This window comes from Micromonospora sp. S-DT3-3-22, assembly GCF_015354745.1.
In the GTDB taxonomy this organism is placed as follows: domain Bacteria; phylum Actinomycetota; class Actinomycetes; order Mycobacteriales; family Micromonosporaceae; genus Micromonospora; species Micromonospora wenchangensis.
The window spans coordinates 1-55,783 of record NZ_JACGMO010000037.1 but is presented as its reverse complement, the minus strand read 5'-3'; the positions used below and the strand labels follow the sequence as shown (position 1 = coordinate 55,783).

At 73.4% G+C, this 55,783-nt stretch carries 53 protein-coding genes, 3 tRNA genes and 2 pseudogenes; 28 read left to right on the top strand and 30 right to left on the bottom strand.

Translation table 11 applies throughout. From position 1 onward, the window contains the following. The first annotated feature begins 324 nt into the window (after window positions 1–324). The 4 genes from H1A17_RS13525 (at window position 325) to H1A17_RS13510 (ending at window position 1,861) form a co-directional block, all read left to right on the top strand. The gene (locus tag H1A17_RS13525) at window positions 325–1,128 is read left to right on the top strand and encodes a fumarylacetoacetate hydrolase family protein (protein ID WP_145918303.1); all 804 of its coding nucleotides are present in this window, start codon (window positions 325–327) and stop codon (window positions 1,126–1,128) included. 107 nt (window positions 1,129–1,235) lie between these two features. Next, window positions 1,236–1,307: transfer RNA gene (locus H1A17_RS13520), tRNA-Gln, on the top strand. Between the two features lie 138 nt (window positions 1,308–1,445). Further along, a tRNA-Glu gene (locus tag H1A17_RS13515) sits at window positions 1,446–1,518 on the top strand. Between the two features lie 267 nt (window positions 1,519–1,785). Then, a tRNA-Glu gene (locus H1A17_RS13510) sits at window positions 1,786–1,861 on the top strand. Window positions 1,862–2,077: 216 nt separating this feature from the next. Here H1A17_RS13510 and H1A17_RS13505 read toward each other — a convergent pair. Next, window positions 2,078–2,764, bottom strand: coding sequence for an IclR family transcriptional regulator (locus tag H1A17_RS13505; protein ID WP_088646078.1), 687 nt, complete (start codon window positions 2,762–2,764; stop codon window positions 2,078–2,080). A gap of 49 nt (window positions 2,765–2,813) precedes the next feature. On the opposite strand from H1A17_RS13505, the gene leuC reads away from it, so the two are divergent. The 3 genes from leuC to H1A17_RS13490 all read left to right on the top strand — a co-directional run bounded on the left by leuC (window position 2,814) and on the right by H1A17_RS13490 (window position 5,764). Further along, complete coding sequence (gene leuC, locus H1A17_RS13500) at window positions 2,814–4,256, top strand: 3-isopropylmalate dehydratase large subunit (RefSeq protein WP_194822004.1); 1,443 nt, start codon at window positions 2,814–2,816, stop codon at window positions 4,254–4,256. Between the two features lie 15 nt (window positions 4,257–4,271). After that, window positions 4,272–4,859: a 3-isopropylmalate dehydratase small subunit gene (gene leuD, locus H1A17_RS13495; protein WP_194822003.1), complete on the top strand. Its 588-nt coding sequence runs from the start codon at window positions 4,272–4,274 to the stop codon at window positions 4,857–4,859. A 194-nt stretch (window positions 4,860–5,053) separates the two neighbouring features. Further along, window positions 5,054–5,764, top strand: coding sequence for an HU family DNA-binding protein (locus H1A17_RS13490; RefSeq protein ID WP_168222393.1), 711 nt, complete (start codon window positions 5,054–5,056; stop codon window positions 5,762–5,764). A gap of 56 nt (window positions 5,765–5,820) precedes the next feature. Here the strand turns inward: H1A17_RS13490 and H1A17_RS13485 are convergent, their stop codons facing one another. The 4 genes and pseudogenes from H1A17_RS13485 to cofC form a co-directional block, all read right to left on the bottom strand. After that, on the bottom strand, window positions 5,821–6,705 hold the full coding sequence (locus tag H1A17_RS13485; protein ID WP_145918307.1) for an NUDIX hydrolase: 885 nt from the start codon (window positions 6,703–6,705) through the stop codon (window positions 5,821–5,823). Between the two features lie 70 nt (window positions 6,706–6,775). Continuing rightward, window positions 6,776–9,094: an RNA degradosome polyphosphate kinase gene (locus tag H1A17_RS13480; protein ID WP_145918308.1), complete on the bottom strand. Its 2,319-nt coding sequence runs from the start codon at window positions 9,092–9,094 to the stop codon at window positions 6,776–6,778. A gap of 54 nt (window positions 9,095–9,148) precedes the next feature. After that, on the bottom strand, window positions 9,149–9,346 hold the full coding sequence (locus tag H1A17_RS34410; RefSeq protein WP_228543495.1) for a cold-shock protein: 198 nt from the start codon (window positions 9,344–9,346) through the stop codon (window positions 9,149–9,151). A gap of 42 nt (window positions 9,347–9,388) precedes the next feature. Beyond that, a pseudogene (gene cofC, locus H1A17_RS13475) lies at window positions 9,389–10,045 on the bottom strand (2-phospho-L-lactate guanylyltransferase); the annotation flags it as partial. A 128-nt stretch (window positions 10,046–10,173) separates the two neighbouring features. Between cofC and H1A17_RS13470 the strand changes: the two are divergent. The 5 genes from H1A17_RS13470 to H1A17_RS13450 all read left to right on the top strand — a co-directional run bounded on the left by H1A17_RS13470 (window position 10,174) and on the right by H1A17_RS13450 (window position 15,266). Beyond that, the gene (locus tag H1A17_RS13470) at window positions 10,174–10,899 is read left to right on the top strand and encodes a 1-acyl-sn-glycerol-3-phosphate acyltransferase (RefSeq protein WP_145918310.1); all 726 of its coding nucleotides are present in this window, start codon (window positions 10,174–10,176) and stop codon (window positions 10,897–10,899) included. Between the two features lie 40 nt (window positions 10,900–10,939). Next, a complete protein-coding gene (locus tag H1A17_RS13465; protein WP_145918311.1) occupies window positions 10,940–11,947 on the top strand; it encodes an NAD(P)H-dependent glycerol-3-phosphate dehydrogenase in 1,008 nt (335 codons plus the stop codon). After that, window positions 11,944–13,107 carry a cystathionine gamma-lyase gene (locus H1A17_RS13460; protein ID WP_194822002.1) on the top strand — a complete coding sequence of 388 codons (1,164 nt, stop codon included), beginning with the start codon at window positions 11,944–11,946 and terminating at the stop codon, window positions 13,105–13,107. The genes H1A17_RS13465 and H1A17_RS13460 overlap by 4 nt, the downstream gene beginning before the upstream one ends. A 157-nt stretch (window positions 13,108–13,264) precedes the next feature. Continuing rightward, window positions 13,265–14,056: a putative protein N(5)-glutamine methyltransferase gene (locus H1A17_RS13455; protein ID WP_145918313.1), complete on the top strand. Its 792-nt coding sequence runs from the start codon at window positions 13,265–13,267 to the stop codon at window positions 14,054–14,056. Window positions 14,057–14,225: 169 nt separating this feature from the next. Further along, a complete protein-coding gene (locus tag H1A17_RS13450; protein WP_194822001.1) occupies window positions 14,226–15,266 on the top strand; it encodes an ROK family protein in 1,041 nt (346 codons plus the stop codon). Window positions 15,267–15,319: 53 nt separating this feature from the next. Here H1A17_RS13450 and H1A17_RS13445 read toward each other — a convergent pair whose 3' ends face one another. Together H1A17_RS13445 and H1A17_RS13440 are read right to left on the bottom strand one after the other, a co-directional pair. Beyond that, window positions 15,320–15,520, bottom strand: a complete 201-nt coding sequence (locus H1A17_RS13445; protein ID WP_145918315.1) for a DUF397 domain-containing protein — start codon at window positions 15,518–15,520, stop codon at window positions 15,320–15,322. 7 nt (window positions 15,521–15,527) lie between these two features. Then, complete coding sequence (locus H1A17_RS13440) at window positions 15,528–16,373, bottom strand: helix-turn-helix transcriptional regulator (protein ID WP_088646065.1); 846 nt, start codon at window positions 16,371–16,373, stop codon at window positions 15,528–15,530. A gap of 253 nt (window positions 16,374–16,626) precedes the next feature. Between H1A17_RS13440 and H1A17_RS13435 the strand changes: the two genes are divergently transcribed. From H1A17_RS13435 to H1A17_RS13425, 3 genes are all read left to right on the top strand, one after another. Then, window positions 16,627–16,857, top strand: a complete 231-nt coding sequence (locus tag H1A17_RS13435; protein WP_145922616.1) for a hypothetical protein — start codon at window positions 16,627–16,629, stop codon at window positions 16,855–16,857. A gap of 150 nt (window positions 16,858–17,007) precedes the next feature. Further along, entirely contained in the window at window positions 17,008–18,102 is a 1,095-nt protein-coding gene (locus tag H1A17_RS13430; protein WP_194822000.1) for a D-alanine--D-alanine ligase family protein, read from the top strand. A 305-nt stretch (window positions 18,103–18,407) separates the two neighbouring features. Beyond that, window positions 18,408–19,409 (top strand): serine protease, encoded by a 1,002-nt coding sequence (locus H1A17_RS13425; protein WP_194821999.1) that lies wholly within the window; start codon window positions 18,408–18,410, stop codon window positions 19,407–19,409. A 150-nt stretch (window positions 19,410–19,559) separates the two neighbouring features. Here H1A17_RS13425 and H1A17_RS13420 read toward each other — a convergent pair whose 3' ends face one another. Further along, on the bottom strand, window positions 19,560–20,429 hold the full coding sequence (locus tag H1A17_RS13420) for an alpha/beta fold hydrolase (RefSeq protein WP_145918318.1): 870 nt from the start codon (window positions 20,427–20,429) through the stop codon (window positions 19,560–19,562). A 40-nt stretch (window positions 20,430–20,469) separates the two neighbouring features. Continuing rightward, window positions 20,470–21,063 (bottom strand): TetR/AcrR family transcriptional regulator, encoded by a 594-nt coding sequence (locus H1A17_RS13415; RefSeq protein WP_194821998.1) that lies wholly within the window; start codon window positions 21,061–21,063, stop codon window positions 20,470–20,472. Between the two features lie 58 nt (window positions 21,064–21,121). On the opposite strand from H1A17_RS13415, the gene H1A17_RS13410 reads away from it, so the two are divergent. Continuing rightward, window positions 21,122–22,024 (top strand): oxidoreductase, encoded by a 903-nt coding sequence (locus H1A17_RS13410; RefSeq protein WP_194821997.1) that lies wholly within the window; start codon window positions 21,122–21,124, stop codon window positions 22,022–22,024. A 51-nt stretch (window positions 22,025–22,075) separates the two neighbouring features. On the opposite strand, the gene H1A17_RS13405 is transcribed toward H1A17_RS13410, so the two are convergent. The 3 genes from H1A17_RS13405 to H1A17_RS13395 all read right to left on the bottom strand — a co-directional run bounded on the left by H1A17_RS13405 (window position 22,076) and on the right by H1A17_RS13395 (window position 25,580). Next, complete coding sequence (locus H1A17_RS13405; RefSeq protein WP_194821996.1) at window positions 22,076–23,485, bottom strand: alpha/beta hydrolase; 1,410 nt, start codon at window positions 23,483–23,485, stop codon at window positions 22,076–22,078. A gap of 102 nt (window positions 23,486–23,587) precedes the next feature. Continuing rightward, window positions 23,588–24,466, bottom strand: a complete 879-nt coding sequence (locus H1A17_RS13400; RefSeq protein ID WP_194821995.1) for an LLM class flavin-dependent oxidoreductase — start codon at window positions 24,464–24,466, stop codon at window positions 23,588–23,590. A gap of 94 nt (window positions 24,467–24,560) precedes the next feature. Further along, window positions 24,561–25,580: an aldo/keto reductase gene (locus tag H1A17_RS13395; protein ID WP_194822005.1), complete on the bottom strand. Its 1,020-nt coding sequence runs from the start codon at window positions 25,578–25,580 to the stop codon at window positions 24,561–24,563. A gap of 212 nt (window positions 25,581–25,792) precedes the next feature. Between H1A17_RS13395 and H1A17_RS13390 the strand changes: the two genes are divergently transcribed. Beyond that, window positions 25,793–26,389, top strand: coding sequence for a TetR/AcrR family transcriptional regulator (locus H1A17_RS13390; RefSeq protein WP_145918322.1), 597 nt, complete (start codon window positions 25,793–25,795; stop codon window positions 26,387–26,389). A 74-nt stretch (window positions 26,390–26,463) separates the two neighbouring features. On the opposite strand, the gene H1A17_RS13385 is transcribed toward H1A17_RS13390, so the two are convergent. Next, entirely contained in the window at window positions 26,464–27,486 is a 1,023-nt protein-coding gene (locus H1A17_RS13385; protein WP_145918323.1) for a hypothetical protein, read from the bottom strand. 106 nt (window positions 27,487–27,592) lie between these two features. Here H1A17_RS13385 and H1A17_RS13380 point away from each other — a divergent pair, with 106 nt between their 5' ends. Then, on the top strand, window positions 27,593–28,219 hold the full coding sequence (locus tag H1A17_RS13380) for a TetR/AcrR family transcriptional regulator (protein ID WP_145918324.1): 627 nt from the start codon (window positions 27,593–27,595) through the stop codon (window positions 28,217–28,219). A 157-nt stretch (window positions 28,220–28,376) separates the two neighbouring features. On the opposite strand, the gene H1A17_RS13375 is transcribed toward H1A17_RS13380, so the two are convergent. The 11 genes from H1A17_RS13375 to H1A17_RS13325 all read right to left on the bottom strand — a co-directional run bounded on the left by H1A17_RS13375 (window position 28,377) and on the right by H1A17_RS13325 (window position 41,444). Further along, window positions 28,377–29,069 (bottom strand): hypothetical protein, encoded by a 693-nt coding sequence (locus H1A17_RS13375; protein WP_228543478.1) that lies wholly within the window; start codon window positions 29,067–29,069, stop codon window positions 28,377–28,379. Then, window positions 29,069–30,034: an NAD(P)-dependent oxidoreductase gene (locus tag H1A17_RS13370; RefSeq protein ID WP_145918325.1), complete on the bottom strand. Its 966-nt coding sequence runs from the start codon at window positions 30,032–30,034 to the stop codon at window positions 29,069–29,071. The genes H1A17_RS13375 and H1A17_RS13370 overlap by 1 nt, the downstream gene beginning before the upstream one ends. Further along, window positions 30,031–31,380 carry a nucleotide sugar dehydrogenase gene (locus H1A17_RS13365; protein WP_228543477.1) on the bottom strand — a complete coding sequence of 450 codons (1,350 nt, stop codon included), beginning with the start codon at window positions 31,378–31,380 and terminating at the stop codon, window positions 30,031–30,033. The genes H1A17_RS13370 and H1A17_RS13365 overlap by 4 nt, the downstream gene beginning before the upstream one ends. A gap of 52 nt (window positions 31,381–31,432) precedes the next feature. After that, on the bottom strand, window positions 31,433–32,326 hold the full coding sequence (locus tag H1A17_RS13360) for an NAD(P)-dependent oxidoreductase (protein WP_145918326.1): 894 nt from the start codon (window positions 32,324–32,326) through the stop codon (window positions 31,433–31,435). After that, entirely contained in the window at window positions 32,323–33,126 is an 804-nt protein-coding gene (locus H1A17_RS13355) for a nucleotidyltransferase family protein (RefSeq protein WP_240762920.1), read from the bottom strand. Before H1A17_RS13355 ends, H1A17_RS13360 begins: the two co-directional genes overlap by 4 nt. Window positions 33,127–33,163: 37 nt before the next feature. Continuing rightward, entirely contained in the window at window positions 33,164–34,681 is a 1,518-nt protein-coding gene (locus H1A17_RS13350) for a hypothetical protein (protein WP_145918328.1), read from the bottom strand. Beyond that, a complete protein-coding gene (gene pelF / locus H1A17_RS13345) occupies window positions 34,681–36,519 on the bottom strand; it encodes a GT4 family glycosyltransferase PelF (protein WP_194821993.1) in 1,839 nt (612 codons plus the stop codon). Before pelF ends, H1A17_RS13350 begins: the two co-directional genes overlap by 1 nt. Before the next feature lie 42 nt (window positions 36,520–36,561). Beyond that, window positions 36,562–38,697, bottom strand: a complete 2,136-nt coding sequence (locus H1A17_RS13340) for a hypothetical protein (RefSeq protein ID WP_168222394.1) — start codon at window positions 38,695–38,697, stop codon at window positions 36,562–36,564. 974 nt (window positions 38,698–39,671) lie between these two features. Then, window positions 39,672–40,466: an MFS transporter gene (locus tag H1A17_RS13335; RefSeq protein WP_194821992.1), complete on the bottom strand. Its 795-nt coding sequence runs from the start codon at window positions 40,464–40,466 to the stop codon at window positions 39,672–39,674. 114 nt (window positions 40,467–40,580) lie between these two features. Continuing rightward, window positions 40,581–41,210 (bottom strand): DUF3515 family protein, encoded by a 630-nt coding sequence (locus tag H1A17_RS13330; RefSeq protein ID WP_168222395.1) that lies wholly within the window; start codon window positions 41,208–41,210, stop codon window positions 40,581–40,583. Further along, window positions 41,211–41,444: an Lrp/AsnC ligand binding domain-containing protein gene (locus tag H1A17_RS13325; RefSeq protein WP_088646044.1), complete on the bottom strand. Its 234-nt coding sequence runs from the start codon at window positions 41,442–41,444 to the stop codon at window positions 41,211–41,213. Window positions 41,445–41,565: 121 nt separating this feature from the next. Between H1A17_RS13325 and H1A17_RS13320 the strand changes: the two genes are divergently transcribed. Further along, the gene (locus H1A17_RS13320) at window positions 41,566–42,504 is read left to right on the top strand and encodes a thiamine-phosphate kinase (protein WP_145918330.1); all 939 of its coding nucleotides are present in this window, start codon (window positions 41,566–41,568) and stop codon (window positions 42,502–42,504) included. 22 nt (window positions 42,505–42,526) lie between these two features. Continuing rightward, the gene (locus tag H1A17_RS13315) at window positions 42,527–42,988 is read left to right on the top strand and encodes a GNAT family N-acetyltransferase (RefSeq protein WP_145918331.1); all 462 of its coding nucleotides are present in this window, start codon (window positions 42,527–42,529) and stop codon (window positions 42,986–42,988) included. A 63-nt stretch (window positions 42,989–43,051) separates the two neighbouring features. Here the strand turns inward: H1A17_RS13315 and H1A17_RS13310 are convergent, their stop codons facing one another. After that, the gene (locus tag H1A17_RS13310) at window positions 43,052–44,305 is read right to left on the bottom strand and encodes an ATP-grasp domain-containing protein (protein WP_194821991.1); all 1,254 of its coding nucleotides are present in this window, start codon (window positions 44,303–44,305) and stop codon (window positions 43,052–43,054) included. Window positions 44,306–44,416: 111 nt separating this feature from the next. Beyond that, window positions 44,417–44,608, bottom strand: a complete 192-nt coding sequence (rpmB, locus tag H1A17_RS13305) for a 50S ribosomal protein L28 (protein ID WP_013284551.1) — start codon at window positions 44,606–44,608, stop codon at window positions 44,417–44,419. 236 nt (window positions 44,609–44,844) lie between these two features. Between rpmB and H1A17_RS13300 the strand changes: the two genes are divergently transcribed. Then, window positions 44,845–46,464 (top strand): DAK2 domain-containing protein, encoded by a 1,620-nt coding sequence (locus H1A17_RS13300; protein ID WP_145918333.1) that lies wholly within the window; start codon window positions 44,845–44,847, stop codon window positions 46,462–46,464. Then, window positions 46,461–48,665 carry an ATP-dependent DNA helicase RecG gene (gene recG, locus H1A17_RS13295; protein ID WP_194821990.1) on the top strand — a complete coding sequence of 735 codons (2,205 nt, stop codon included), beginning with the start codon at window positions 46,461–46,463 and terminating at the stop codon, window positions 48,663–48,665. The genes H1A17_RS13300 and recG overlap by 4 nt, the downstream gene beginning before the upstream one ends. 77 nt (window positions 48,666–48,742) lie before the next feature. Here recG and H1A17_RS13290 read toward each other — a convergent pair whose 3' ends face one another. The 4 genes from H1A17_RS13290 to H1A17_RS13275 all read right to left on the bottom strand — a co-directional run bounded on the left by H1A17_RS13290 (window position 48,743) and on the right by H1A17_RS13275 (window position 52,533). After that, window positions 48,743–49,507 (bottom strand): MerR family transcriptional regulator, encoded by a 765-nt coding sequence (locus tag H1A17_RS13290; protein ID WP_145918335.1) that lies wholly within the window; start codon window positions 49,505–49,507, stop codon window positions 48,743–48,745. Window positions 49,508–49,537: 30 nt separating this feature from the next. Continuing rightward, a complete protein-coding gene (locus tag H1A17_RS13285; protein ID WP_145918336.1) occupies window positions 49,538–50,299 on the bottom strand; it encodes an ABC transporter permease in 762 nt (253 codons plus the stop codon). Between the two features lie 8 nt (window positions 50,300–50,307). Then, a complete protein-coding gene (locus tag H1A17_RS13280; protein ID WP_145918337.1) occupies window positions 50,308–51,150 on the bottom strand; it encodes an ABC transporter ATP-binding protein in 843 nt (280 codons plus the stop codon). Window positions 51,151–51,249: 99 nt separating this feature from the next. Next, window positions 51,250–52,533, bottom strand: coding sequence for a cell wall anchor protein (locus H1A17_RS13275; RefSeq protein ID WP_194821989.1), 1,284 nt, complete (start codon window positions 52,531–52,533; stop codon window positions 51,250–51,252). A gap of 308 nt (window positions 52,534–52,841) precedes the next feature. Here H1A17_RS13275 and rsmD point away from each other — a divergent pair, with 308 nt between their 5' ends. The 6 genes and pseudogenes from rsmD to H1A17_RS35545 form a co-directional block, all read left to right on the top strand. Beyond that, window positions 52,842–53,405 (top strand): 16S rRNA (guanine(966)-N(2))-methyltransferase RsmD, encoded by a 564-nt coding sequence (gene rsmD / locus H1A17_RS13270; protein ID WP_145918339.1) that lies wholly within the window; start codon window positions 52,842–52,844, stop codon window positions 53,403–53,405. Next, the gene (coaD, locus tag H1A17_RS13265; protein WP_088646035.1) at window positions 53,402–53,887 is read left to right on the top strand and encodes a pantetheine-phosphate adenylyltransferase; all 486 of its coding nucleotides are present in this window, start codon (window positions 53,402–53,404) and stop codon (window positions 53,885–53,887) included. The genes rsmD and coaD overlap by 4 nt, the downstream gene beginning before the upstream one ends. Window positions 53,888–54,022: 135 nt before the next feature. Next, entirely contained in the window at window positions 54,023–54,520 is a 498-nt protein-coding gene (locus H1A17_RS13260) for a hypothetical protein (protein ID WP_145918340.1), read from the top strand. Window positions 54,521–54,630: 110 nt separating this feature from the next. After that, on the top strand, window positions 54,631–55,194 hold the full coding sequence (locus H1A17_RS13255; RefSeq protein ID WP_145918341.1) for a DUF177 domain-containing protein: 564 nt from the start codon (window positions 54,631–54,633) through the stop codon (window positions 55,192–55,194). Between the two features lie 5 nt (window positions 55,195–55,199). Further along, a complete protein-coding gene (rpmF, locus tag H1A17_RS13250) occupies window positions 55,200–55,373 on the top strand; it encodes a 50S ribosomal protein L32 (RefSeq protein ID WP_088646032.1) in 174 nt (57 codons plus the stop codon). A 135-nt stretch (window positions 55,374–55,508) separates the two neighbouring features. Next, a pseudogene (locus tag H1A17_RS35545) lies at window positions 55,509–55,783 on the top strand (hypothetical protein); the annotation flags it as partial.

The following is a 55,783-nucleotide window of genomic DNA, read 5'->3' as shown; positions in this document are numbered from 1 at the left end:
CCCGGACGTCGCCGAGATCGTCTCGGTGGCCGCCGCAGCGGTCGCCCCCGGGGTGGCCGCCGGCGCGCGGGGCGCGGGATCCGTGCCGGGCACCGCCGGCACGGCGGCGAGAATGCCCAGGCAGTTCACGAAAACCGCGAGGGCCCTGTGGTGTCGTCTCGATGCAGGCATACCAACGAACCTCCGGAGCCGACGTTATGAGCGGGGACCCTCCGGGCGGGTACGAAGCGCCGAACCCCGCCCGCAGCGCCGACCGATGGCCTACGCTGCGCCGACGTCCCGGTGGTCGACGGGTGACGGCGGGCGTGGGGATAGATTGGCCGGGTGCGTATCGCTCGTTTCGCTCATGCCAAGGGAATGTCGTTCGGGGTCGTCGAGGGCGAGCCGGAGGCCGGGCCGCAGGGCCTGACCGTCGCCGAGATCGAGGGCCACCCGTTCGGGCAGATCCAGTTCTCCGGTGCCCGCTGGGCGCTCTCCGACGTGCGGCTGCTGTCGCCGATCCTGCCCAGCAAGGTGGTCTGTGTGGGGCGTAACTACGCCGAGCACGCCGCCGAGCACGGCAACGAGGTCCCGAAGGAGCCGCTGCTCTTCCTCAAGCCGTCCACCTCGGTGATCGGCCCCCGGGACGCCATCCGGCTGCCGATCTTCTCCAAGCAGGTGGAGCACGAGGCCGAACTGGCCGTGGTGATCGGCGCGCCGGGCGCCCGGCGCGCCGACCGGGCCACCGCCGCGAAGGCCGTCTTCGGCTACACCTGCGCCAACGACGTCACCGCGCGGGACCTCCAGCGTTCCGACTCGCAGTGGACCCGGGCCAAGGGCTTCGACTCGTTCTGCCCCATCGGCCCCTGGATCACCACCGGTCTCGACGTCTCCGACCTGGAGGTGCGCTGCGAGGTGGGGCGCAACCCGGACGAGATGGAGGTCCGTCAGCTCGGCCGGACCAAGGACATGGTCTTCGACGTGCCGGCGCTGGTGTCGTACATCTCGCACGTGATGACGCTGCTGCCCGGGGACGTGGTGCTGACCGGCACCCCGGCCGGGGTTAGTCCGCTCACGGACGGGGATACGGTCACCGTACGGATCGAGGGGATCGGCGAGCTCACCAACTCGGTGGTGCCGGTCGCCTGACCCGTACGACACCCCTGTTTCCGCAGCTCAAGTGCGGTTTGGGGGATTGGATTTGGCCTGTTGGCGCGGGGAGGGTAAAGTTCCTTCCCGGCGCCACAAGGGGCCAATGGGGTATGGGGTAATTGGCAGCCCAACTGATTCTGGTTCAGTTAGTCTAGGTTCGAGTCCTGGTACCCCAGCGCAACCGCGGGTTCATCCGAATCCGTGGACGCTGGATTCTGACGGAGGTCGCTCCGTCCCGTCGCTGGGGCGAAGTTGATCTCTGGTAGAGTGCAGCTTCCCCGCCCGACAGGGCAGGGAAGCACGAGCTATGTTCTGGCCCCGTCGTCTAGTGGCCCAGGACGCCGCCCTCTCAAGGCGGTAGCGCCGGTTCGAATCCGGTCGGGGCTACAACGCTGACAGCCCGTCCCACTTCGGTTGGGGCGGGCTTCTCCGCGTCCCGGGGAAGCGGCCCCCTCCCGTGCGTGTGGCCGGGTCCGCGTGGCTGGCCCGCCTCTGTGGCGATGTTGCGCCATCCCGGCCACCCGGACACCCCTACTTCGCCACCCGGGCGCCGGCCCCGTCGGGGTGCCGACCCCCGTCTCGGGGGCCGGATGCCGGTGCCGTTAGACTAATGCCGCACCGCCCCAACGGGGTGGTGAAGCAGGAAAAGTGCCTGGCCCCGTCGTCTAGTGGCCCAGGACGCCGCCCTCTCAAGGCGGTAGCGCCGGTTCGAATCCGGTCGGGGCTACCACACGATCGGCCCGTCTCGCCCCGCGAGGCGGGCCGATCGCCGTTCCCCCTCGTTCCCGGCCATCTCCCCCGCCCCGCCCCACCGGTCTCGCCCGGGTGATCAAGAGGTTTGCGTCACTTGATCAAGAGGTTAGCGTCACTTTGATCTCTGAACACGACGCAAACTTCTTGATCACCGGGGCGGGGTGGGGGTGGGGGCAGAGAGGGGGAGGGGAGGTCAGAGGCCGGAGAGGCGTTGGCCGGCGCGGACGACGGCCATGGCGTGCCGTTCGCCGGGGCGGCGGCCGAGGCGCTCGATCGGGCCGGAGATGCTGATCGAGGCGATCACCCGGCCGGTGCGGTCCCGGATCGGCGCGGAGACGCTCGCCACACCGGCCTCCCGTTCGGCGACGCTCTGCGCCCAGCCCCGGCGGCGTACCTCGGCGAGGGTGCGGCCGGTGAACTTGGACCGGGGCAGCAGCGGCATGACCGCCTCGGGCGGCTCCCAGGCGAGCAGGATCTGCGCGGCGGAACCGGCCGTCATGGGCAGCACCGAGCCGACCGGCACGGTGTCCCGCAGGCCGCTGGCCCGCTCGGCGGCGGCCACGCAGACCCGCTCGTCGGCCCGGCGCAGGTAGAGTTGGGCGCTCTCCCCGGTGGCGTCGCGCAGCGCGGCGAGCAGCGGCTCGGCGGCGGTCAGCAGGACGTCCGGGGCGGCGTTGGCCAGTTCACCGAGCCGGGGCCCGGGACGCCATCGCCCCTGGGTGTCCCGGACCAGCATCCGGTGGATCTCCAGGGCCTGGGCCAGCCGGTGTGCGGTGGCTCGGGGCAGCTTGGTGCGTTCAACGAGTTCGGCCAGGCTGGCGCCGTCGACACAGGCGGCCAGGATGACCACCGCCTTGTCGAGGACGCCGACACCGCTCATACTGTGTCCCACAAGCCGAAATTTACCTCCCAGAATTTAGGATGTCCAGATGGTGGGAGTCACTCAACCGAGGACCCTGGCCGAGAAGGTCTGGGACGCGCACGTCGTACGGACCGCCGCGGGCGAGCCGGACCTGCTCTACATCGACCTGCACCTGCTGCACGAGGTGACCAGCCCGCAGGCGTTCGACGGGCTGCGCCTGGCCGGCCGGCAGGTCCGTCGCCCCGATCTCACGCTCGCGACCGAGGACCACAACACCCCGACCGGGTACGACGATCCCGCGTTCCGGCTGCGCCGGGGCGACCTGCTGACGATCGCGGACCCGACCTCGCGTACCCAGATCGAGACGTTGCGCCGCAACTGTGCCGAGTTCGGCCTGCGGCTGCACCCCCTGGGCGACGAGAACCAGGGCATCGTGCACGTGATCGGCCCCCAGCTGGGCGTCACCCAGCCCGGCATGACGATCGTCTGTGGCGATTCGCACACCGCCACCCACGGCGCGTTCGGGGCGCTGGCCTTCGGCATCGGCACCAGTGAGGTCGAACACGTCCTGGCCACCCAGACCCTGCCGCAGGCCCGCCCGAAGACCATGGCGGTCAACGTCACCGGCCGGCTCGGCCCCGGCGTCACCGCCAAGGACCTGGTCCTCGCGCTGATCGCCCAGGTGGGCACGGGCGGCGGACGCGGCCACATCGTGGAGTACCGGGGCGAGGCCATCCGGGCGCTGTCCATGGAGGGCCGGATGACGGTGGCGAACATGTCCATCGAGTGGGGCGCCAAGGCGGGCCTGATCGCGCCGGACGAGACCACCTTCGCGTACCTCAAGGGCCGGCCGCACGCGCCGGCCGGGGCCGACTGGGACGCGGCGCTGGCCTACTGGCGGACGCTGCCCACCGACGACGGCGCGACCTTCGACGCCGAGGTGACCCTGGACGCCTCCCGGATCACCCCGTTCGTCACCTGGGGCACCAACCCGGGCCAGGGCGCCCCGCTCGGCGCGGCCGTGCCGGACCCGGAGGACTTCACCACCGACGCCGAGCGGACCGCCGCGCGCCGGGCCCTGGAGTACATGGACCTGACCCCGGGCACCCCGCTGCGTGACCTCGCCGTCGACGTGGTGTTCGTCGGTTCCTGCACCAACGGCCGGCTGGAGGACCTGCGGGCCGCCGCCGACGTGCTGCGCGGCCACCGGGTCGCCGACGGGGTACGGATGCTGGTGGTGCCCGGCTCCGCCGCCGTGCGGGAGGCCGCCGAGGCGGAGGGCCTGGACAAGGTCTTCGCCGACGCCGGAGCGGAGTGGCGGTTCGCCGGCTGCTCGATGTGCCTGGGCATGAACCCGGACACGCTGAAGCCGGGCGAGCGTTCGGCCTCGACCTCCAACCGCAACTTCGAGGGCCGGCAGGGCCGGGGCGGGCGTACCCACCTGGTGTCGCCGCCGGTCGCCGCCGCCACCGCCGTGACCGGCCGGCTCGCCGCCCCGGCCGATCTGTAGAAGGGCAGCCGAGAGATGGACAAGTTCACCACCCACACCGGCACCGCCGTGCCGCTGCGCCGTTCCAATGTGGACACCGATCAGATCATCCCGGCCGTGTACCTCAAGCGGGTGACCCGTACCGGCTTCGCCGACGGACTGTTCAACGCCTGGCGGGAGGACCCGGGGTTCGTGCTCAACGACCCCGTCCGGGCCGGGGCGTCGATCCTGGTGGCCGGGCCGGAGTTCGGCACCGGGTCGTCCCGGGAGCACGCCGTCTGGGCGCTGCGCGACTGGGGTTTCCAGGCGGTCATCTCGCCCCGGTTCGGGGACATCTTCCGGGGCAACGCGCTCAAGGAGGGCCTGCTTCCGGTCGAGCTGGAGCTGGCCGTGGTCGAGCAGATCTGGGACTGGGTGGAGGCCGACCCGGCCACCCCGGTCACCGTCGACCTGACCACCCGTGAGGTCCGCCTCGGGGAGTCCACCTGGCCGTTCCCGCTCGACGACCACAGCCGCTGGCGGCTGATGGAGGGCCTCGACGACATTGGACTCACCCTGCGGCACCTCGCCGACATCGAGGCGTACGAGGCGGGCCGGCCGTCGTTCGCGCCCGCCGTGCGCTAGCCGTACGCCCGACCACGGCACGCATTTCATCCGACCACCGCGCGGTTTTCGCCCCCACCGGTTCATCCGGTGGGGGCGAATCCGTTACGACACAAGGGCTTTTTTCCACCGAATGTTTGTGTCCAGGCAGCACAGGGCATACGGTGCGCGCAGAATGGCTCGCGTCGAGTCAGTTGCACAATCGGGAGGAAGTCGTGAACAAGGCCGAGCTCATCGAGGCGCTCGCCGCTCGCCTGGGGGACCGCAAGTCGGCGACGGCGGCGCTCGACGCGGTCCTCGCCGAGGTCCAGGCGGCGGTCACCAAGGGCGACAAAGTGGCGATCACCGGTTTCGGATCGTTCGAAAAGCGTGTCCGGGCGGCGCGAACAGCGCGCAACCCGCGTACCGGTGAGGCGGTGAAGGTCAAGAAGACATCCGTCCCGGCCTTCAAGCCGGGCGCCGGTTTCAAGGAGATGGTGGCCACCGGCAAGGTGCCGAAGACCGCTGCTCCGGCGAAGAAGACCACCACCACGGCGGCCGCCAAGGCCACCGGCACGAAGGCCACCGCCGCCAAGGCGACCGGCACCAAGGCCACCGCCGCGAAGGCGACCGGTGCCAAGGCGACGGCCGCCAAGGCGACGGGGACGAAGGCCACCGGGGCGAAGGCGACCGCCGCCAAGAAGACGACGGCGACCGCGGCCCGCAAGACCACGGCGGGTGCCACCAAGGCCACCGCCGCTACCAAGGCGGCCACCAAGAAGGCCACGCCGGCCAAGAAGACCGCCACGGCGACCAAGGCGACCACCGCCCGCACCCCGGCGGCCAAGAAGGCCACCGCGGCCAAGAGCACGGCCGCCAAGGCGACCACCGCCAAGAAGGCACCGGCCAAGAAGGCGCCGGCCCGTAAGACGGCCGCCAAGCGCTGACACCGGGTACGACCGGGACGGGCGTCCACCAGCACGGTGGACGCCCGTCCGCGTGTTCAGAACCGGTCGGCGGCGAACAGCCGGTCGGCGGTGAAGGCGAGCAGCCAGCCGCCGCCCTTGGCGGTGCCGAAGTCGTCGTCGCGCCCCGCCAGCCGGGCCAACGCGCCCGGGATCACCTTGCCCTGGCTGCACACCCCGACCGGCTGCCCGGCGGCGGCCAGCTCGACCAGCCGGCCGGCGGCGGCCAACGCGCACTCGTCGACCTGCTGGCCCGGCCGCGGCTCGTCGAAGTCGCCGCACACCTCGATCGGCAGGTCCAGCGCGGCGGCCGCCGGACCGAGGGTCTGTACGCACCGGCGGGGCGAGGCCGACAGCAGCCGTACCGGCCGGACCAGGGCGACCAGCGGGGCCAGCGCCCGCGACTGGGCGACCCCCTCGGCGTCCAACGGGCGACCGGTGTCCGGCCCCGACCAGGTGGCCCGCTTGCCGGCGTGCGCGTGCCGTACCAGGGCCACGGTGCCGGTGACCGCCGGCAGGGCGGCGAACGCGGTCAGCACGTGCGCGTCGTGCGGGTAGCTCACCCGTTCGACCGCCGCGTCGACGTCGAGCCAGCACACGTCGTCGACCTCGGTGTCCGGCTGGAACCCGCCGGTGCCCACGGCCCGCATCGACCAGTAGTCGACCGCCTTCGGCCGGCCCTCGCTGCGGTACCGCACGGTGGGCAGGCGGACCTGCGGCACCGCCCGTACGTCGGACTCCTCGGCCACCTCACGGACGGCGGCCAGCAGCGGATGCTCACCCCGTTCCAGCTTGCCCTTGGGCAGCGACCAGTCGCCGTAGCGGGGCCGGTGCACGAGGCAGACCTCGACCCCGCCACCGTCGGCGGGTCGCCACGCCACCCCACCGGCCGCCCGGATACCGACCGGTTCCTCGTCCACCATCTGGTCACCCTACGTCCGTGGAATCCTCCGTACCGGTCGCCCGCCCTGAGCACCGCGGCAGCCCGGGGGATCAGCCGGCGGAACCGCCCACCCGGCGCAACAGCAGTTCCTGCAGGTCGTGCAGCGGCTCCTCCGGGGTGCCGGTCCGCCGGCTCCAGCTGCCGTCGGCGGCCAGCTCGAACGCGTCCACGTCCGGGCTCATCGCGGTGGTCATCACCTGGTCCAGCTCGGCGCGGGCGACCGGGTCGCTGACCTGCACCAGCGCCTCCACCCGGCGGTCGAGGTTGCGGTGCATCAGGTCGGCCGACCCCATCCAGAACTCGGCGTCGCCGTTGTTGCCGAACCGGAAGATCCGCGAGTGTTCCAGGAACCGGCCGAGGATCGAGCGGACCCGGATGTTCTCCGACAGCCCCGGCACCCCCGGGCGCAGCGTGCACATCCCCCGGATCAGCAGGTCCACGTGCACGCCGGCCTGCGACGCCCGGTAGAGCGCGTCGGTGATCTCCTCGTCGACAAGCGAGTTCACCTTGAACTGCACCAGCCCCGGCATGCCCAGCCGGACGTGCGCGATCTCCCGCTCGATCCGCTCCACCAGCCCGCTGCGGATGCCCTGCGGGGCCACCAGCAGCCGCCGGTACGCGGTCTGCCGGCTGTAGCCGGTGAGCACGTTGAACAGGTCGGTCAGGTCGGCGCCGATCTCCGGGTCGGCGGTGAGCACGCCGAAGTCCTCGTACAGTCGGGCGGTCTTGGGGTGGTAGTTGCCGGTGCCGATGTGGCAGTACCGGCGGATCTGGTTGCCCTCCTGGCGCACCACCAGGGCGGTCTTGCAGTGCGTCTTGAGCCCGACCAGGCCGTAGACGACGTGGCAGCCGGCCCGTTCCAGGGTGCGCGCCCAGCCGATGTTCGCCACCTCGTCGAAGCGGGCCTTCAGCTCCACCAGCACCACCACCTGCTTGCCGGCGGCGGCGGCGTCGACCAGCGCGTCGACGATCGGGGAGTCCCCGCTGGTGCGGTAGAGGGTCTGCTTGATGGCCAGCACGTTCGGGTCGGCGGCGGCCTGCTCGACGAAGCGCTGCACGCTGGTCGCGAACGAGTGGTACGGGTGGTGCACCAGCACGTCGCCGTCGCGCAGGGTGGCGAAGACGCTGCGCGGCACCTCGCCCTCGGCCAGCCGGGGATGGGTGGCCGGCACGAACGGCTTGTCCTTCAGGTCGGGGCGGTCCGCCTCGCCGTAGAGCTGCCACAGCGCCGACAGGTCCAGCAGGCCGGGCACCCGCAGCACGTCGTGGTCGTCCATGTCCAGCTCGCGGACGAGCAGCTCCAGCATGTGGTCGGAGATGGAGGCGGCGACCTCCAGCCGGACCGGGGGGCCGAAGCGTCGCCGGGCCAGCTCCCGCTCCAACGCCTGGAGCAGGTCCTCGTCGCGGTCCTCGTCGACCTCCACCTCGGCGTTGCGGGTGACCCGGAACAGGTGGCACTCGACCACCTGCATGCCGGAGAAGAGCTGTCCCAGGTGCACCGAGATGAGGTCCTCCACGGGCAGCATCCGCAGCCCCGGCTGGTCCCGGCCCACCCGGACGAAGCGGGGCACGTTGTTGGGCACCTTCACCCGGGCGAACAGCTCCGAACCGCCGTCGGGGTCCCGGACCGCCACGGCCAGGTTCAGCGACCGCCCGGAGATGTACGGGAACGGGTGGGCCGGGTCCACCGCGAGCGGGGTGAGCACCGGGAAGATGTGTTCCCGGAAGTAGGTGCGCAGCCGCTCCCGCTCCGGGTCGTCCAGCTCCGCCCAGCGGGTGATGCGGATGTCCTCCCGGGCCAGCTGCGGCAGCAGGTCGTCGACGAAGCAGGCGGCCTGCCGGGCGACCAGCCCGGCGGCGCACTCGGTGATCCGCTCCAGCTGGGTACGCAGCGGCAGCCGGTCCCCGCCGCGTACCGGCAGGCCGGCGGAGAGCCGCCGCTTGAGCCCGGCCACCCGCACCATGTAGAACTCGTCGAGGTTGCTGGCGAAGATGGCCAGGAACTTCGCCCGTTCCAGCAGCGGCGTGCGCGGGTCCTCGGCCAGGGCCAGCACCCGGCCGTTGAAGTCGAGCCAGGACAGCTCCCGGTTGAGGAACCGGTCCGCCGGCAGCGGCGCGACGGCGGGCGGCCCGTCGCTCGTCGACCCCGCACCGGTGGCCGTGCCGTCGGCGGGACGGTCGTCGGTGTCGAGCACCTCGTCCAGCCCGGCGGAGGCCCCGGCGGCGCTGGCGCCGGGGGAGTCGGGGGCGGTGGCGGAGACCTCCTCCGGGGCGCGGCGGGTGCGGGAACCGGTGCGACGGCGGGTGCCGTTGCGGGTCGGGTCGGCGGCGGCGGACGGGCTGGTGGGGTGCTCGCGAGGGGTGCTCACCCGCTCATAATCACCCGATTACGGTTAACGCAAAATGAACTTGGGCCGCGTTGTTCAGACCATCGTCGGCAACGTCACCCGGACGACCCCGCCGTCCGGATCGGTGTGCACCGTCAACCGTTGGCCGAGGCGGAGCAGCCGCAGCCCGGAGGCGTCGAAGGCACGGGCCGGGAAGGGCAGCTCGGTGCCGTCGTCGAGGAGCAGCACACCGGTGCGGCTCTGCGCGTCGAAGGTCGCCACGGTGCCCTGCATGCCAGCACCGTACACCGGCCGGCCGGTGCGGGGCCGACGGGCGGCGCGGCCGGGGGCTGCCGGGAGAACGCCGGTCAGCGCGCCGGTCGCCGGGCCGAGACCGAGCCGGGCCGCGTCGGCCAGGTCGGCGGCGGTGTCCACGTCGCGGCGCAGGCTCGGCCAGACGCCCGGCAGCGGCACCGCCCCGGAGGCCAGGTGCGCCGCCGCCGACCCGGCCCCGAACCGGGGCGCAAGCGGCACCCCGGGGGGTGTGGTGAGCAGCACGGTGCCGGTGCCGGGGGCGTCGGCCACGAACCGGCGTACCCCCGGCGGGCCGGAGGTGACCGCGTGCAGCGCGGCGGCCAGTTCGGCCGGGCGCAGCGCCGGCAGGTCGGCGGTGAGGGCGGCCAGCCAGTTCCGGCCGTCGTCGGCCGCCGCCACCTCCACGCCGTGCCGCAGGGCGGCGTTCAACCCGGCGTCCGGGCGGTCCGGCACCACCCGCGCGCCCGCCGCGCCGACCGTCGCCGCCACCTGCGGGTCGACGGTGACCACCAGCACCTCGGCCACCGCCGGGCAGGCCAGCGCCGCGCCGACCGTGTCGGCCACCAGCGCCAGCGCCAGCTCCTCGTGCGGTACGGCCGGCAGCGCTCCCCGCAACCGGCTCTTCGCCGCGCGGAGCCGCTTCACCGGCACCACCGCCACCCACCTCGCCTGGCCCACGTCGCCAATCCTGCCAGCGGCGGCGGCGGTACCCGCACTGGCCGTACCCGGGACGAGCAGGCATGATTTCCGCTGCGGGCACGCAACGGTGGGGGTGCGGCACGCGGGTGGGGCGACGAGGAGGCACGGTGGCACGGCGCAGGCTGGGTTTCTGGCGACGGTTCGCCGTGGCGCTGGTCAAGCCCGTGATGCTGGCCTGGACCCGACGCACCTGGCACGGTGTCGAGCAACTGCGCCGCCCCGGGGGCGTCATCATCGTGCCCAACCACATCTCGCACGCCGACCCGCTGGTCTGCGCCCACTTCATCTACGACGCCGGCCGGTGGCCGCAGTTCCTCGGCAAGGCCAGCGTGTTCCGGGTGCCGGTGGTCGGCTACATCCTGCACCGCTGCCGGCAGATCCCGGTGGAACGGGAGACCGCCACCGCGGTCAAGTCGCTGGACCGGCTGGTCGCCGCACTGGACGCCGGAGGCGCGGTGGTGATCTATCCGGAGGGCACCATCACCCGGGAGCCGCAGCTGTGGCCGATGAAGGGCAAGACCGGGGCGGCCCGGCTGGCCCTGGCCACCGGCGCACCGGTGGTCCCGGTGGTGATGTGGGGTCCGGAACGTCTCTTCGACCCACGGACCAGCCGGGTGGGCCTGCGGCCCCGGACCCCGGTGACGGTGCTGGCCGGCCCGCCGGTCGACCTGGACCGGTGGGCGGGGGCCACCCCCAGCCGGGTGGTGCTGGAGGAGATGACCGACCAGATCATGCTGACCCTGCGGGACCTGCTCGCCGGCGTCCGGGGTGGCACACCGCCGCCGCTGTGGGAACGTCCCGTCCGTCCGCGTACTCCCGAGGGGACCGAATGAGCGAGTGGATCGACCGGCGCGACGCAGGGGCAGGGGTGGCGTGAGCGGGCACGTGGCGGTGCTGGGGGCCGGTTCCTGGGGGACGGCGTTCGCCAAGATCCTCGCCGACGCCGGTCGGGAGGTGACCATCCTCGCCCGGCGCGAGCAGGTCGCCGAGGCGATCCGCGTCCACCGGCGCAACCCCGACTACCTGCCGGAGCTGCGGCTGCCCGACCGGGTCACCGCGACGGGCGACGCGGCGAAGGCGATCTCCGGCGCGGAACTGGTGGTGCTGTCGGTGCCGTCGCAGACGCTGCGCGGCAACCTCGCCGAGTGGGCCGGCCACCTCGCCCCGGACGCCACCCTCGTCTCCCTGATGAAGGGGATCGAGCTGGGCACCACCCGACGGATGAGCGAGGTGATCGTGGAGACGGCCCGGGTCACCCCGGACCGGGTGGTGGTGGTCTCCGGCCCCAACCTGGCCCCCGAGATCGCCGTCGAACAGCCGGCCGCGACGGTGGTCGCCGGCACCGACGCCCGCCGCGCCGAACTGGTGCAGCAGTCGATCCGCACCCCGTACTTCCGGCCGTACACCAACGACGACGTGATCGGCTGCGAGCTGGGCGGGGCGGTCAAGAACGTGATCGCCCTGTCGTACGGGATCGCCACCGCGATGGGCTTCGGCGACAACACCCGGGCCATGCTGATGACCCGGGGGCTGGCCGAGACCGCCCGGCTCGGGGTGGCGCTCGGCGCCGACCCGATCACCTTCGCCGGCCTGGCCGGGATGGGTGACCTGGTGGCCTCCTGCTCGTCGCCGCTGGCCCGCAACCGCACCTTCGGCGAGCACCTGGGCCGGGGGGAGACGCTGGAGCAGGCGCAGGCGGCCACCCGGCAGACCGCCGAGGGCGTGAAGAGCTGCCTGGCCATCCGGGACCTGGCCCGCGCGCACGGGGTGGAGATGCCGATCACCGAACAGATCGAACGGATCTGCCACGAGGGGATGGACCCGAGACTCGCGGTGGACGCCCTGATGAGCCGGACCGCCAAGCCGGAGTCGTACGAGTGAGCGGCCGGCCGACCGGGCCCGGCGACCCGGCGAACCACTGGCACGACGGCACCCGGTGCGTGCACGCCGGGCTGCCCGAGCCGGAGCCGGGGCAGCCGTTCCTGCCCGGCCCGGTCTTCGCCGCGCCCTACCACCTCGACCCGTGGCAGGGGCCGGCCGCGACCCCGAACGGCTACGGCCGCCCCGACAATCCGACCCGGCGGCTGCTGGAGGCGGCCATCGGCGAGTTGGAGGGTGGCGACTGCCGGGTCTTCGCCTCCGGTCAGGCCGCCATCACCGGGCTGCTGCTGGCCGTGCTGCGCCCCGGCGACACCGTGCTGCTGCCCGCCGACGGGTACTTCCCGGTCCGGGCGTTCGCCACCGCCACCCTCGCCGGGCTGGGGGTACGGGTCGGGTTCGTGCCCACCGCCGGGCCGTACCCGTCGTTCGACGGGGTCCGCCTGGTGCTGCTGGAGACCCCGGCGAACCCGGGCCTGGACGTGGCCGACATCACCGCCGTGGCCGACGCGGCGCACGCGGCCGGCGCGTTGGTGGCGGTGGACAACACCACCGCCACCCCGCTCGGGCAGCGGCCGTTGGACCTCGGCGCGGACCTGGTGGTCGCCTCCGGCACCAAGGCGTTGACCGGCCACTCCGATCTGCTGCTCGGCTACGTGGCGTCCCGGTCGGCGGAGCTGCTGGAGACGGTGACCGGGTGGCGCACCACAACCGGCGCGGTGCCCGGGGCGTTCGACGCCTGGCTGGCCCACCGTTCGCTGGCCACCCTGGACCTGCGGCTGGCCCGGCAGTCCGCCAATGCGGCGGCCCTGGCCGAACTGCTCGCCGGCCGGCCCGACGTGACCGGGCTGCGCTGGCCGGGCCGCCCGGAGGACCCGGCGTACCCGGTGGCGTCGCGGCAGCTGCGCCGGATACCGGGGGTGCTCTCGTTCGACCTCGGCGACGCCGACCGGGTGGCCCGGTTCGTCGCCGCGTCCCGGCTGGTCGCCGCCGCGACCTCGTTCGGTGGCCTGCACACCAGCGCCGACCGGCGGGCGCAGTGGGGCGACGACACCGCCCCCGGGTTCGTCCGGCTCTCCTGCGGGGTGGAGGACACCGCCGACCTGGTCGCCGACGTGACCGCCGCACTGGACAGCGCGGGGGCGGCCGGTCCGCTATCGTGATGCCGGCCCGCACGGGCCCCGACCGGAGGAGGTGAGTCCGATCCACCAGACGTCAGGACCGGCGCTCCCCGTCGAGTCCCGTCGCTGCGGCAACGGAGTCCCGTCGCCACGGTAGCGACGGTGGGAGCGCCGACGTGCGCTCCCGAAAGGCATCACCATGGCATCCGATCCGTTCCCCCACGACCCCGCCGCTCTCGTCGCCCGGCTGCGCGCCGCCGGCTGCGTCTACGCCGAGGACGAGGCCGCGCTGCTCACCGCCGCCGCCGACTCGCCGCAGGCGCTCGCCGCCCTCACCGACCGGCGGATCGCCGGTGAACCGTTGGAACACCTGCTGGGCTGGGCCGAGTTCTGCGGCCGACGGGTCGCCGTCGACCCGGGGGTGTTCGTCCCCCGGGCCCGGACCGCGCTGCTGGTGGAGGCCGCCGCGTCGGTCGCCGGGCCGGCCCCGGCGCTGGTCGACCTCTGCTGCGGGTCGGGGGCGATCAGCGTCGCGCTGGTCGACCGGCTCGCCCCGCGCTGGCTCGCTGCGGTCGACGTGGACCCGGCCGCCGTCGCCTGCGCCCGCCGCAACCTGGCCGGCCGGGACGTCACCGTGGTGCAGGGCGACCTGTACGACCCGCTGCCGGCGCACTGGCGGGGCCGGCTGGACGTGGTGGTCGCCAACGCCCCGTACGTGCCGACGCCGGCGGTGGCGCTGCTGCCGCCGGAGGCCCGGCTGCACGAGGCGTCGGTGGCGTTGGACGGGGGCGTGGACGGGCTGGCCGTGCTGCGTCGGGTCGCCACGGGTGCGGTCGACTGGCTGCGACCCGGCGGTCACCTGGTGGTGGAGGTCAGCGCCGGGCAGGCCGAGGCGCTCGGTGCCGCGATGACCGACCTGGGGTTGCTGCCGACGGTCCTGCACGCCGACCGGTGGGACGCGACAGGAGTTCTGGCCCGCCGACCGGAGTGAGCCGCCGCGCCGGCCCCGTGCTGCCGAGCCGGCGCGGGGCCGGTCGCCCCTCCCGGGTCCGGTCGCCCCTCCCGGGAGGGCGGTCGGTCGGCGGGATTGCCGCACGTGGGGCGTGACGGGCGGTGGGAACGGGAACTAACCTCGCAGCAGGCCCGGTCGGAGGTGGCGGATGGTCAGCGTGGACGTGCCGGTGGTGGTCGGCCTCGACAACGGTGGCACCAGCAACAACGCCACGGTGCTCCGCCTGGACGGCCGGTTCCTGGTCGACGGGTTGGTGGAGACCCCCAGCGAGGTGACCGCCGGCCCGCAGGCGGCCATCGAGGCGCTGGCCGGCGCGTTCGACGGGGTGCTGGCACACGTCGGCGTTTCCCCCGGCCAGGTCCGGGCGGTCGGGTTGGACACCCCCGGCCCGGCCAGCGCGACCGGTGTCATCTCGTCGCGGGGCTCGACGAACTTCGCCCAGCCCGCCTGGCACGGCTTCGACGTGCGTGGCGCGCTGGAGCGGCGGCTCGGGCTGCCGGTGGTCTACCACAACGACGGCAACGCCGCCGCGCTCTACGCCCACCACGTCCACTTCGGAGCGGACGCGGCGACCCGGTCGTCGGTGGCGGCGATCGTCGGCACCGGCCTCGGTGGCGCGGTGGTGGTCGACGGCCGGGTGGTCACCGGGGCGGCCGGGATGGCCGGCGAGTTCGGTCACGTGCACATCCCGCTGGCCGGGCTGCTCGCCCCCGACCAGCCCGAACCGCGTTGCGCCTGCGGTTTCGCCGGGGACGCGGAGAGCGTCGCCTCGCTGACCGCGATCCGGCGCAACCTGCTGCCGTACTGGCTGTCCCGGTATCCGGGGCACCCGCTGGCGCAGGAGCCGCCCGAGCGGGCCGCCACCCTGCTGCGCGGGTACGCCGAGCGGGGCGACGCGCTGGCCCGGCAGGTCTTCGCCCAGCAGGCGGCGGCGCTCGGCCGGCTGTTCACCATCGCGGCCAACTTCACCGATCCGCACGCGTACTTCGTCGGCGGCGGGGTGGTGGAGGCGGCACCGGAGTTCCGGGACTGGTTCCTCGACACCGTCCGCGCGCACACCGTGCTGCGGGAGGAGCAGGCCGCACTGGCGACCTTCGCGCTGGTGCCGGACCGGGACATGGCCGGTGCGCGCGGGGTGGCCATCGCCGCCGCCGAGGCGGTCCGGCCCGCCGCGACCCCGGCCGACTGACCCGGCTCCGCCCCGCACCCGCCGTGACGGGGTGCGGGGCGGAGCCGGGGTGGTCAGCGGCGCGGCGGGGCGGTGGCGAAGGCGGACCAGGCGGCGGGCGGGAAGAGCAGCACCGGGCCGCCCGGGTCCTTGGAGTCGCGGACCGCGACCCGGCCCGGCAGCGACGCCAGCTCGACGCAGGCCCCCTCGTCCCCGCTGTGGCTGCTCTTGCGCCAGGCGGCCCCGGACAGGGCCCCGCCGATCGTCGGTGTCATCGGTCTCCTACCGTCCCTTCATCAGTTGCACGAGTTGGTCGCGGCTGTCGGCCGGGCTGAGCGCGACGGTCCGCAGGTGTTCCATGATCTTGGTGCAGGTACGCAGGTCACCCGGCCGGTCCAGGACCATCTGGCCGGCGACCGTCTCCACCGAGGCGATCAGCGGGTCCTCCGGGTCGGCGAACTCCAGGATGTGCAGCGAGCCCCGGGTGCCCCGGTGGTAGCCGGCGGCGAGCGGGATCACCTGGACGGTGACGTTCGGCAGCTCCGAGGTCTTGAGCAGGTGGCTGAGCTGCGCCTGCATCACCGTCCGGTCGCCCACCGGACGCAGCAGCGCGCCCTCGTCGATGATCGCGTCGAAGATCGGCGGTTCGGCGGCGGTGATCCGCTGTTGCCGGTCCAGCCGGAGCTTGACCCGCTGCTCGACCTGCTCGTCGGTGAGGGTGTGCGGCCCGCCCCGCATCACGCCCCGGATGTAGTCGGCGGTCTGGAGCAGACCCGGGACGATGGACGGTTCGAAGTTGGCGATCGCGGTGGCCTCGGCCTCCAGCGCGATGAAGTCGATGGTGCGTTTGTCGAGCAGGTGGGAGTAGGGCACCCACCAGCCGGGCTTGCGGGTGTCCTTGGCCAGCTGGACCGCGGCGGCGATCTCGTCGGGCCGGACCCCGTAGAGGCTGAGCAGCGCGCGGACGGTGGCCGGGCTGACCAGCGTCTGCGCGTTCTCGTAGCGGCTGAGCGTGCTGCGGGTGCTGTTGATCTCGTCGGCGGCGGCCTCCAGGGTGAGGCCGGCCGCTTCCCGGTGGGCGCGCAGGGCGATGCCCAGGCGGCGAGCCCGGGCGGTCTTCGGTGCCATACGTCGATGGTGACACAGGTCTATGGGAAGACGTGCATGAGAGAAGGTGCGATGAGAGTTGCATTCACGCCTGTGCACCTGTCAATCTGTAACGGAGTCCTCACCAGCGGTTGTCGTGGCGACGGCGATGGTGAGTGACCGGAGGGGATGAGGCGCGTGGCGATCGGGTTTACTCCCCCGTTCCCGATCGCCACGTGCCGCCGCCGCATGCGTCGAGAAAGGACTTCCAACAGTGAGGGGTCTGATGACGGCGATGACGCGGTTCCTGGTGGTGCTCAGTGACGTCCGGCCGGTGGAGACGTCCACCCGCGACGAGCGGGCCCGGCCCGAGCGCCGGCGGCAGGTGGTCGGCGCCAACAGCCGGGAGGCCGCCGACCGGATAGCCGGGGCGTTCATGGCCCTGGGCATGGTCCGGGCCGGACGGCAGCGGGTGAAGGTGATCGCGGTCGGCCGGGGGCGCGGCTACCGCCCCCACCGGCCCTGAAAGTCACTTACCGTATCGGGTCGGATGACCGTTTGCGAGGGTCGCTCGCTTCCTGCCGGGTATCACCATCGGTCCGCCGCAACCCACAGTAAGGTCAGTCGGGTGAGCGCAACTGACGGCTCCGCAGTCGCGTACCGAGAGGTGACCCGAGTGACCACCCCAGGCAAGACCCGCGTGGCGATCGTGTTCGGCGGACGCAGCCCCGAGCACGGCATCTCCTGCGTCAGCGCGGGCAGCGTGCTCGGCGCGCTCGACCCCGACGAGTACGACGTGGTGCCGGTCGGTATCACCCGGCAGGGCCAGTGGGTGCTGACCAGCGGGGACCCGGGCGAGCTGGCGATCCGGGCGCGCAGGCTCCCGGAGGTCACCGCCGGCACCGGGACCGAGGTGGTGCTCCGCGCCGACCCCACCGCCGGTGGCCTGCTGGTGCTCGACCCGGCCGAGGGCCCCCGCGCGCTCGCCGACGTGGACGTGGTCTTCCCGGTGCTGCACGGCGCGTACGGCGAGGACGGCACCATCCAGGGCATGCTGGAGATGGCCGACATCCCGTACGTCGGCGCGAACGTCTTCGCCTCCGCCGCCGCCATGGACAAGGAGTTCACCAAGAAACTCTGTGCCGCCGAGGGCATCCCGGTCGGCCCCTACGCGGTGCTGCGCAACGGGATGACCCTCAGCGAGACCGACAAGCAGCGGCTGGGCCTGCCGGTCTTCGTCAAGCCGTCCCGGGCCGGCTCGTCGTTCGGTATCACCCGGGTCGACGACTGGGCGCGGCTCGACGACGCCGTCGCCGTCGCCCGGGAGATCGACACCAAGGTGCTCGTCGAGGCCGCGGTCGTCGGCCGGGAGATCGAGTGTGGCGTGCTGGAGGGCGAGGCCGGCGGTGCGCCCGAGGCGTCCGTGCTGGCCGAGGTGCGGATGGTCGGCGACCGCGAGTGGTACGACTTCGAGGCCAAGTACCTCTTCGCCGACGAGGTCTGCGAGTACGACGTCCCCGCCGTCCTGCCCGACCGGGTCACCCAGCAGGTCCAGGAGTACGCCACCCGCGCCTTCACCGCGCTGGACTGCTCCGGCCTGGCCCGGGTCGACTTCTTCGTCACCGCCGACCTGGACGTCTACCTCAACGAGATCAACACGATGCCCGGGTTCACCCCGACGTCGATGTTCCCCCGGATGTGGGCGGCCAGCGGCCTGGAGTACCCCAAGCTGGTCAACCGGCTGATCCGGACGGCCCTGCACCGGCACTGACCGCCGCGCCGGCCGCCGTCCCGCCGCCGGCGTCCGGGCCCGTGCCCCACCGTCGGCCCACCTCGTCGTCGCCCCCGTCCGGACGGGGGCGACGACCGGCGTGTCCCGGGTCGTCCGGGGGGCCCCGGTCGGGGTGCCGAACGCGATCCGTCGCATATCCCAGGGTTGAAAAAATCGACGTCGGTTATGGCGTCGACGGGCGGGCGGCACGGATTCCTGACAATTGTCGTCCGTCATTGTGATCAATAGTTGGACCTCAATATGCTGCCGGAGTTCGGATAGGTGTAAGGGCAGAGGAGGTCCTCTTGAAATCCGCTCTGCGTTGGTCGGTGGGTGCCGGTGCCGCATTCACCCTCATTCTGGCCGGTGCGCCGGCAGCCGAGGCGAATTCGACCACGGTCGACCAGAAAGGAAACATCACCGCGATCGCCCGCACCCTCGACGGGCGGGCGATCACCAACGAGAAAATCGCGAAGGAGGTCGCCGACTTCTGGACCCCGGAACGCATGGCGTCCGCCGTGGACCTGGACTTCCCGAAGTCGGCCGGGGCCGGCACGTCGTCGAACCGCGCGCCGAAGCCCACCGGTCCGGCCGGCACCGTCGCTCCGGTGGCCCCGAGCATCGCCAGCGGCCCCCGGACGATGCTGAACGAGGCGGTGACCGTCGGCAAGGTCTACTTCACCGTCCCCGGTGGCGGCACCGCCTCCTGCTCGGCCAGCACCGTCGCCAGCACCAAGCGGCGGCTCGTGGTGACCGCCGGCCACTGTGTGCACCAGGGTGCCGGCGGTGGGTGGTACTCCAACTGGCAGTTCGTCCCCCGGTACCGCAACGGTGTGCGGCCGTTCGGAACCTTCGTCGCCTACAGCCTCTCCACCCGGGGCGCATGGGCCAGTTCGTCGAGCTACGCCGAGGACATGGGCATCGCGGTGATGTCCAACGGCGGCACGTACAACGCCAAGGTCGTCGACACCGTCGGCGGCAACGGGCTGCGCTGGAACTGGGGCTACTCCGTGGCGGTCACCGCACTGGGCTACCCGTCCAATCTCGGCGGCGGCGAGAGCCAGCAGTACTGCCAGAGCACGACCTGGGACGCCGGTGGCCAGCAGATCCGGATGTACTGCAACATGACCTACGGTTCCAGCGGCGGGCCCTGGTTGCAGGAATACAACGACTCGATCGGTGCCGGCTACATCAACAGCACCGTCAGCCATGGCGACAATCCGGGTAACGGGCAATTCGACGGCCCCTACTACGACGACGACATCAAGAGCCTGTACGACTACGCCGAAGCCGGCTCTCCCGCGTAAATTCACCCTCCCCGCACCGGAGCCCCGGCCGACGGCCGGGGCTCCGGTCTGTTTTCGGGGCCGGGAAATGCGCCTGTCGGGTCGATTCAGCGGTATTCCGTCGCCCGGACACCGCTGTTTCGGCCCAACGGCGGGGCGTCGCCCGGTCGGTCAGGGGGTGGCGAGCACCTCGCGGAGCTTCGCGGCGAACTCCCGGGGCCTGCCGGCGTAGCCGGCGTGACCGCCGAGGAAGCCGCCGTGGTGGCTCGGGAACACCGTCGCCTCCTGGCCGAGCAGGTGGGCGGTGCCGACGGCCGTCCGGGCGGTGTACGTCCCGGTCGACTCCTCGCCGACCGCGATGACGATCCGGGTCGGTGCGGCGGTGAGCGCCGCCGCGTCGGGGCGGTAGTCGGTGACCGGCCACGAGTTCTTCGACAGCAGCGGATCGTCCCGGCTGCCGTCGTCGTCGGTGGGCAGGCCGAACGTCGCCGGGTCGGGCGCGGGCCGGGCGAAGTAGGCGTCGGTGAACTCGCCCTGCCACGACGTCATCGCGATGAACGCGGCCATCCCCGCGCCGGTGCCCCTCGCCTGGTACGCCTCGTGGAAGGCGGCCCGCGCGCGCTCGGCGGCGGCGGCGTCGGGCAGCACGGCGTTGACGGGCGGCTCGTGCGCCACCAGCGTGACGACGTCGTTGGGATGGGCCGCGACCAGGGCGAGCGCGGTCACCGCACCGCCGCTGCTGGCGAACATGTCGACCGGGCCGGCGTCGAGCGCCCCGATCAGGTGGTGCAGGTCGTCGGCCTGCTGCCGGGGTGTGTGCTCGGACCGGCCGTCGGTGCGGACGCTGCGGCCCAGGCCGCGCGGATCGTAGGTGACGACCGTACGGTCGGCGAACTGGGCGGCGAGCGCGTCGAAGCCCTCGGCTGTCATCGGCTGGCCGATCATGACCAGGGCGGGACGCCCGTCGGCCGGGGGGAGCGGGCCACGGACGTCGTAGACCAGTTCCACCCCCGGCAGGGTGAGCGTGTGCGTCGTCGGCATGACGCCGAGCCTACGGCCGACCCCCGACACCGTTCGGCGGTCAGGGGCGGCGTGACCCCCGGATGAACTGGTCGACCGCGGTCCGGGTGATCCCGTCGAGCAGGTCGGGTGCGACCAGGTTGCCGTTGACCAGGGTGGCGATGCCCTGCAACGTGGCGAACAGCACGATGCCGGCGCGGTCCGGGGGGCCGGGTTCCAGCACCCCCTGGGCCTGCCCCTCGGCGATCAGGTCGTGCATCAGCCCGAACGGTCCGGCGGCGGCCGCGGCGAGGTGCTCGGCCCCCTCGCGGTGCTTGCCGGTGAACATCAGCTCCAGCAGGGCGGCGTCCTCGGTGGCGAACCGTAGGTAGGCGGCAGCCATGGCGTGCAGGCGCGGCCCGAAGTCCGTCCCGGCGGCGGCGAGCGCGGCGCGCAGTTCGGCGTGCAGCCGGGCGAACCCGGCCTCGGCGAGGGCGTCCAGCAGCGCCTGCCGGTCGGCGAAGTGCCGGCGCGGCGCGGCGTGGCTGACGCCCGCCTCCCGGGCCAGTTCGCGCAGCGAGAGCTGCCCCGCGCCGTGCTGGCGCAGGCTGCGCTCGGCGGCGGCGAGCAGCGTCGACCGCAGGTTTCCATGGTGGTACGCGGGCACGGGGGCCATCGTAGCCCGAAAAATGTCGCCGTTGCCGACATTGTTGTCGCCGTATACATTGTTTCCCATGACAACATTCACGACCGCCCAGATCCCCGCCCTGACCGGCCGTACCGTCGTCGTGACCGGCGCGAACAGCGGCATCGGCCGGGTCGCCGCAAAGGCGCTCGCCGCCCGGGGCGCCCGGGTCGTGCTCGCCGTCCGCGACCCCGCCAAGGGCGCCGCCGCCGCTGCGGGCATGACCGGCGACGTCGAGGTACGCCGGCTCGACCTGGCCGACCTCGCCTCCGTCCGCGCCTTCGCCGAGGGCTGCGCCGGGCCGATCGACCTGCTGATCAACAACGCCGGCGTGATGATCCCGCCGCCGAGCCGGACCGCCGACGGGTTCGAGCTCCAGTTCGGCACCAACCACCTCGGGCACTTCGCGCTCACCAACCTGCTGCTGCCACGGATCCGGGGGCGGGTGGTCACCGTCGCCTCCTCCGCGCACCGGGCCGGAAAGATCGACTTCGCCGACCTGAACTGGGAGCGCCGCCCCTACCGGCCGTTCCCCGCGTACGCCCAGTCGAAGCTGGCGAACCTGCTGTTCACCGCCGAACTGCACCGCCGCCTCACCGAGGCCGGCTCGCCGGTGCTGGCGACCGCCGCCCATCCCGGCCTGGCCGCCACCAACCTGCTCGGGCACCTCGACCACAACCGTTCCTGGTGGAACCGGCTCCAGACGACCCTGCTCAACCGCTTCGCGCAGAGCGACGCCGACGGCGCGTCGCCCACCCTCTACGCGGCCGTGGCCGACATCCCGGGCGGCAGCTACGCCGGGCCGGACGGCCTTTTCGAAGGGCGTGGCGCGCCGAAGCTCGTCGGCCGCTCGAAGAAGGCCCGCGACGGCGCCGTCGCCCGTCGGCTGTGGGCGGTCTCCGAGGAGCTGACCGGCGTCACCTTCCCCCTGGCCGCCCAGCCCACCCGGTAGGTGACCGCCGACGGCACGGGCCGACCCCCGGCGGGCCGCTGACGGAACGGTTCACCCTGCGGGGCAGCGGGCGTCGGCACCGGGCAGGGTCAGGTCGACGAGGTACCTGTCGACCACGGCGACGGTGCACGCGTTGCGCAGGTAGGTGCCGTGGCCCGAGCCCTCGTAGGTGACCAGGCGCCCGTGCCGGCCCAGCTGCCGGGCGACGTGGGTGGCCCAGGCGTAGCCGGTGCGGGGATCGTGCCGGGCGTTGAGCAGCAGCAACGGCGTGCGGGTGTGCACCCGTGGCTCGTGCGGTGGATTCCGGACCGGGGACTGCCAGCCCAGACAGGTGTGCACGGCCAGCAGACCGGCACCGTAGCGGACGTCCGGCGCGACGGCCCCGGCTGCCCGGACCAGGGCCGCGTACTCGTGGTGGTCGCGGACGGCGGCCGGCCAGTCCGCGCAGAAGACCGCCACGGCCACCGGGAGCTTCACCTCGGGCGGCGGCATGCCGGCGGCCATGTCCCGGACGGCCTCGGCCAGCTGCGGGAAGCGGGGGCCGGCGAGCATCCCGAGGGCCACGGCGGTGACGTCGAAGGCGGTGCGCGGGGCGTACCCGTCGTTGTCGGCGCGAGCCAGCACCGCAGCCCAGACCGCCCGGACGTCCCGGCCGTGCAGCACGCACCCGGGCGAGCTGTCGCACCAGGCCACGAACTCGTCGAAGGCGTCCTGGAGCGCCGCCGCCTGGGTACGGACGAAGGACCGCACGTCCAGGCTGTGGTCGAACACGCCCTCCAGCACCACGGCCCGTACCCGGTCGGGATACCGCTCGGCGTACTGCTGACCCAGCAGCGTGCCGTACGAGCTGCCGTGGAAGGTCAGCCGCCGCTCACCCAACGCACGCCGCAGCGCCTCCAGGTCGTGCACCGTGCTGAGCGTGTCGGCGTACCCGAACACCGGGCTGGTCGGACGACACCGGTTCCACAACGCCCGGTTGTAGGCCACCGCGGCGTCGAAATCGGCCTGGCCGGTCAGCACGACGGGCGGCCTGCGCAGCTCCGGGTCGGGAGCGCAGACCGGGGCGGCGCTGCGGGCCACCGTACGCGGATCGAAGCTGACCAGGTCGAACCGGTCCAGCAGCTCGTCGCTGAACCGGTCCCCCCGGCGGATGCGTTCCACTCCCGAGTCCCCGGGGCCGCCCGGCCCGAACACCAGCGTGCCCACCCGCTGCTCCGCCACCCGGGCGGTCCGACGGGCCACGACGAGCGTGAACGTGCGCCCGTCCGGCCTGGCCCAGTCCACCGGCAGGCGCAGCGGGGCGCACCGCACGCGCGGGTCGGGTGGCACGTCGGGCAGATCGTCGGGACACCCACCCCAGCTCAGGCCCGGCGGTGGCCCGGGACGCGCATGGGCCACCGCCGGGAGACCGGCGAGGACGGTGAACACGGCGACGACGACGGTCACGGTACGAAGGAACACGGCGGACCTCCCGGGCTGTGGCTACCCGTCCACCCTGGACGCCCTGCCTACCCGAGCCGTATGCGGAAGAACCCGGATTTCGTCCCTGATGTTGCGTTCCGACTACCTCGACGGGGTGATGAGTTCGTCGGTGATCCAGTGGGCGACGCCGGCGGGATACGGCGGCGTCAACCCGAGGATCACGTGGCCGAAACCGGCGGCGGTCGCCGCGCCGATCGCCGCCCGGGTCTCCTCGGGCCGGTCGTAGCGGACCGGCAGGTGGATCGAGCGGGTGATCGAGGCGGGATCCCGGCCGATCTCGACGCAGTAGCGGTCCAGCAGCGCGCTGCGCGCGGCCACGTCCCCGATGTCCCCACCACCGGGGACGTTCCACACGTCGGCGTGCTCGGCGACCACCCGGAGCAGGGCCGACGAGCGTCCGCCGATGACGATCGGCGGGTACGGCCGCTGCACCGGCTTCGGATTGCCGTAGGCCCCGGTCAACCGCACGTGCTCGCCGTGGAAGTCGAACGGCGCGTCCTCGGTCCACAGCCGCCTGATGACCGTGCACGCCTCGGCGAGGCTCTGCACCGAGTGGGTGAAGTCGTGGTAGGGCAGGCCGTGCGCGGTGTACTCGCGGCGGGCCGCCGGATGACCGGGGCGGGAGCCGGCGCCGATGCCGAAGTCGAGTCGTCCGCCGGAGACGATGTCGACGGTCGTGGCGATCTTGGCGAGCATCGCCGGGGGCCGGAACCGGTTGCTGGTGACCAGCAGGCCGAGGCGCAGCCGGCGGGTCCGGGCGGCGAGGGCCGAGAGCAGCGTCCAGCCCTCGTACGCCGGCCCGTCCGGGTCGCCGCCGATCGGCATCAGGTGGTCGAAGAGCCAGGCGTGCGCGATCTCGGGGATGTCGTCCGCCTCGCGCCAGACCCGCAGCACGTCGTGGTAGTGGACCTGCATCGGTGCGGTCATGATCCCGAAGCGGATGGGGGTGGGGTGCGGCATGTTCCGTCCTTCCTGATCCGGCGCCAGCGTCACGCCGCGGTTCCGGTTCGGGTCCGTGGCGCCGGGCGTCGGTGTCGGGCCGAGGTTCCGGTGCTCAGCGGCGGCGCAGCGCCGGGTCGAGCAGGGCCGGCGGGGTGTCGTGCTTCTCGTCGGGGGCCAGGTCGACGCCGGGGGCGACGATGGCGTCGATGGCGTCGAGCACGTCGGCGGTGAGCACGGTGTCGGCGGCGGCGAGTTGGCTGTGCAGGTGCTCCGGCGTACGGGGGCCGATGATCGCGCTGGTCACGGCGGGGTGCGCGGTGACGAAGCCGAGCGCGAGCTGGATCAGGGTGAGCCCGGCCTCCTCGGCGACCTTGGCGAGCTGCTCGACGGCGTCGAGCCGGGCCCGGTTGGCGGCGACGGTGAGGTCGAATCGGCCGGGCAGGACGTCGGCCCGGTGGGTGGTGATCTCCCGGCCCGCCCGGACCGCGCCCGACAGCCATCCCGAGGCGAGCGGGCTCCAGGCGAGCACGCCCAGGCCGTACTGCGCGGTGACGGGCAGGACTTGGGTCTCGATGCCGCGTTGCAGGATCGAGTAGCTGGGCTGCTCGGTGACGTACCGGCCCAGGTGGTGTTCCCGGGCGGCCCACTCGGCCTGCACGAGCCGGTACGCGGGGAACGTCGAGCAGCCGAAGTAGCGGATCTTGCCGGCCCGCTGGAGGTCGGTGAGCGCGGACAGCGTCTCCTCGTCGCTGGTCGTCGGGTCCCAGCGGTGGACCTGGTAGAGGTCGATGTGGTCGACGCCGAGCCGGCGCAGGCTGTCGTCGAGCGCGGTGTGCAGCCAGCGGCGGGAGGTGCCCCGGTGGTTGCGTTCGTCGCCCATCGGCAGGGCGGCCTTGGTGGCCAGCACGATGTCGTCGCGGCGGCCGACGATGGCCCGGCCGACCAGTTCCTCCGACTCGCCCTGGCTGTACCGGTCGGCGGTGTCGATCAGATTGATCCCGCCTTCCAGGGCGGCGTCGACGATCGCGGTGGCCTCGGCCTGACCGGTGCGGCCGATGGCGCCGAAGTTCATCGCGCCGAGCACGAGGGTGCTGACCTGGACGCCGGTGCGGCCGAGGGTGCGGTACTGCATGAGGGTTTCCTCCACGGGGTGACGGTGACGGGCCGGTGCCGCCGGGGACCACGGCGCGTGTGGACGCGCTGTGGGTTGAGGGGGGAGGGGAGGGGCGTGGCTGGTCGCCGGCCGTCCGGCTCTGGCATCATGAGGCAAGCGGAACCTTGTTCCGCTCCGAACTATACGGAACGCCGTTCCGTTTGCCAAGGGAGTCCGGAGGTGACGGCGCGATGGTCGACGGCGGACCGGGGTCGCCCACCCCACCCGGACGCACCGGCGCGCCCCGGAAGCGGGCCGACGCCCGGCGCAACGAGGCGACCCTGCTGGAGGCGGCCGCCGCGGCCTTCCTCGACGCCGGTGTCGACGTGCCGGTACGCGACATCGCCGCGCGGGCCGGCGTCGGCGTCGGCACCATCTACCGCCACTTCCCGACCCGGGCCGACCTGATCGTCGGGGTCTACCGGCACCAGGTGCAGGCGTGCGCCGAGGCCGCGCCGACCCTGCTCGCCGACAGCGACACGCCGCACGCCGCCCTGACCACCTGGATCGACCAGTTCGTCGACTTCCTGGTCACCAAGCACGGCCTCGCCGGGGCGATGAACGCCGACACCGCCGCCTTCGAGACGCTGCACGGGTACTTCCTCGACCACCTCGTCCCCGCCTGCGCCCGCCTGCTCGACGCCGCCGCCGCGGCCGGCGAGATCCGCCCCGGCACCGATCCCCGGGAACTGCTGTTCGCCGTCGGCAACCTCTGCGCCGGCCGCGCCCCCTACTACGACGCCCGCCGGATGGTCGGGCTCCTCGTCGCGGGGCTGCGGCTGCGCTGAGCGGCGACGCCCGGTGGCCGGGTGCCGCCCCTGACGTCGACGTCGTCCGCCGGGCCAGGCCGGGCGGGGGCGGATCAGCGCGCGTAGTGCGCGGCGACCGCGGCGAACGCGGCCTTCGGTTCCCAGGGCAGGCCGGGGTACGTCGCACCGGTGCGCCCGTCGAGCACCTTGACGATCCCGGGGCTGGCGAGGTCGAGGTCGTCGCGCGGGTCGCCGTCCGGTCGGTGCGGGAGGCTGGGCAGCGCGAAGAGGTGGACGAAGGCGCTGTCGACGCCCTCGCTGTCGAAGATGTCGAGCAGCTCGCTCAGGTACGCGGCCTGGCCGGGCTCGTCGCGCTCGTACACCCCGTCGAGCCGGTCGGGCCTGCCGCTCGGGTCGTACTCGATGATCTCCATGCTGCGGGGTGCGACGTCACCCGCGCCGCGCCAGGTGGCGGTGCCGAAGCCGGTGACGGCGACCGGTTTGGGCTGGTCGACGAGCCGGCGTACGCCGTCGCGGAACTGGCCGGCGACCTCGGCGGACCGGATCAGTTCGACCGTCACCACGTCGAACAGGTCCCAGTCGACGCCCTCGAACGGGATCGCGGCGTAGGTGACCCTCCCGTGGAAGCGTTCGCGCACCGCCGCCACGGTGGTGCGCAGGAACGCGTCGAGGCGGGTGCGGACCCCGGCGATGCGCTCGGCCCGGCCGTCCGGGTCGGTGAACAGGTGGCCGAGCCGGTCCGCGAGGCGCTCCCCGTCGATGAAGCCACGGTTCATGATGCTCAGCTCGGCGCCGGTGACGAAGACGATCTCGGCCCCCGCCGCGCGGAGCCGCTCGGCCCGCTCGGCGCAGTCGAGGAACAGGGCGCGGATCAGGTCGGGTTCCAGCTCCAGGGGGTACGGCGAGAACCAGACCTCCAGGCCGAGTTCGGCGGCGGTGTGGGCGGCGGACTCCAGCCGCCCGGGATCACCGCCGACCAGGTGGACGGCGGTGCAGTGCAGGTCGTCGCGGATGATGGCCAGCTCCCGCCGGACCACCTCGGGGTCCCAGTGCGGCACCGAGCTGACGCCGTCGGTGACGAAGCCGGTGTCGTAGGCCATGCCCTTGGCACGCATGTCGGTCCCTTTCGGTCGTGGTGCTCCCGGAGTTCGGAGGGACCGTAGCATATTTTTGCGTGCGCGCAATTTTGCGTGCACGTACCGTATGTGCGACAGTGGCACCGTGACCGGTCCATCGACGTTGCGGGAACGCAAGAAGCGGGCCACCCGGGAGGCCCTCCAGGCGGCGGCGCTGCGCCTCGCCCTGGAACGGGGGCCGGACAACGTCCGGGTCGAGGAGATCGCCCAGGCGGCAGGGGTGTCGACCCGGACCTACAACAACTACTTCCCGAGCCGGGAGCAGGCCATCGTCGCCGGGGTCGCCGCCGACCGCGCGGCCGGCGTCGCGGCGGCCGTGCTCGCCCGGCCGGCGGGGGTCGGCCTCGCCGACGCGGTCGTCGACGCCGTCGTGGGCCTGTACGCCGACCCCGGCGACCAGCCGCCCACCGCGTTGCTGATGATCGCCGCCAGCCCCACGCTGCGCGCCTGCTACGTCGAGGCCGTCACCACGTTCGAGGAACCCCTGGCCGGGGCGGTCACCGCCCGCTGTCCCGGCATCGGACCACTGGCCGCCCAGGTGCTCGCCGCCGCGGTCGGCGCGGCGGCCCGGGTGGCGCTGCGGCAGTGGCTGCACGGCACGAGCGAGGTGCCGTCGATGGCCGGTTTCGTGGTGCCGTCCGCGCCGCTGCCGGACCTCGTCCGGGCCGCGCTGCTGCCGCTGGCCCCGGCGCTCGACGCCGCCGCGCCCTGACCCACCGCGGCGGTGGACCCCCGCCCCCGCCGGGTGGGAGCCGGTCGCGCGTGGTGCCGACGCGCGGTCCGGTCCCGACCCGACGGGAACGGGTGTCCGGGGTGGACGGGACCGGACCGGTCCCGACCCGCCGGGGCGGACGCCCCGGGTGAGGTGGTCAGGTACGCGACAGGGCGCGGTCACTGACCGAGGACTGGAGCCCGAACTGCCGGGCCCGGCGCTCGGCGAAATCGGTCAGGCCCTGACTGTCGGCGTAGTCGAGGCTGTAGAGGTCCAGCTCCAACTGGAGCAGCTGCTCGGCGATCTGGGCGTGGAACTCCAGCACGTCGGGCGGCCACGGCGCGTAGCCCTGGTCGGTCCACCGGGCCGAGAACGACTCGAAGACGATCCCGTCGACGATCTCGGCCAGCCGGGGCAGCATGCCGAAACCCCGGTTCGCCAGCAGGTACGCCGGCTCCGCCTCCTCCCGGATCGCGGCGACCAGGGTGAGCAGGTGCGGCACGTCCTCCGGGAAGGTCAGCTCGACGTTGAGCGTGTCCAGGAACAGCCCGGCGAACCCCTGCGCGATCGCCTGCTTCGCCTGCCCCACCACGTGCGACACCCACAGCGGATGGTCGACGTGGACGAACGCGCCACCCCAGTCCGGGTTGCGTTCCTGCCGCTGCCAGGGCGCGGGCGGCCCCTGGTCCTCCGACAGCGACAGATAGCCGAGGGTCTGCACGTCCTGTGCCGCGAGGTAGCGCAGCTCGGCCGGACGGTAGAAGTCCGGTTGCAGCACCACCCGTACGTAGCGGGTCAGTTCGGGCAGGCGGCCGTCGCCGTAGTAGAAGCAGATGGGGCGGCGGCTCATCACGTCCACCCGTGTTCCCGGTACCAGGCGAACGTGCTGCGGACCCCCTCCTCCAGGCTGACGCCCGGCTCGTAGCCGGTCAGCGCGCGCAGCCGGGACAGGTCCGGGCAGCGGCGGGCGACCGATCCCGGCGGCGCGCTCTCGGGCGCGATGGCGGGGCTCACCCCGGCCACCCGCAGGACCAGCTTCGCCAGGTCGCCGATGTTGGTCTCCTCGCGGTCGTTGCCGATGTGCACGATCTGCCCGGCGGCGGCCGGTGCCGCCATCAGCCGCACCATCGCCTCGACCGCGTCGTCGACGTGGCAGAACGCCCGGAACTGGTCGGCCCCGGGGACGGGGAACGGGTCGGCCCCGCGCAGGGCGCGCAGCGACATCTCCGGGATGACGTGGTCGGCACCCATCCGGGGGCCGTACACGTTGTGGAACCGGCCCACCACGGTCTCGAACCCCCGGGCCCGCGCCGTGTGCAGGAAGGCGGCCTCGCCGAGCAGCTTGCTGGCCGCGTACGCGAACCGTGGCGCGGCGATGTCGGAGATCATCGGCGGCACGGTCTCGTCCGTCGGCACCGGCACCACCCCGGCGGTCACGCCCCCGGCGTAGACCTCGCTGGTGGAGGCGAAGAAGACCCGCTCGCCCGGGGCCACCCAGTCGAGCAGGTGCAGCGCCGACAGGGTGTTGACCCGGATCACCCGGGCCGGGTCCTGCTCCACGTTGCGCACGCCGACCACGGCGGCGAGCAGGTAGATCTGGTCCCAGCCGGTGGGCAGCGCGGCCCAGGTGTCCGGGTCGGTCAGATCGCCGGAGACCACCTGCACGGCCGGGTCGGCGCGCAGCCGGTCCAGGTCGGCGTCGTCGCGGCCCCGGGAGAAGTCGTCCACGATGGTCACCCGGTGCCCGTCGGCGACGAGCCGGCGGGCCAGGTGCAGGCCGATGAAGCCGGCCCCGCCGAGCAGCAGCGCCCTCATGCCGACACCGCCCCGGCGGTCGCCGCGCCCGCACCGGCCGCCCCGGCGGGGGCGGGTGGCAGGTACCCCAGCCCGGCGTAGCGGACCCCGGCGGCCAGCACCGCGTCGGCGTCGAGCACCCGCCACGAGTCGTAGACGAACGCCGGTGGCGTCGCGCCGAGCACCTCCGGCACCCGCAACGCCCGGTAGTCCGGGTGGTCGTTGATGATCAGGACGGCGTCCGCCTCGGTGAACGCCTTGTCCAGGCTGACCGGTTCGCCGCCGTACTGGCGGATCACGTCGTCGGTGACCATCGGGTCGTGGCCGAGGACGGTGACCCCGGCGGCGGAGAACACCCGCATCATCGGCTCGATCGGGGTGCCGCGCATGTCGTCGGTCGCCGGCCAGCCCTTGTACGCCCAGCCGAGCACCGCCAGCCGGGCACCGAGGCTGCGTCCGCGCGCCTCGACGAGCATCCGGACGACCGTCTCACCGACGTGGATCGGCAGGTACTCGTTGAGCTGGCGGGCCTTGCCGACGAGGAACGGCCGGCGGTCACCCGCGCTGTCGATCATGATGTACGGGTCCTTGGAGAGGCAGCCGCCGCCCACGTACCCGGGCTTGGCGAGATCGGGGCGCGGGTAGTCGACGTTGGCCGCCCGGATCACCTCCAGCGGGTCGAGGCCGTGCCGCTCGGCGACCAGCGCGATCTCGTTGCCGAACGCGTAGATCAGGTCGGTGTGGCAGTTGTTGGACAGCTTCACCAGCTCGGCGGCCTCCAGGCTGGAGACCGGGACGATGGTGCGGACCAGCCCGTTGAAGAACTCCGTCGCGGCGAGCAGGCTGTCGTCGTCCAGCCCGCCGATCACCTGCGGCAGCTCCACCAGCTCCCGCAGCGCCTGCCCCTGGATGGTGCGCTCCGGGGCCATCACCAGCTTCACCCGCTCGCCCCAGGCGGCCTGGAGCTCCGGCAGCACCACCCGGCGGCTGGTGCCCACCGGCACCGTGCTGCGGACCACCACCAGGGTGTCCGGCCGGCAGCTCGCCGCCACCACCCGGGCGGCGGCGGCCAGGTTCGCCAGGTTGGGCCGGTGGGTCATGTTGTCCACCGGCGTCGACACGCTGATCACCGCCACGTCGACGGTGTCCCTGGGCAGGTCGGCGGCGACGTGGATGCGCGTGCCGAGGTGGGCGGCGAAGACCTCCTCGATGCCCGGCTCGAAGATGTGCGGCCGGCCGTGCGACAGCGCGTCCAGCACCGCCGGTGACACGTCCGCGCCGTACACCGTGAAGCCCTTGTCGGCGAGGGCGGCGGTGAGGGTGAGCCCCACGTAGCCCAGGCCCACGACCCCGATCTTCATGCTCATCTGCTGTCCTCTCGTGTGCGGGTGTGTCGTGAAGGGGAGCGGTCCGCCGGGCTCACCGCGCCTCGCCGGCGGCCCAGATGTCCTTGATCGACGTCGCCAGGTCACGCACCGGCGACCAGCCCAGCCCGGCGGCCCGACCGATGTCGGCCTGGATCCAGTCGACCGCCTGCGAGCGCTGCGGCCCGGACCCGGCCTCGCGGACCCGGCCCCGGTAACCCGCCGCCTCGGCCAGCAGCGCGACCGCCTCCCGGGCGGTGACGGCCCGGCCGCTGCCGGCGTTGACGACCCGGTGCCGCAGCGTCGGCGCGAGGACCGCCGCGACGATCAGCGCGGCCAGGTCCCGTACGTCGACGAAGTCCCGGTACGCCGACAGCGGCCCCAGGGTGATCTCGGCGGCCCCGTCGTCCAGGGCGGCCCGCAGCCGGGCCGCCGCCCGACCGAGCAGGTTCTCCTGCGACATGCCGGGGCCGATCGGGTTGAACACCCGCAGCGAGACCGCGTCGACGTCGCCGGCCTCCCCGGCGAGCTGGAACAGCCGGGTACCGGCCAGGTGGCTGACGCCGTACGCGCTGACCGGCCGGGCCGGGTCGTCCTCGGTGACCGGGACCCGGTCCGGCACCGGCCCGTACTCGCCGGCCGAGCCGAGCCGGACCAGCCGGGCCCGGGGTGCCGCGGCGGCGGTCGCCTCCAGCAGCTTCGCCGCGACCAGGGTGTTCGCCGTGACCAACTGCCCGGCGGAGCCGGTGAGGGCGCCCACGCAGTTGACCACCGCGTCCGGGGCGACCTCCCGCAGCAGCCCGGCCAGCGCGTCCGGCGTGCTGTCGAGCAGGTCGAGGGTGGTCCGTCCGGGACAGACCACCTCGGTCACCCGGGGGTCCGCCGTCAGCGCGTCGCGGGCGTGTCCGCCGATGAACCCGGACGCCCCGAACAGCAGCACCCGGGTCACGTCAGCTCCCCGGCGCCCACCACGCCCGTCAGGTCGACGGCCAGCGGCTCGCCGACGGCCCCCACCGGCTCGCCGACGGGCACCTCCACCGGGGCCGGCCCGGCCGGCAACAGGATCGGCTTGAGCTGGTGGAACGACCGGTTCGCCTCGTCGTAGTCCTCCGGCCGCCCGATGTCCAGCCAGAACCCGTCGAACGGGTACGTCATCGGCGGGTCGCCGCCCGCGAGCAGGTCCAGCACGAGCTGGTCGAAGCCGAGGGCCAACCCGGCCGGGTAGGGCTCCAGGGTCCGCCGGGACATCCCGTAGACGCCCATGCTGACCGGGTAGCGCAGCGCCGGCTTCTCCCGGAACCCGACGACCCGGCCGGCGTCCACGTCGAGCACGCCGAAGTCGATCCGGTGCACCCGTTCGGACGTCGCCAGGGTCAGCCCGGCCCCGGAGAGCTGGTGGGTGCGCAGCAGGTCGCCGTAGTCCAGGTCGGTGAGGACGTCCCCGTTCATCACCAGGAACTCGTCGGGCAGCCGGTCCTTGAGGCCGAACAGCGGGCCGACCGTGGACAGCGGCCGGTCCTCCTCGATGTAGTCGATGGTCAGCCCCCACCGGTTGCCGTCGCCCACGAACGCCCGGATCAGCGGGCCGAGATGGTTGATCGCCAGGGTCACCGAGGTGAACCCGCGCGAGGCGAGCTGGTCGAGCACGATCTGCAGGATCGAGTGGCTGTCCCCGATCGGCATCAGGGGTTTCGGCAGCGTCGTCGTGTACGGCCGGAGCCGCACCCCTTTGCCACCGGCAAGGATCACCGCGTGCAACCGGACCTCCCCATAGGTCTCAAGTGGACTATCGGTAGTGCCGAACCTGCCCGATCACCGGAACCAGACCGAGCGCGAACAGCGCCTGGAGCAGCAGCACGCTGCCCAGGTAGAGCGAGGTGTCGGTGACCGCGCCGCCGACCTGCCCGAGCAGCGGGGCGACGCCGAGCAGCGCGCCGACGCCGACGTGCAGCACGATCACGACGGTCATCGACAGGCACAGCCAGCCGTACCGGCCCTGACCGGCCAGCAGGAACGCCAGGTAGTACGCCCCGGCGAGAGCGACGTGGGCGGCCGTCATCACCACCCCGGCGGTGGACAGCACGCCGGCCCGGCCGAGCGCGACGAGCAGCAGCACCCCGAGCACCGCCGGCACCGCGAGGCAGAACGCGACCTCCCGGCCGATGGTGCGCCAGATCCCGACGACGAAGGCGCGCGGGAGCCGGGCCCGCCGGGACAGGGCGACCCCGCTCGCCCAGAACCGGCTGGTCCGCCACTCGACGAACCCCATGGACAGGATCAGCGGCACCGCCGACGCCGCGACGTCCCACTGACCCAGCAGGTAGGGCGCCTGCGCGTGGAAGAGCAGCGTCGCCGAGCAGAGCCCGTACCCGGCGACGCCGAGCAGGGCGGGCCGCGCCGGCCAGAGCGGGTCGCGGGGGGCCGGCTCCGTCGACCGGGCGGCGGCCCGGGTGGCCCACAGCCCGGCGACGAACGCGGCCAGCACGCCGAGGGCCGCCGCGCCCACCGCCCAGCGCCGTGCCGTCACCCCGCCGTCGACCAGGAACACCCCGCTGGCCAGGACGGCCGGGACCAGCGCGGCGGCCAGCCACCCCTCTCGCCGGTAGAAGATCAGCAGCGTGCTGGCCAGCTGGTAGGCCAGTTGGCAGACCATCATCGCGGCCAGCGGCAGCCCGCCGTACGGCAGCATCAGGGCACCGGTGGCCAGGCCGAGCAGCACAGCGGTCAGGGCGGCGATCCGCAGCACCCGGCTGGCCGAGCGGGCCCGGCCCAGGCCGAGCAGGCGGAACGCCGCGTAGGCGACCACCCCCGACCAGACCCAGCCGACCGTGCCGGCGAGGATCATCCCGGCCACCAGTCCCGAGCGTCCCACCACCGACAGGACGGCCGGGAACGCGGCGCTCGGCAGCACGTACAGCAGGCCGTGGGAGATCGTCCGCAGGTCGCCCCGCCGGTCCCGGCCGGCCCCCGGCGTGGCGGCCGGCCGCTGCTCGACCGCCGGGGCCGGGCCCAACCGTCGGAACACCTCGGAGGCGAGGACGAAGACGTCGCGGTAGCCGTACTCGACCTGGGCGCCCCGGTCGGTGTGCCCGTCCGCCTCCAGGGCGGCGGCGACCTGGAGCGCGTCCACCGCGCGGACCAACCGGGGCCGGACCCGCTCGACCAGGTCGTCCACCGGGTCGGTGGAGATCCGGGGCAGCAGGATGGTGCGTTCGGGGCTGTCGGACGGCCCCGGCTCGGTCGTCATCGTGGCGACGGGGCGGAACAACGGATCGGTGACGTCCGGGTCGGTGGCCTCGGTCATCAGCGGCCACCGGTGGTACGCATGATGGCGATCGTGGTTTCGTCGTCGTCCGGCCCCGGCGCGGCCGGCTGCGGCAGCTCCGGCGCGGCCGAGTTCGGGTCGTGGCGGGTCCGGTACGCCGCCGCCGAGTACTGCTCGGGCCCCCGCTGGCGGGGCACCCGCCCGGCCAGCGGCGACACCTCGGGCCGGACGGCGGCGGGCGTCGGCTCGGGGCGGACGGCGGCCGGCGGCATGGCGACGGGGGCCACCTCGGGCCGGACCGTGGGCGCGGCGGGGCGGGCGGTGACGGACGCCACCCCGGGCCGGGTCGGCCGGTTCGGGACCCGGACGAAGCCCTGGGCCTGACCGCGCAGGTGCTTCGGCGCGGGCGACGTCCCGCGCGGCGCGGCCAGCCCCTCGTAGATGTCGCGGTACGCCTGCAACGACCGTTGCAGGGTGAACCGCTCCAGCACCCGTTCCCGGGCGGTCGCCCCCAGCCGCAGCCGCAGCTCCCGGTCGTTGAGCATCCTGACGCAGGCGGCGGCGATCGCGGCGACGTCGCGCGGCGCGACGACGAAGCCGGTGTCACCGACCGCCTCGGCGACCCCGCCGACGTTGGTGCACACCGTCGGCCGGCCGCACGCCATCGCCTCCACCACGGTGTAGGGGAAGCCCTCGGAGATGCTGGTCAGCGCCACCAGGCTGCCCGCGTGATACGCCTCGACGGCGCTGCCGACCCGCCCCTCCAGGACGGCGTGGCCGGTCAGCCCGAGTTCGTCGATCAGCGCCTCGCAGCTTTCGTGGTAGACCTTGTTGGCGGCCGGCGTGCCGCCGAAGATGCGCAGCCGGGCGTTCGGGATCTCGGCCCGGACCAGCGCGAACGCCCGGATCAGGGTGTGCAGGTCCTTCAGCGGGTCGATCCGGCCCATGAACGAGATGGTCGGCACGTCCGGCTCGCCGGCGGCGGGCGGGAACTCGTCCGGGTCGACGCCGTTGTACATCGTCCACATCCGCTCGGGGTCGGCGCCGTTGTGCAGCTGCCAGCGCCGGTTGTACTGCGAGTGCGGGGCGAGCGCGCCGGTGATCAGGTAGGCCGCACCGGCGAGCGAGCGGAAGAAGCTCAGCACCAGCACCCGGACCGGGTGCGGCGCGTCGTCGTGCAGGTAGGAGATGTAGCGTTCGCGCAGGTAGATGCCGTGCTCCGAGAGCACCAGCGGGGTGCCGTACGTCCAGGTGGCCGCCATCCCGACGAGCGTGGCGAGACCGTTCATCGACGAGTGCACGATGTCGGCGCGGACCGGTGGCGCGCTCAACGGCCGGAGCATGTGCGAGATGAGCCAGGCCGCCTCCAGCGCGTCGGCGACGGTGGGCGCGGGTCCGGTCTCCTCGACCCGCAGCGTGTGCCAGGCCTCCAGCATCATCCGCAGCGCCTCGTTGGACAGCAGGGCAGCGCCCAGGTCACCGCCGCCGGAGGCGTACTCGAACATGCCGCGCAGGGCGAGCAGGAAGGTGCTCCGGTTGACCGCCCCGGCCTGGGAGCGGGTCGACTCCAGGGGGGTGACCAGGGCGCGCAGGAACACCTCGTAGGACTGCATGAACTCGGTGCCGGGCCGCCCGGAGGGGACCAGCACCCCCCGCCGGGGGCGGCGGCCTGTCGGCCGGCCGCCCCACAACGGGATCGAGTGCACGCGGTCGAGGTTGGCCGGCCGGTCGAACACCGGCTCCTCGGTGCCGTCCACGGTGAGCGCCACGACCTCCCACCGGTAGTCCGGCATTCCCCGGATGAGCTGTTCGCACCAGATGCTCACCCCACCCATCGCGTACGGGTAGGTGCCCTCCGAGACCAGCGCGATCCGCACCGGTTTCCCCCGTTCCTCTGTGCTTGTCTGAGCCGTCCCGCGCTACGCGCGGGGAGCGGCGGTGAACGTCACGGCGGTGTTCGCCGCCAGCGTCACCGGGACGGTGACGTCGGTGCCGTAGGTGCCGGCGCCGGCGGTGGACGCGGCCACGCCACCGAGTTGCAGCGAGCCGGCGGCCGGCGAGGTCACCGTGATCTCCCCGGTGGTCCGGTCGTAGATCGCCGACGCCCCGGCGGTCAGCGCCGCGAAGTGGGCCGTGCGGGTCCGGGTGTAGGCGGCGATGTCGGTCCACGCCGAGTTGAGCAGCGGCACCGAGTAGAGCGAGTCGTACTTGGTCAGCACCGCGCCGACCCAGTCGGTGAGCAGGCTGTCGCCCGAGCCGTAGTCACGCACGTTGGCGATGTGGAACGTGTGCGAGTAGATCGAGCCGGACGACACGTGCTGCAACCCCACCGTGGACTCGTAGTCCAGGACCTGGGCGTAGGTGCGGTCGGTGGGCCAGTACGGGAAGAGGCCGTTCGGGCCGTAGAAGGAGTTGTAGAAGTGCGCCTCCTCCGCCTGGTTGGTGGTGTGGTAGGCGATGTTCGTCGGCCAGCACGGCACCACCGCGATGCTCGGGTCCATCGGGTGCGCGGTGGACCCGTTGAAGTTCGCCGGCACGTGGCTGGCGAACGACATGTTGCCGGCCAGCGTGGTGATGCCGAGGTCCCCGGCCGCCTCGATCAGGTCCGGGTTGGACGCGGTGAGGCCGTGGTCGGTGAGCACGCCGCTGGAGTTGTTGTAGACGCCGAGGCCGGAGTACTCGGGGGTCTTGAGCACGGTGGCCGGCGGGTTCAGCCCGATGGCGGTGCCCGCGGTCTGGTTCTCGCTGATCTCTTCGTGGTTGGTGGCGTAGTCCGTGGTGTTCAGCGCCGGGTGGCTCAACGTGTGGTTGATCCACCGGAAGTTGTTCTTCAGGCACTTCGTGGTGGCGGTGAGGGTGTTGGCATCCCCGTTGGGGCTGCACGTGTTGCCGGCAAACGGGTCGATCTGCGCGCCGTTGTAGGGGATGTTGAAGGTGAAGCCCGAGGCCAGCGGGTGCGCGGTGCGCAGCGCGGTCTGCTTCGCGTCGAGGTTGACCGCGTCGTGCCCGGTGACCCGGATCGCGGGGCCGTAGTCGACGGTCCCGTCGTCCATGTAGTGGGCCGAGGCGGCGAACCAGTCGTCGATGTCGACGTTGAGGTGGTGCTTCTGCTCACCGAGGAACAGGCCCTTGGTCGCCCACCGGAACAGGCCGTAGACCAGCAGGTCCGCGTGGAGGAGGTACTGGTTCGCGGTGAAGGTCAGCGCGATCCGCTCCCGGCCGTCGGTCGACGTGGTGCTCACCGCCAGCACGTCGGAGCCGTTGGTCATCAGGGCCTGGGCGTTGCAGCCGGCCCGGATCGAGGTGCGGTAGACGTACGACTGGGTGATCGGGATCTGGGCGGTGCTCTTCAGGTAGTCGAAGACCGCCGCGCCGCTGCTGGTCAGCGAGACGGGCAGCGGGGTCTCACCGACCGCGCCCTCACCTGCGGAGTTGAGGCAGTAGTCCTCCGGCCAGGTGCCGTAGCTGGTGTAGAGGGCGACCTGGCGCACCTCGAAGTTGCGCTCGTAGGCCCAGAGGGTGTTCCACTCCGTGCTGGTCAGGCCGCTGAGGTAGTTACCGCCCGACTCGTAGAGCTGCATGCTGTTGGTGAGCAGGACCGCGTTGTACTTGCCCACCCCGTTGCCGTCGACCAGCGTGCTCGCCGAGATCGTCTGGGTGGTGGTGTAGAGGATGTCGTAGCTCGCGCCGACCCGGTTGAGGGTGGTGGTGAGCGTGGCCACGCCGAAGTCCGCCGGGTCGGTGGCCAGGATCAGCGCCTTCAGCGCGACCTTGTCGTTGATCGCCTGGGTGCCCACGCCGCCGCTGCGGGCACCCGTCGGTGACGGGGCGACCTTGACGGTGCCGGCCCGGGTGGGCAGCGGGCCGGGACGGGCCTCCTTCTTGCTCGCGATCTGGCCGAGGCCGGGTGCGCTCGGCGGCTGGGCCAGCGTGCCCGGCGCGGCCGGCGGCTGGGCGAGGCCCGGGGTCTGGGTGCCGAGCAGGACCGTGAGTGCGGTCAGCCCGGCGAGGGCGAATCGGTTCGCGCGACGGCGCGCAGGTCCGGTGTGGACCATCTGGTGACCTCCGATGAGGAGATGTGAACAATGCCGCCGATCCTGTATGGACGGCGGGGTTGCCATCGAAGGCTAGCAATTGTTCGTGCGGATTCCGCGCATGATCCTGTCGCATGTGGAGCATTGACGCAAGCGGGGTCGGGTGTTAGTGCCGTGCGTACGAAGTCGCCTTCCGGTAACGCGCTTTGCGCTGATCTTGGTGATGTTGCCGGTCGGCGTCAGGTGCGCTGACGTGCTCTTTTCCGAAGTGATCGAAACACCTCATTCACGTTCACTTCACACCGCTGTAGCCGCAGGTGGCCAGAATGTGGTCGGCGGTCGGGTGTGGAACGTCGCGCGCATCGGCCATTCGCTCCGGTCGGACCAATTGAGGTGCGGCAAGAGTGGCCGATCAGTCCATGCTGGCCCACCGATCAGCCGATTGCCCGCCCGTCCCTTCGGCTGGTGCCGGCCGCAGCGCCGCCCGCAGGTCGTGCCGGAGTCGGTCGAACTCGACGTTTTCCCAGGTGGGAGACCTTCGGCGAAGGTGCCACCGGGGGCGGCCTGCGCCTTTTGTCGGGCAATCGCTTGATCGACGGCACATCGTGGAGAATGTTGACTTTCTGGGACCGGGACGGCGGGTGAACCCGTCCGGAAATGGCGAATACCACAGCGCTGACCGTCGAATCAGCCAGTTTCGGCGGAAGCGGTTCCCAGCGTCAGGAGTTGCCCATTCCCAGTCAATGGAAGCCGTCCGCTGTCCCCGCTATCAACGCCTCCCCGGCCAAATCGTTTTGCTTCCCCGATCGATTTCGTGGAACTTCCACGGTACGCAAATGCAGGAGTGGATGTGCGCCGCCGCCAGTCGGTCGGCGCGACCTGATGAAACGGCAGGCACCGGATCCGACCGCCCCGGCTGAGTCCGCACTCGACGCATCGGGCGGCCGGTCCGGCGGCACCGGTCGCGCAGTTTTCCCGCACCGTCGCCGGTGGCGTCAGGGCTGCCGCAGGTCGGGGGTGGTGACCAGCAGGAGCGTCGAACCGGCCGCGAAGACCGCCGCGCCGACGAAGACCAGACCCGGCGACGCGTGGACCAGCGACCAGGCGAACGCCGTACCGGCCAGCACCGGCACCACGGTCTCGGCGGCGGCGCCGACGCCGGTCAGCGCCCCCTGCACGGTGCCCCGCCCGTCGGCGGGCACGACCCGGGACAGCCACGACTGCGCGGCGGCGCCACCGGTCGAGGCGAGCACACCGACCGCCAGGAGCAGGTACAGCAGCCAGGGTGCGGTCACGAACGCCGTACCCGCCAGCCAGACGACGCCGAGCAGGCCGCCGACGGTCGGGCCGGCGACGAACCCGAGCCCCGACGCAGCACCCACCAACCCGTACGCGCGGGCCCGTGCCCCGGGGGCGGTCACGTCGGCGAGGTACGCGTTGACCACCGTGTACGTGCCCGCGCAGGCACCGGCGAGGGCGTGGAACAGCAGCAGCGTCCACGGGGCGGGGGAGGCCGCGTGGGCCAGCCAGTCGACGCCGAGGCAGCCCACCGACCCGAGCAGGACCGGCCGCCTGCCGTACCGGTCGGCGAGCCGTCCGAGCAGCGGCGCGACGACGAACTGCAGCAGGCCGTAGACCGAGCCGAGCAGGCCGGACCAGCGGGCAGCGGCGGCGGCGTCCCCGGCGACGTCGGCCAGCAGGGCCGGCACGACGGGCACGACCAGGCCCAGCCCGAGCATGTCCAGGACGACGGTGACGAGGAGGAACGAGAGGGCGGGCGGGCGGCGCACGGCGACTCCTGGTGGCGAGGGGACAGGCCCCCCTCGCCACCCACGGCCAGCCGCAGGTACGGAGGATCAGATTATCGGTGCCGTCAACCGGTTTTCGTCGTCACCGGCCTCGGATCAGCCCCGGCAGCCGGCCGGGCTGTCGCCACCCGACGGCACGGAGGCGACCACCGCGTCCGAGATCGGGGTGAGCCACTGCAACGCCCCCTCGTACGCCCGGGGCACCGTCACCGTGACGGCGGTCTCCCGGTCGAGCGTGGTGAGCACGGTGGCGTCCGACCGCTCGTCGGCATACCAGCAGACCCGGTTGACGGTCCACACGTCGGCGGTGGCGTCCACGGTCGGCTCGGCGCCACCGCAGGCCACGGTCAGCGCCGGGTCACCGTAGGCGGCGTTCTGCTCGGCACCGGCGGTCACCGGACGCTGGGCGAGGTCCCGCACGGTGGCCGGCAGCTGCGACACCAGCGCCCGGCACACCACCCCCGGCCGTTCGGCCAGCGCCGGGGCGGGCATCGCGACCGGGGCGCTGGACCGGGGCCCGGCGCTGGTCGGCGACGGGTCCGGCGCGGCGACCGGCGCGTCCGGGGAGAGCTTGGCGAAGGTGAAACCCGCCACGGCCACCGTCACCGGCACGGCGACCAGGGTGGCCCACAGCGCGGCCCGCCGGGTCGACCGGTCCACTGCCGGCCGGTCGGCGGCGGGCGCGACGTCGGTCGGGGTCTCGGGGGAGGAGGTCTTCTCGTCCACTTACAGGCGCACCACCGAACACGTGAGGGTGCGGGTGATGCCGGGCACCATCTGCACGTTGCTGACGATCAGTTTGCCGAGTTCGTCGACGGTGTTCGCCTCGGTGAGGACGACCACGTCGTACGGCCCGGTGACGGCGTCGACGCGTACCACGCCGGCAAGATCCGCGATCAGACCGGCCACGTCCCGCGCCCGGCCCACCTCAGTCTGGATGAGGATGTACGCCTGTACCACGACTCGACCTCCGTCCGTCGCCGCCCGGGGCGGCCCGAAGGGTGAAAATACCCTACGGAGCAGGCGTGATCCCTATCGGTGGTCGCGGGTAAGCAGCTAGCGAGCGTGTCGGAAGGAAGACATGGGTGTCGCGGACGTGGGCGAGTTCGGCCTCATCGACCGGGTGACCACCCGGCTGACGTACGGATCGTCCTGCCTGCTCGGGCCGGGCGACGACGCCGCCGTGGTGGCCGCCCCCGACCGGCGGGTGGTCGCCTCCACCGACGTGCTGGTCGAGGGGCGGCACTTCCGGCGGGACTGGTCGAGCGCGCGGGACGTCGGGCACCGGGCGGCGGCGGCCAACCTCGCCGACATCGCCGCGATGGGCGCGACCCCCACCGCCCTGCTGGTGGCGCTCTGCATCCCCGCCGACCTGGACACCGCCTGGGTGGAGGAGTTGGCCGACGGGCTGGCCGCCGAGGCGGCGCTGGTCGACGCGGGGGTGGTCGGCGGGGACATGTCCGCCAGCGCCACCCTGACCATCGCGGTGACCGCCCTCGGCGACCTGGCGGGCCGGCCGCCGGTGGTCCGCTCCGGGGCCCGGCCGGGTGACGTGGTGGCGCTCGCCGGCCGCACCGGCTGGGCCGCCGCCGGGCTGACCGTGCTCTCCCGGGGGTTCCGCACCCCCCGGGTGCTGGTCGAGGCGTACCGGCGGCCGGAGGTGCCCTACCCGGCCGGGCCGGAGGCCGCCCTGCTCGGCGGCACCGCCATGATCGACGTGTCGGACGGGTTGCTGGCCGACCTGGGCCACCTGGCGAAGGCCAGTGGCGTCGGGGTCGACCTGCGCCGGGACGCCTTCGAGGTGCCCCCGCAGATGCGCGACGCCGCCCAGGCGCTCGGCGTCGACCCGTACACCTGGATCCTGGCCGGTGGCGACGACCACGCCCTGGTCGCCACCTTCCCCCCGACGGTGGCGCTGCCGCCGTCGTGGCGGGCGGTGGGCCGGGTGGTCGAGGGCGGCGGGGTGACCGTCGATGGTGACGCGTACGACGGACCGGCCGGCTGGGATCACTTCCGGTAAGGGGCGGTCGTACCCTTCACCCGTGAGTGAGATCGAGATCCGGCCGCTGGGCTTCGACTCGCCGGTGGCCCAGACGCTCATCCGGGCGACCATGGCCGACCTGGGCGTCCGGTACGGCGGCAGCGGCGACGAGACCCCCATCGACCACACCGAGTTCGTCCCGCCGCACGGCGATTTCCTCGTCGCCCACCTCGACGGCGAGCCGGTCGGCTGCGCGGGGTGGCGCAGCCACGGCACGGACGCCGCCGAGCTGAAACGGATGTACACCACCCCGGTCGTGCGGGGGCGCGGGGTGGCCCGCGCCCTGCTCGCCGCCATCGAGGAGTCGGCCCGCAGGCACGGGCGCAGGCGGATCATCCTGGAGTGCGGTGACCGGCAACCCGAGGCGGTCGCCCTCTACACCTCGGCGGGGTACGAGCGGATCGCCAACTTCGGCTACTACGCCGACGCCCCCGGCTGCCTGTCGTTCGGCCGGACGCTCTGACCGGTCGTCCGGCCCGCCGGTTCCGGTCGGAGCGGCGGGACCGGACCGTCGGCCCGGCGGGTGTCAGGCGACGGTGAACCGGAGCCGGTCGGCGCCGGCCCGGGCGGTGGCCGCCGCCTCGGCCGGGTCGGCACCCCAGGCCAGCACGTGCCCGCCCCGGCGCACCGACGAGGTGACCTCGCCGATCCGGTCCCCGACGGCCACGTCGAGCTGCACGGCGAGCACGCCGGGCACCCGGCGGGCGTCGCGCAGCCCGTCGACCGCGGTCAGCGTCCCCGGCGGCGGCAGCAGGAACTCCACCGCCGCCGCCCCGGACGGCCGGGCCGGCAGCCGGGGCCGCTCGCCGCGCAGCGTCCGCAGGTAGGCGTCGATGAAACCGCACTCGTACGCCACCGAGATCAGCGCGGCGATCATGTCGCCGGGCAGCCGGGCGGCGCACTCCACCAGCGTCGGCACCCCGTCGGCGACGATCCATTCGCTGTGCAGCACACCGGTGCGGAAGCCGGCCGCCGCAGCCAGCCGGGTGGCCGCCGCGACGAGTTCCGCGCGGCCGTCCGCCGGTAGCGCCGAGGGGACCGTGTGCCCGGTCTCCACCGGTCGACGACCGGGCAGCACCCGCTTGTCGGTGACGTTGCCGAAGCACACCTCGCCGTCGACGACCAGCAGTTCGACGCTGTACTCCGAGCCGACCAGGGTCTGCTCGACCAGCACCTCGGTGGGCAGGTCGGTGGCCGCCTCCACCGGCGCCTCCGGGGCGGCGGTCGCCGACCAGGCCGCCGCCACGTCGTCACCGGCCCCGACGAGTTGCACGCCGAGGCTGCCGGAGCGGCGGGTCGGCTTCAGCACGCACCGGCCACCGAACCGGGCCGCGAACGCCGCCGCCCGCTGCGGGGAGTCGACCAGCTCGTACGCCGGGTTGGCCAGCCCGGCCCGGTCGGCCAGCAGGCGCATCCGGTGCTTGTCGGAGAACACGTCGGCGGCCTGCGGGCCGGCGCCGGGCAGGCTCAGCCGTTCGGCGAGCCGGGCGGTGGCACCGACGGCGTACTCCAGGCCGGGCATCACCAGCCGGGCGGTGGTGAGCCCCGGCTCCCGGGCGAGCAGCTCCTCGACGTCCAGGCCGGTCTGGTAGCGGGCGGGCACCACCCGGGAGACCACCGGCAGCCGGGCCGCCGTCGCGGTGACGTCCCGCCGGGCGATGATCTCCGGCTCCTCGACGAGCACCACGCTGCCCGCCGGCAGTTCCTCGGCGAACCAGTGCAGCATGCCGAGCGAGGCACCCACGACGATCATCTCGTCACGGCCCAGGTCGAGGTCCAACGGTCGTCCTCCGTACGGGTCGGCCACCGGGTTGCGGGGACACGACAGTACCGGCGGGCCGGGCGGCCCGCCGGTACTGATCGGAGCTGGGGCGGTGGAGGTGTCGCCAGGTCAGGCGCGGGTGACCTTGCCGGCCTTGATGCACGAGGTGCAGACCTGGAGCTTCTTGGTGGTGCCCCCACCGGCCGGGGTACGCACCGACTGGATGTTCGGGTTCCAGCGGCGGTTGGTCCGCCGGTGCGAGTGGGACACGTTGTGGCCGAAGCCCGGCCCCTTGCCACAGACGTCGCACACGCTAGCCACGGGATACTCCTGAGATTGATACGTTCATGAGGTCGCCGGCAGGCGCTGCCCGGACAACCTGGCCAGGCTACCCGATGTCCCCCGGGCAGGACCAACCGGCCCGTCCCGGCCCCCGCCGGCCGCCCCGCCCGCCCCGACCCCGCCCGTCCGACCCCGCCCGGGGCGGACCGTAGGACGCGGGGACACGCGCCGGCCGGCCCCGGCGGGTGTCGGTCGCCGCCAGTAGGCTTCTGGCCGTGCTGGACACCCTCGACGCCGCCGCGGTACGCCGCTGGTGCGCGAGCGGTCTCGCCGCGCTGCGCCGGCACCAGGGCGAGATCGACGAGCTGAACGTCTACCCCGTGCCCGACGGGGACACCGGCACCAACCTCGTGCTCACCCTCACCTCCGCGCAGCAGGCGCTGGCGATGGAGCTCGGCACCCTGCCCGAGGACGGCCCGACCGCGCACGGGCAGGCGCTGCGGCTGATGGCGCGGGGCGCGCTGCTCGGCGCGCGGGGCAACTCCGGGGTGATCCTCTCGCAGATCCTGCGCGGCCTCGCCGACGCGCTCGGCGACGTGCCCGCCGTCGCCGGCCGGGCGCTGGCCGCCGCGCTGCGCGACGCCACCACCGCCGCCTACGCCGCGGTGGCCCGGCCGGTCGAGGGCACCGTGCTGAGTGTGGTCGCCGCCGCCGCGACCGCCGCCGAGCGGGCCGACAGCGACGACCTGTGCACCGTGGCCCGGGCCGCCGCCGGGGAGGCGGCCCACGCGCTGGCCCGGACCCCCGGGCAACTGCCCGCGCTCGCCCGGGCCGGCGTGGTCGACGCCGGTGGCCGGGGCCTCTGCCTGCTGCTCGACGCGCTGGTCGAGGTGGTCACGGGGGAGGCCCCGGCCGGGCCGGCGCCGGTGGCCCGCCCGGTGCGTCCGCCGCTGACCGTCGTCCGGGAGACCGGCTCTCCCGGGTACGCCTACGAGGTGCAGTTCCTGCTCGACGCCCCGCCCGAGGCGGTGACCCGGATGCGCGCCGAACTGGCCACCCTGGGCGACTCGCTGGTGGTGGTCGGCGACGCCGGCCCACCCGCCGGGTCCACCACCTGGAACGTCCACGTCCACGTCAACGACGTCGGGGCGGCCGTCGAGGCGGGGGTGGCCGCCGGCCGGCCGTACCGGATCTCGGTGACCCGGTTCGCCGACCAGGCCCCGCCGGCCGACCACCCCGCCACCGACGGCCGGGCGGCCGTGGTGGTCGCGACCGGGGTCGGCATCGCCGAACTCCTCGCCGGGGAGGGGGCGACGGTGGTACCGGGCAACCCGTCCACCGGTGAGCTGCTGGACGCGATCCGGGCCACCGCCGCCGCCCGGGTGGTGGTCCTCCCCAACGACCCGAACACCCAGGCGGTGGCGAGCGCCGCCGCCCGGGAGGCGCACCGGCTCGGGGTGAAGGTCAGCGTGGTGCCGACCCGTTCGCCGGTGCAGGCGCTGGCCGCGCTCGCCGTGCGGGACCCGCAGCGCCGGTTCGCCGACGACGTCATCGCGATGGCCGAGGCGGCCGGGGCCTGCCGCTACGCCGAGGTGTGCCACGCCAGCCGGGAGGCGCTGACCGTCGCCGGCCCGTGCCGGCCCGGCGACGTGCTGGCCCTGGTCGAGGGGGAGGTGCACCTGATCGGCAGCGACCTGGTCGACACCTGCGCCGCCGTGGTCGACCGGATGCTCGGCGGTGGCGGTGAACTGGTCACCCTGCTCACCGGCGCGGACGCCCCGGCCGGGCTCGCCGAGGCGGTCCGGGACCACGTGGCCCGGCGCTGGCCCTTCGTCGAGGTGCAGGCGTACCCGGGTGGGCAACCGCACTATCCGCTCCTGGTGGGGGTCGAATGACGACGTCCGAACCGGCCACGGTGGACACCGCGCTGACGAAGCTGGTCGGGGAGCGCACCGCCAAGGCGCTCGCCGGCCATCTCGACCTGCACACCGCCGGTGACCTGATGTACCACTTCCCGCGCCGCTACGACGAGCGCGGCGAGCACACCGACATCCGTTCGCTGGACGTCGGCGAGCAGGTCACCGTGCTGGCCCAGGTGCAGCGCACGGCCGTACGCCCGATGCGGCAGCGCCGGGGCAACCTGCTGGAGGTGACCGTCGGCGACAACTCGGGCGGGACGCTGACGTTGACGTTCTTCGGCAACCAGGCGTGGCGGGAACGCGAGCTGCGCCCCGGCCGGTGGGGGTTGTTCGCCGGCAAGGTCACCGAGTTCCGGGGCAAGCGGCAGCTCAACGGCCCGGAGTACGTGCTGCTCGGCGAGGGGGGCGAGGGCGAGGCGGCGGCCTCCGAGGAGGTCGAGGAGTTCGCCGGGGCGCTGATCCCGGTCTATCCGGCCGCCGCCGCCGTGCCGACCTGGGTGATCGCCCGCTGCGTGCGGGTGGTGCTGGACACCGTCACCCCGCCGGACGATCCGCTGCCGGCGTCACTGCGGGCCGACCGGAAGCTGGTCGGCATCGGCACCGCGCTGCGCGAGATCCACCGGCCGTCGAGCAGGGAGGAGCTGTACCGGGCCCGTCGCCGGCTCAAGTGGGACGAGGCGTTCGCCGTGCAGCTGACCCTGGTGCAGCGCAAGCTGCGGGCGGCGTCCTGGCCGGCGACGCCGCGCCCGGCGAAGGCGGGTGGCCTGCTCGACGCGTTCGACGCCCGGCTGCCCTACGAGCTGACCCCCGGCCAGCGCGACGTCGGCGTCGAGATCGCCGCCGACCTGGCCACCCCGCATCCGATGCACCGGCTGTTGCAGGGCGAGGTCGGTTCCGGCAAGACGGTGGTGGCGTTGCGGGCGATGCTCCAGGTGGTCGACGCGGGCGGCCAGGCGGCGCTGCTGGCCCCGACCGAGGTGCTCGCCGCCCAGCACCACCGGGGCATGCTCGACCTGCTCGGCCCGCTGGCCCAGGCCGGCGAGCTGGGCGCGGCCGACGACGCGACCCGGGTGGAGCTGGTCACCGGCTCGCTGGGCGCGGCGGCCCGGCGGCGGGCCCTGGCCGAGGTCGCGCAGGGGCGGGCGGGCATCGTGCTCGGCACCCACGCCCTGCTCTACGAGGGGGTCGACTTCGCCGACCTGGGCCTGGTGGTGGTCGACGAGCAGCACCGGTTCGGCGTGGAGCAGCGGGACGCGCTGCGGTCCAAGGCCGACCAGCCGCCGCACGTGCTGGTGATGACGGCCACCCCGATCCCGCGCACGGTGGCGATGACCGTCTACGGCGACCTGGAGACCTCCACCCTGTCCCAGTTGCCGCAGGGGCGGTCCCCGATCGCCTCGCACGTGGTGCCGGCGGCCGAGAAACCGGCCTTCCTGGACCGGGCGTGGCGGCGGGTGCGCGAGGAGGTCACCGCCGACCACCAGGCGTACGTGGTGTGCCCGCGCATTGGTGAGGGACCGGTGGGCGAGGAGGAGCCGCCCCGCGAGGACGACAACGGGCGACGCCCCCCGCTGGCGGTGACCGAGGTGGCGCCGCTGCTGGCCGAGGGGCCGTTGCACGGGCTGCGGATCGGCGTCCTGCACGGCCGGCTGCCCGCCGACGAGAAGGACGCCGTGATGCGGTCCTTCGCCGACGGCGACCTCGACGTGCTGGTCGCCACCACGGTGGTCGAGGTCGGCGTCAACGTCCCCAACGCCACCGTGATGATCGTGCTGGACGCCGACCGGTTCGGGGTGTCGCAACTGCACCAGCTCCGGGGCCGGGTCGGCCGGGGTTCGGCCCCCGGGCTCTGCCTGCTGGTCAGCGAGGCGGCCGAGGGCTCGTCGGCGCGGGAGCGGCTGGACGCGGTCGCCTCCACCACCGACGGGTTCAAGCTGGCCGAACTGGATCTGGAGCAGCGCCGGGAGGGTGACGTGCTGGGCGCGACCCAGTCCGGCCGCCGCTCGCACCTGCGGCTGCTCTCCCTGAGACGCGACGCCGACCTGATCCGCGACGCGCGGGCCGAGGCGGTGGCCCTGGTCGGACAGGACCCGGAGCTGGCGCGGCATCCGGCCCTGGCCGCCTCGGTCGCCGCCCTGGTCGACGAGGAACGCGCGGAGTACCTGGAGAAGGGCTGACCGCCGCCCCGGCGCGCGTGCGCCGGGGCGGCGGCCCGCCGGCCGGGCGTGCCACCGCCCGGCGGGACGGCTCAGGGCTACCGTTTCTCGACGATGGTCCAGCCGGTCCAGCCCCGGTCGGCGACGAGCTTCCGCAATCGCCTGACGACGGGGTGGGCCGCGTCGGCGAACGAGTCCATCAACCGGACGAACGCGGGATCGGGGGTGACCTCCTCCTGCATCGCCAGTTCCCCGTCGGCTTCCGCCTGGGCGAACAGCTCGGCCATCAGGTCGGCCGTCTCGCGCAGCAACTCCTCGTCCTGCCAGTCCTCGGCGATCCGACCGATCAACCGGTAGAGCTGGACGACCTGGGGATTGTCGAGCTGGGCCACCTTGTCGGCCATCAGCCCGGAGATGGCGTCCGGCCACCGGGCCGCCATCAGGATCCACCCGTCGCGTTCGGCCTGCACGGCGACCGGCGGCACCCCGGCGGCGCGGAGCCGGTCCAGGTAGTCGACCACCTCCGCCGGCACGGCGAGGGTGTCACCGTCGCCGAGCCGGGCGATCCGCCGCCGGTGTTCCTGAAGCGTGCGGATCTGGGTCCGCAGCTGGCGGTCGATCCCGGCGATCGCGGCGGCGAACGTCTCCGCGTCGGCGTCGAGCAGTTCCCGGACCCGGGCCAGCGGCACACCGGCCTCGGCGAGGGTGCGGATCCGGACCAGCCGCACCACCGCCGCCGCGTCGTACGTCCGGTAGCCGGAGGCGTCGCGTTCCGGTTCCGGTAGCAGCCCGATCTGGTGGTAGTGCCGTACGGCACGGATGGTCACCCCGGCGTACGACGCCAGCCGTCCGATCGTCAACATGGCCTCAGCCTGCCCGACCCGGGAGCACCGTCAACCGACCCTGCGGCGGTGCACGACCATCGCGCCGCCGTACGCGACGACGAGGAGGCCGGCGCACCAGGCGAGCGCGGTCCACACCTCGCCGCCGACCTGCTCTCCGGCGAGCAGGCCGCGCAGGGCGTTCACGATGGCGGTCACCGGCTGGTGCTCGGCGAAGGCCCGCACCGGGCCGGGCATGGTGTCGGTGGGCACGAAGGCCGAGCTGACGAACGGCAGCAGGATGAGCGGGTAGGAGAACGCGCTCGCGCCGTCCACGGAGGTGGCGGTCAGGCCCGGGATGACCGCGAGCCAGGTCAGCGCCAGGATGAACAGCAGCAGGATGCCGGTGACGGCCAGCCAGGCCAGCGGGCCGGCCCCGGAGCGGAAACCCATGGCGAGGGCGACCAGCACCACCACCACGAGCGAGATCAGGTTGGCGACCAGCGAGGTCAGCACGTGCGCCCAGAGCACGGCCGAGCGGGCGATCGGCATGGACCGGAACCGCTCGAAGATGCCGCCCTTGAGGTCCAGGAAGAGCCGGTACGCGGTGTAGGAGATGCCGGAGACGACGGTGATCAGCAGGATGCCGGGCAGCAGGTAGTTCACGTACCGGTCGGCGCCGGTCCGGATCGCGCCGCCGAACACGTAGACGAACAGCAGCAGGAACGCGATCGGCATGATCGTGGTGGTGATGACGGTGTCCGGGCTGCGGCTGATGTGCCGCAGCGAGCGCCCGAGCAGGGCGGCGGTGTCCGCCAGGAAGTGTCTGGTCATCGGGGTCCTCAGTGGTTCGTGCCGGCGGGGCGGGCGGGGTCCGGGGTGCGGTCGGTGGCGGCGGTGGGTCCGTCGTCGCCGACGATGGCGAGGAACACGTCCTCCAGGGTGGGCTGCTTCTCGACGTACTCGACGGTGGCGGGCGGAAGGAGCTGCTTGAGCTGGGCCAGCGTGCCGTCGGCGATGATCCGTCCGTGGTGCAGCACGGCGATCCGGTCGGCGAGCTGTTCGGCCTCGTCGAGGTACTGGGTGGTGAGCAGCACCGTGGTGCCCCGGCGGGCGAGTTCCCGGACGGCCTGCCACACCTCGATGCGCGCCTGTGGGTCGAGCCCGGTGGTGGGTTCGTCGAGGAAGATCACCGGCGGGTCGCCGATGAGGCTCATCGCGATGTCGAGGCGGCGGCGCATCCCCCCGGAGTAGGTGCCCACCCGCCGGCCGCCCGCGTCGGTGAGCGCGAACCGGCCGAGCAGGTCGTCCGCGACCCGGCCGGGGTCGGGCAGGTGGCGCAGCCGGGCGACCAGCAGCAGGTTCTCCCGGCCGGTGAGGATCTCGTCGACGGCGGCGAACTGGCCGGTGAGGCTGACGGACTCGCGTACCCGCGCGCCCTGGGTGGTGACGTCGAAGCCGTGCACGTGGGCCGTCCCGCCGTCCGGCCGGAGCAGGGTGGCGAGGATGCGTACCAGGGTGGTCTTCCCCGCTCCGTTGGCGCCGAGCAGGGCGAGGATGCTGCCCGGGGCCACGTCGAGGTCCACCCCGCGCAGCACGGGCAGCTCGCGGTAGGACTTCGTCAGGCCCCGGACCTGGATGGCGGGCCCGGGGGCCTGCGGTTTCGTCGACTCTGTCGTGGACATGGCGTCAGCATGCGAGGTTGACGCTGCGGCAGGGTCAAGCCCGAACCGCGCAGGGCGCGTCGACCGGCCGGTCGACGCGCCCTGCGGGCGGGTTGCGGGTCAGACGGTGAAGCGGATGCGCCGACGTCGGGCGACGAGGAAGAGCACCCCGCCGGCCACCAGCAGGGTGGCCGCGCCGGCCGCGATGGCGCCGGCCGCCGCACCGGTCACCGGGAGGCCGCCGTCCTGGTCGCCGCCGCCACCGCCGCCACCGGTGGACGGGCAGTCCTTCGGCTTCTCCCACTTCAGCGGGCCGCCGGAGTCGAGGTCACCGGTGACGGTGACGGTGAGCCCCTTGCTGGCCGGGAAGCTGACCGTCCCGGTCCGGCCGGGCTCGACGGTGAGCTTCTTCGGCTCGCCCTTGCTGGGGGTGAACACCGAGGTCAGCGGGGTGCCGTCCTCCGGGTTGCTGATCCGGAAGATCATCTTGTCGCAGCTCGACTCGTAGCTGGCGTCGGGGGTGCCGACCTCGGGCTGCTGGCAGTCGGCGGGCTTCTGCCAGCCGCCGGTGAAGTCCTTCATGCCGGGGGCGGTGACGGTGATCTCCTGCGCCTCGCCGGCGCTGAGCTTGCGGGTCTCGATCTTGCGCAGCGGGACGGTCACCTTCTCGGTGAAGCCGCCGCTGCCGACGATGGCGAAGGTCGCCTCGGCGTTGCCGCTGCGGTTGACCAGGGTCAGCTCGACGTTGCCGTCGCAGTCGGACTCGGCGATCACCTCCGGCGCCGCCGAGCAGGTGCCCGAGCCGCCGTTGTACCAGGCGCGCGGGCCGGTGGAGCGGGCGCCGATGCCGGTCGGGCTGCCGACCTTGCGGTCGCCGTACCGGTCGCTGGTGTCGGTCAGCGGGTCGATCAGCTTGCTGCCGAAGACGAAGTCGACCTGGGTGTAGCAGTTCGGCACCTCGACGGCGAAGTCGAGGGTGGCCACGCCCAGTTCGCCCGGGGCCACCCCGGTGAACTTCTTGACCGACTTGTCGAGCACGTACTGCGGGACGGCGAACTTTGCCGACGGCGTCACGTACGACACCAGGGCGAGGTCCTGCTCCTCGCCCCGGCACAGCGGGCCGTTGGTCAGGGTGATCGACGCCTTGCCCGCCGGCCCGTCGAAGGTGTGCGTGTAGCGGGCGTCGGCGGCGGCGACGCAGGACGGCGCGGGCTCCCCGCCGGTCCCGGTGGTGGCCGTCGCGCTCGGCGTGGCGGTCGCCGTCGGCGTGGGCGTGGCCGTCGGGGACGGTGAGGCTGAGGTGGCGCCCGCCGGGGCGGTCAGGGCGAGGGCCGTGGCCAGGCCGGCCAGGGTGGCGGCGGTCGCGGCGAGCGGTCGCCGCAGCGACAGCTTTGGACGGATCACGCGTACTCCCGGGGTGAGGGTGCGTCAGGGCGCGGCGGGGGGTGGCGTTGCCGGGTCACGGCATGCGTCGGGAGCGCCGTGACGACGCCGTTGCGGCGCCCCGGCCGGCGGAGCGGCACCGGCACCGGGCCGACCCTAGTGGGCCCGTCGATACGGACACAGTGCACAGCCGGCACCCGGAGTGTTGTTATACATATGAGATCATTGATCTACTCGATGTGATCACGCCGTCACCCGGTCGGGGCGCACCGCGTCGCCGGCCCGCGTCCCCCGTCGCGTAGCGTCACAGGCATGCACAGGGGCAGACCGTGACCCGGATCGTGGCCGGCACGCTCGGCGGACGACGGATCGCCGCACCCGCCGGCGGCGGCACCCGGCCCACCTCCGACCGGGTCCGGGAGGCGCTGTTCAGCGCCGTCAGCGCCGAGGTGGACCTGGACGGGGCACGCTTCGCCGACCTGTACGCCGGCTCCGGCGCGGTCGGGCTGGAGGCGCTGTCCCGGGGCGCGGCGCACGTGCTGCTGGTCGAGTCCGACCCCCGGGCCGCCCGGGTGATCCGGGAGAACGTCGCCGCGCTGCGGGCCGCCCCCGCAGCCCGGTTGGTCACCGGCAGGGTGGCCGGGGTGGTCGCGGCCGGGCCCGGCGACGCGCCGTACGACGTGGTCTTCGCCGACCCCCCCTACGCGGTGCCGGACGACGAGATCACCGCCCTGCTGACCGGGCTGGTCACGCACGACTGGCTCGCCCCCGACGCGCTGGTGGTGGTCGAGCGGTCCACCCGGGGCGGCCCGGTCGGCTGGGTGCGGGGCATCACCGCCGGACGCAGCCGGCGTTACGGCGAGACCACTCTTTGGTACGGTCGCCGATCATGAGACGTGCGGTGTGTCCCGGCTCGTTCGACCCGGTCACCAACGGACACCTCGACATCATCGGACGGGCCAGCCGGCTCTTCGACGAGGTGATCGTCGGCGTGCTGGTGAACCAGTCGAAGAGCGGCCTGTTCACCGTCGAGGAGCGGATCGACATGCTCCGCGAGGTGACCTCCTCGTACGGCAACGTCCGGGTCGCGTCCTTCCGGGGGCTGCTCGTCGACTTCTGCCGGGCGCAGGAGGCGAGTGTGCTGATCAAGGGCCTGCGGGCGGTCAGCGACTTCGACTACGAGTTGCAGATGGCCCAGATGAACATCGGCCTGGCCGGCGTGGAGACGCTGTTCATGCCGACCAATCCGCTCTACTCGTTCCTCTCCTCCAGCCTGGTCAAGGACGTGGCGAAGTGGGGCGGCGACATCTCCTCCCACGTGCCCGACACCGTCCGGCGGGCGCTCCAGGCCCGGCTGACCGTCCCGCGCCCCTGACCGTACGGCCGGCGCGTCGGGCCGGGGTGGTGGCGGCGGTGGTGGCCGGGGCACGACATCATGTGGTGCAGCGCCGAAGCCGGGCGCAGGCCGCATCATGTAGGTCGGCCGACGAACGACAGGAGTGAGGTACCGGTGGACCCGCTCGACCGCATCGACGAACTGATCGCCATGGTGGAGCAGGCGCGCTCCGTCCCGATGTCGCGCAACAACTGCATGGTCGACCGGGGCGAGATGATCGCCGCCCTCGACGAGATGCGCGCCGAACTCCCCGCCGACCTGCGCCGCGCCGCCGCCCTGCTGGAGGAGCGGGACAAGATCATGGAGGCCGGCAAGCGGGAGGCCGACCGGATCATCAGCGAGGGTGAGGCGGAACACGCCCGGCTGGTCTCGGTGAACGAGATCACCGTCTCCGCCGAGCACGAGGGGGCCCGGATCATCGCCGAGGCCCGGGCCGAGGCGCAGCGGCTGCGCGAGGAGGTCGACGACTACGTCGACACCGCGCTGGCGAACTTCGAGCAGTTCCTCACCCGGGCGCTGGCCTCGATCGAGCGCGGGCGGGACAAGATGCACGCGCTGCGGGAGATCGGCACCTTCGGTGGGGACGACGCGGAACGCCCGTTACCCTTCTGAGCGGCACCTCATCCCACCGACGGACGGGTCGGGCGTCGCCCCCGGTTCGACGACCCGGCGGTCGCCCAGGTAACCTTTTTTGTCGGCCTCTCACCGGCCGGAGTCTGACTATGCCCAAACACTCGCCTTCATCACTCAACCCCAGGGCGCCGCTGGTCCTCGACACGAGGGACCTGCCGCGTCGCCCTGGCGCGTTGCGTACGCATCGGCGGGTCGTGCCGGCACCGGCGGACCTCGGCGTGGAGTTGATCGGCGTGCCGGAGGGCGCGGACCTCGACCTCGACCTGAGGTTGGAGTCGGTGTCCGAGGGCGTGCTCGTCTCCGGGACCGTGACCGGTCCCGTCCAGGGCGAGTGCGGTCGTTGCCTGCGCGCGATCGACTACTCGTTGACCGTGAACGTCCAGGAGCTGTATGCGTACGAGAACAGCACCACGGACATCACGACCGACGAGGACGAGGTGGGCCGGATGCAGGACGATCTGATCGACCTGGAGCCGGCGCTGCGGGACGCGGTGGTGCTCACGCTGCCGACCAACCCGCTCTGCCGGGAGGACTGCCCGGGACTGTGCCCCGAATGCGGGGTGCACCGGGACGATCTGCCGGCCGAACACAGCCACCAGCAGATCGACCCGCGTTGGGCGAGCCTGTCGCAACTGAACCGTACAGAGGAGTAGGAACCGTGGCCGTCCCCAAGCGCAAGATGTCGCGCAGCAACACCCGGTCCCGCCGGGCGAACTGGAAGGCGGCTGTGGTCGCGACCGTGGCCTGCCCGCAGTGCAAGTCCCCCAAGCTGCCGCACGCGGCGTGCTCCGTCTGCGGCACGTACAACGGCCGCCAGGTTCTCGAGGTCTGACCTGGACGCCGAGTGACACCCCCGACCACGGGTCGGGTGGCGCGCGCACCCCGGCGATCGCCCGGTGCCCCGGCTCCCTCCGACGCCGGCCGGCCTGCTCCGGCCGGCCCGGCGAGGGAGCCGGGCACCGCGCGGATCGCCGTTGACCTCCTCGGCGGGGACGATGCTCCCGCCGTCGTGGTTGACGGCGCTCTGCGGGCGGTGCGGGCCGACCCGGACCTGCACCTGCTGCTCGTCGGCCCGACCGAGGTCGCGGCCGGGGTGGTCGACGCCCTGACCCCGGCGCAACGCACCCGGATCACCATCCGCGCCACCCGACCCGACCTGCGGTTCGTGCCGGGCCGGCCGCACCGCACCGGGCCCCACCGGATGCACCTGCACCTGACCAGCGACAGCCCCGACGACCAGCA

What these genes read in the sequence shown, in the direction of transcription:
- H1A17_RS13440 (WP_088646065.1), bottom strand. Translation starts at nt 16,373, where the DNA reads ATGGCACCGAAGACCGCCCGGGCTCGCCGCCTGGGCATCGCCCTGCGC.
- H1A17_RS13280 (WP_145918337.1), bottom strand. Translation starts at nt 51,150, where the DNA reads ATGTCCACGACAGAGTCGACGAAACCGCAGGCCCCCGGGCCCGCCATC.
- H1A17_RS13350 (WP_145918328.1), bottom strand. Translation starts at nt 34,681, where the DNA reads ATGACCGAGGCCACCGACCCGGACGTCACCGATCCGTTGTTCCGCCCC.
- H1A17_RS13395 (WP_194822005.1), bottom strand. Translation starts at nt 25,580, where the DNA reads ATGCAGTACCGCACCCTCGGCCGCACCGGCGTCCAGGTCAGCACCCTC.
- H1A17_RS13455 (WP_145918313.1), top strand. Translation starts at nt 13,265, where the DNA reads ATGGCATCCGATCCGTTCCCCCACGACCCCGCCGCTCTCGTCGCCCGG.
- H1A17_RS13290 (WP_145918335.1), bottom strand. Translation starts at nt 49,507, where the DNA reads ATGTTGACGATCGGACGGCTGGCGTCGTACGCCGGGGTGACCATCCGT.
- H1A17_RS13255 (WP_145918341.1), top strand. Translation starts at nt 54,631, where the DNA reads ATGCCCAAACACTCGCCTTCATCACTCAACCCCAGGGCGCCGCTGGTC.
- H1A17_RS13445 (WP_145918315.1), bottom strand. Translation starts at nt 15,520, where the DNA reads ATGACACCGACGATCGGCGGGGCCCTGTCCGGGGCCGCCTGGCGCAAG.
- H1A17_RS13385 (WP_145918323.1), bottom strand. Translation starts at nt 27,486, where the DNA reads ATGCGTGCCAAGGGCATGGCCTACGACACCGGCTTCGTCACCGACGGC.
- H1A17_RS13415 (WP_194821998.1), bottom strand. Translation starts at nt 21,063, where the DNA reads ATGGCCCCCGTGCCCGCGTACCACCATGGAAACCTGCGGTCGACGCTG.
- coaD (WP_088646035.1), top strand. Translation starts at nt 53,402, where the DNA reads ATGAGACGTGCGGTGTGTCCCGGCTCGTTCGACCCGGTCACCAACGGA.
- H1A17_RS13390 (WP_145918322.1), top strand. Translation starts at nt 25,793, where the DNA reads ATGGTCGACGGCGGACCGGGGTCGCCCACCCCACCCGGACGCACCGGC.
- H1A17_RS34410 (WP_228543495.1), bottom strand. Translation starts at nt 9,346, where the DNA reads ATGCAGGGCACCGTGGCGACCTTCGACGCGCAGAGCCGCACCGGTGTG.
- recG (WP_194821990.1), top strand. Translation starts at nt 46,461, where the DNA reads ATGACGACGTCCGAACCGGCCACGGTGGACACCGCGCTGACGAAGCTG.
- H1A17_RS13400 (WP_194821995.1), bottom strand. Translation starts at nt 24,466, where the DNA reads ATGCCGCACCCCACCCCCATCCGCTTCGGGATCATGACCGCACCGATG.
- H1A17_RS13285 (WP_145918336.1), bottom strand. Translation starts at nt 50,299, where the DNA reads ATGACCAGACACTTCCTGGCGGACACCGCCGCCCTGCTCGGGCGCTCG.
- H1A17_RS13320 (WP_145918330.1), top strand. Translation starts at nt 41,566, where the DNA reads ATGGGTGTCGCGGACGTGGGCGAGTTCGGCCTCATCGACCGGGTGACC.
- H1A17_RS13485 (WP_145918307.1), bottom strand. Translation starts at nt 6,705, where the DNA reads ATGGTGGACGAGGAACCGGTCGGTATCCGGGCGGCCGGTGGGGTGGCG.
- H1A17_RS13340 (WP_168222394.1), bottom strand. Translation starts at nt 38,697, where the DNA reads ATGGTCCACACCGGACCTGCGCGCCGTCGCGCGAACCGATTCGCCCTC.
- H1A17_RS13370 (WP_145918325.1), bottom strand. Translation starts at nt 30,034, where the DNA reads ATGAGGGCGCTGCTGCTCGGCGGGGCCGGCTTCATCGGCCTGCACCTG.
- leuC (WP_194822004.1), top strand. Translation starts at nt 2,814, where the DNA reads ATGGTGGGAGTCACTCAACCGAGGACCCTGGCCGAGAAGGTCTGGGAC.
- H1A17_RS13410 (WP_194821997.1), top strand. Translation starts at nt 21,122, where the DNA reads ATGACAACATTCACGACCGCCCAGATCCCCGCCCTGACCGGCCGTACC.
- H1A17_RS13375 (WP_228543478.1), bottom strand. Translation starts at nt 29,069, where the DNA reads ATGAGCCGCCGCCCCATCTGCTTCTACTACGGCGACGGCCGCCTGCCC.
- H1A17_RS13505 (WP_088646078.1), bottom strand. Translation starts at nt 2,764, where the DNA reads ATGAGCGGTGTCGGCGTCCTCGACAAGGCGGTGGTCATCCTGGCCGCC.
- H1A17_RS13435 (WP_145922616.1), top strand. Translation starts at nt 16,627, where the DNA reads ATGACGCGGTTCCTGGTGGTGCTCAGTGACGTCCGGCCGGTGGAGACG.
- leuD (WP_194822003.1), top strand. Translation starts at nt 4,272, where the DNA reads ATGGACAAGTTCACCACCCACACCGGCACCGCCGTGCCGCTGCGCCGT.
- H1A17_RS13420 (WP_145918318.1), bottom strand. Translation starts at nt 20,429, where the DNA reads ATGCCGACGACGCACACGCTCACCCTGCCGGGGGTGGAACTGGTCTAC.
- H1A17_RS13450 (WP_194822001.1), top strand. Translation starts at nt 14,226, where the DNA reads ATGGTCAGCGTGGACGTGCCGGTGGTGGTCGGCCTCGACAACGGTGGC.
- H1A17_RS13365 (WP_228543477.1), bottom strand. Translation starts at nt 31,380, where the DNA reads ATGAGCATGAAGATCGGGGTCGTGGGCCTGGGCTACGTGGGGCTCACC.